We start from the raw sequence: 56,230 nt of genomic DNA, 5'->3' as shown, positions 1-56,230 counted from the left end.
CCGCTGACCCTGTATCATCCGACCGGCACCCTGTCGGTCGCCGCGCATGTCGTCGATCACGGCGATACGCCGACCGTGCACGAGGGGATCGTGCACCGCACCGCGCGGCGGCTGATGGACGGGATGGTGTACTTGGGGTAGCTCCGCCGCCAGTCGACGCCGCAGGCGCCCCCGATCCCGGCGGCATCCCGGCGATCATCCTGCTCGTCCTGGTGTGCGCGACGCTGTCGAGCACCTTGCCGATCCACCTGCTGGTCCCGGTGCTGCCGCAGGTACAGGGCGACCTGGGTATCGGCCCGGCCAGCGTGCAGTGGGCGATCACCGCCTATCTGGTCGGCTTGGCCGGGGGCCAGCTGATCCTCGGCCCGCTATCCGACGGAATCGGCCGCAAACCGGTCCTGCTCGCCGGGATGGCGCTCTATTGCGCGGCGACGATCGGTGTGGCGGGGGCGCAGGACCTCGTCCAGCTGGTCGGCGCGCGTCTGCTCCAGGGTATCGGCGGCTGCGCCGGCCTGGTGCTCGGTCGCGCCATGGTCCGTGACCTGTCGCAGGCCCGGTCGTCGACGCGCTCGCTGGCGCTGCTGAGCACGGCGATGAGCCTGTCGCCGGGACTGGCCCCGGTGATCGCGACGATCGTGGCGCCGGCGATCGGCTGGCGCCACATGCTGCACGCGCTGGCCGCGGTGATGGCGGTCCTGCTGATCGTCGCGACAATCGTCCTGCCCGAGACGTGGCGCGGCCGGCGCGACGGCCTGTCCGCCGACCTGCGCGCCTATGCCAGCGTTCTTCGCGATGCGACCTTCCTGCGCATCTGCCTCGGCGGCGCGTGCATGACCACCGGCATGTACGCCTTCGTCGCCAACGCCGCCTATATCCTGAACGACAGCTTCGGCGTGCCGCTCACCCGGTCGGGGCCGTTCTATTTCGTCATCATGACGAGCATCACCGTCGGCGGTCTGAGCATGATCGCGCTCGGCCCCAGAATCCGGTCGGCGTCCAGGCTGGCGGCGATCGGCGCGGCCATGCTCGTCGCCGGCCTTGCCTCGATCGCCGCCAGCCGCATGCCGACTCACCCATTGTCGCTCTACATGGCCGCGATCATGGCGTTCGGACTGCTGGTGGGGATCGCGAGCCCGATCGCGATGTCCGCCGCGCTCGAAGCCGTGCCGGGGCGAACCGGCGCTGCGTCGGGCGTCTACGGAAGCTGCCAGATGTTGTTGGGCGCGGTGCTCGTCGCGACATTGGGGATCTTACCAGGACCGCCCGAAATCGCGACCGGCATCACGCTGGTTCTCGCGAGCGTGGTCGCTATCCTTTGCTTCCACTTCCGGCGTGGGTTAGGATACGATAGGTCCGCTGATCGCGCGGAATGATCGGCGAACAGGGGGAAGAAGATGGACAGTGGCAAGGCGCGGGCAACCCCGTCCTTCAGTGCCGTACGGACGAAGCGCGCCTTTGAAGCCGTCACCGACCAGATCCGGACCCAGCTTGCCAACGGCCTGCTGCGCCAGGGTGACCGGCTGCCCGCCGAACGCGAGCTGGCGGAACAGTTCGGCCTGAGCCGCAACACCGTGCGCGAGGGGCTGCGCGCGCTCGAGGTGGCGGGGCTCGTCGAGCTCAAGAAGGGCGCGACCGGCGGTGCATTTATCCGGCGTGGCCAGGCGGAAGTGGTCGTCTCAAGCTTTTCGGACCTCTATCGGCTGGGCGCGATCCGCGCCGAGCACCTGACCGAGGGGCGGCTGATCGTCGGCACCGCCGTGACGCGGCTGGCGTGCCAGCGCGCCACGCTGGAGGACATCGACCTGCTCCAGGAGAATGTCGACGACAGCGCGGGAAGCGACGCGCAGACCGCGCTGTCTGTGAACCTCGACTTCCACCGGCTGCTCGCCCGCGCGACGAGCAACCCTGTGCTCATCGTGCTGACCGACGCGCTGATCGGCGTGCAGCGCGAGCTGTTGAAGATCTACGAACCTGCGTCCCAGATCGACGTGATCGCCTCGCGGCGGCGCCTGCTCACCCACCTGCGCTCGCGCGACGAGGTCGCGGCGGTGAGCGAGATGGAACAGCATCTGCGCCTGCTCCAGTCGCATTACCTGGAGGAGGACTTCCGCTACCGCCGCCGCGTCGCCGCCGAGGCCAAGGCGGCCGGCGAGGCGGCCAGCGACGAGGCCTGAACCGCGCCGCGCTCAGCGGCCGCCAAACGCGATCGGCAGCGCGCGGAGCCCGTTGACGAACGTCGACTTTATCATCGCCGGCGGTCCGTTGGGCCGTACCCAGTCCAGCCGCGGCAGCAACTCGCTGAACAGCGCATCGAGTTCGATCTTCGCGAGGTGCTGGCCCAGGCAGACGTGCGCGCCGTATCCGAACGCCAGCTGGCGATTGAGCGGCCGCCGGATGTCGAAGCTGTCGGCGTCGTCGAACACAGCCGCGTCGCGATTGCCTGACGCGTAGCAGAGCATCAGCCAGTCGCCCTCGCGAATCTGCTGTCCCCCCACTTCGGCATCGCGGGTGGCGGTACGCATGAACGTCTTCACCGGGGTTCCGAAACGGATGCCCTCCTCGATGAAGCCCGGCAGCAAGGCGGGGTCGGCCTTCAGTTCCTCCAGCAGGCCGGGGCGCTCGGCCAGCGCGCGCATCAACGTCGCGACCGATGACGAGGTCGTGTCGTGCCCCGCCGTCGCCAGGATGATGAAATAGCCGGACGCATGGAAATCGCTGATCGGCTCGCCGAAGATCTCGCTGTTGGCGATGATGCTCGCCAGGTCGTCGCGCGGCGTCTGGCGGCGATCGTGCGTGAGCGCGACGAAATAGTCGCGAAGCTCGCCGATGCTGACCAGCAACGCCGCGGCATGCGCGTCGGCATCGGCGCTGGTCTGCCCGCGGACGACATCGGGGTCCTGCGGCGCGAACACTTCCTGCGCCAGCCGCAGGATGCGCGGGAAATCCTCCTCCGGCACGCCGATGATCTCCATCACCACGCGCAGCGGATAATGGACCGCGACATCGGCGGCGAAATCGCAGCTTCCTCCCGTCGCGAACATCGCGTCGATCGTGCGTTTCGCGATCGAGCGGACATGCTCCTCACGAGCGCGCAGGTTCTTCGGCATGAAATAGCTCTGCGTCACCTTGCGATAGGCACGATGTTCGTCGCCATCCATCTGGATCAGCGAGTTGCCGATGTGCGGGCTGCCGCCCGTGCGCTCGCGAATCTTGCGGTCGGAGGCCTGGGTGACCAGGATCAGTTGGCCCCGCGCGTTGCTGAACGTCGCGTTGTCGCGACTGACCGCCAGGATGTCGGCATGGCGGGTGATCGCCCAGAAGGGGTCATAGCCGTCGCAGATCGCCTTGCCGACCGGCATGGCATCGCGCATCCAGCGATACGCATCGAAAATCCGGTCGTCGGCGTAGGCGGCCGGGTCAACCAGCGTGTTCGCCACATGTGCGGGCAAGATCGCGTTCATATCCTCTCCTGGGGTTCGATCCGTCTTGCGGACCAGCTTATCGTGGCATAATGGTTGATCCATAGACAAGCAATGAGGGAGCGTCGCTCCATGTATAACAGCGGCGTCGCGCCGGCACTCCCGTTTATCGCGCTCGATTCCGGCCACCCCCGTCTGGCCGGCGTCCGGTGTCGCACCTGCGACACGCGCTTCGCGGGCGGCCGCCTGGCCTGCGCGCGCTGTGGCGGGCGTGACTTCGATGCCGTCACCCTCGCCGAACGCGGCACCGTGCGGCAGTTTACCGTGGTGCACCGCAGCTTTCCCGGGGTACGTACGCCGTTCGTCGCTGCGGTTGTCGAGATGGCGGACGGCGTGGCGTTCCAGGGCACGGTGGAAGGGGTAAGGCCCGATCCGGCGGACATCCCCTTCGGCCTGCCTGTCAGGATCGATTATCGCGAGGTCGCGGGCGACGCCGGCCAGACCTTCGTCAGCTATGTCTTCGTCCCCGATCGGGAGGCCGCGTGATGGCGGACATCTATATCGTCGGGATCGACATGATCCCGTTCGGCCGCTTTCCCGATCGCAGCGCCGCCGACATGGGGGCGGAGGCTGCGCTTCTCGCGCTCGACGACGCCGGCCTGTCGATCACCGACATGCAGGCGTTGTATTGCGGCAACATGTTCCTCGCCAGCAAGATGGTCGGCCAGCGGATCCTGGGCCAGATCGGGCAGACCGGCATTCCCGTCGTCAACACCGCCAACGCCTGCGCGACCGGCGCGACGGCGTTTCGCGAAGGCGTCATCGGAATCAAGGCGGGCCTGTACGATCTGGTGCTCGCGGTCGGCGTGGAGAAGATGGGCAAGGGCCTGCTCGGCGGCGGCGACCGCACCGACGGGTTCGTCGAGGAGGGCGCGTTCGGGTCCAAGACGATGCCGGCCACCTTCGCCCAGATCGGCATGGAACATCACCGGCGTTACGGGACGACGTTCGAGCAATTCGCCAAGGTTGCAGTGAAGAACCACCACCACGCCACCTTCAACCCCAAGGCGATGTATCGCACCGAGACACCTCTGGAAATGGTGATGGGCGCCGACATGATCGCCTATCCGAACACCAAGCTGATGTGTTCGGTGAATGTCGACGGCGCCGCGGCGGCGGTGATCGCATCGGAGGCGGCGGTCCGGCGGCTGGGACTGGCCGATCGCGCGGTGCGCGTGCGCGCGTCGGAACTGATGACCAATCCGTTCAACCCGATCGAAAGTGCGCTGCCCGATTTCAGCACGGTCACGCGCAACTGCGCGGCGGCGGCGTACGAGGCGGCGGGTCTTGGCCCGAACGACCTCGACCTGGTCGAGCTGCACGACTGTTTCGCGACCGCCGAGATCGTCCATTACGAAAATCTCGGCCTTTGCGCGGATGGCGACGCGGGTCGCATGATCGACAGCGGCGACGCCGCGCTGGGCGGCCGCATCCCGGTGAACGTGTCGGGCGGGTTGCTGTCGAAAGGGCATCCGCTCGGCGCGACCGGGATCGCCAATCTGTACGAAGTCGCCACCCATCTGCGCGGCACCGCCGGTGCGCGGCAGGTCGAGGGCGCGCGGATCGGCCTGACCCATGTCGTCGGCGGCGGCCACGACCAGGGCAGCGCGTGCGTGGTCCATATTCTTGAAAAGGCGTAGACGCCGAACCTTCGCAGAGGAATTTCCATGGAAAATGGTGCAGGCCGGACCGGGGGCGACCTCGTCGCCGAAACGCTGAAGCAGGCCGGGGTGGATCGCGCCTTCGTGCTCCATGGCGGCCATCTCGAATCGCTGTTCCACGGGTGCATCGATCAGGACATCGAACTGATCGACTTCCGCCACGAAGCGTCCGCCGGCCACGCCGCCGACGCCTATGCCCGGCTGACCGGCAAGCTCGGCGTATGCATCGTCACCGCCGGGCCGGGCTTCACCAACGTCCTGTCGGCGATCTCGAACGCGAACCTCGACGGATCCCCGGTGCTGTTCATCGTCGGTGCGTCGCCGACCCGCGAGCGCGAGACGAACGAACTGCAGGGCGGTTTCGACCAGCTTGCCGTCGCCCGTCCGCTCGCCAAATGGGCGACGACCGTGCTGGTCACCGAACGCATGGCCGACATCACCGCGATGGCGATCCGCCAGGCGATGACCGGGCGGAAAGGCGCGGTGCTGCTCGAACTGCCGATCGATGTGCTGCACCTGCCCGCCCCGGCGCGATCGACGGCCGGCTTCGGCGCCACGTTGCGCGTCAAGTCGGCGCCGACGACATCGCAGGTCAATGGCCTGCTCGACCTGCTCCAGCAGGCCGAACGACCGGTCGTGATCGCGGGGATGGAAGCGGGATTTTCCGGGGAGGCGGATCTGGTCCGCGCGTTCGCGGAAACCACGCGGACGCCGATCGTGTTCAAGCCGGCGGCCGAAGGGCTGCTGCACCACGCCCATCCGCTCCATGCGGGGCCGACCGGCGTGCTCGGCGCGCTGACCGCCAGCGGTCGTCCGCGGCCCGACGTCGTCGTGCTGCTGGGCGCGCGGATGGGGATGTGGCTGGGGGGACGATCGGGCGCGATGGTGCCCGCCGACGCCCGGGTGGCCCAGATCTGCGCCGACCCGACCGAAATGGGCCGCATCCGCGACATCGATGTCGCGATCGGTGCCGACATCAACGAAACCCTCGCCGCCGCGACGGCCGCGGCCAAGGGGCGTGACTGGGCGGCGCGCGACCCGTGGATCGACGAATTGCGGAACGCTCGCACAATCGCGCGCGGCGACTGGGGCGACGGCGAACTGCCCGATGGCCTGCACCCGTTCCACGCCGCGCACGCGGCTGTCGCCGCGGCCGGGCCGGACGCGGTGTTCGCACTCGACGGCGGCGAGGCCAATTCCTGGGCGCGCGAGGCGCTGCGCATGACCGGCTCGCACCGGGTGGCGGCGCCCGGTTATCTCGGCTGCCTGGGCATCGGCCAAGGCTTCGCGATCGGTGCGCAGATCGCCTATCCCGATCGCCGGGTGATGCTGCTGACCGGCGACGGGGCATTCGGCTTCAACATCCAGGAACTCGACACGATGGTGCAGAAGCGGCTGCCGGTCGTGTCGGTCGTGCTGAACAACAAGATGTGGGGCATGTCGCTCCACGGCCAGCAGATCATGTACGGACCCAATTACAGCGCGGTCAGCCGTCTGGGAGACACGCGCTACGCCGACATCGCCAGAGCCTTCGGCTGCTTCTCGGCGCGGATATCGCGACAGGAAGACATCGCACCGGCGGTCGAGGAGGCCTATGCCTCGGGCCTGCCCGGCGTGATCGAATTGATGCTGGCCGATGTCGTCAACCCGCGCACGGTCCAGGCGCTGGGCAAGACCGACGATCCGTCGCTCATCACCATCCCCTATTACGAGAACGTGCCGGTCAATCCCTATGCGTGAGGTCGGCTAGGCGAGCCCGTCAAGGTCGCGCAGCTGCGCGCAGCCGCGGCGGGCCAGCGTCTGGAACACGCGGTCGCCGCGGTCGGACCGGCGCGCGCGGGACGAGGCGATCACGGCGGTGACGATGCTCTGGCACGCCTGGAACCGATAGTCGGCCCAGCACGCCGCCCACGGATAGTCGACCCCCAGATCGGTCAGGTGCCGATGATACAGCCGCACCAGCCGCTCCTCGTGCGCGCGGCGCGCCTCCTTCGTCAGGCCCGAACCGATAAAGAAGGCGACGTCGCTCATCCCGCAGCCGACGCACGCGGTCTGCCAGTCGAGGATCGCGGCCTCATCGCCGCCGCGCACGTCGAACAGGACATTGTCCACCCGCAGGTCGCCATGCTTCACGGTAAAGCGGTCGGGCGGTATCGCGAAGAACTCGTCCAGCCGCGTGCCGACCCGGCGACACATCTCGATATCGCGGGGATCGAGCACACCGGCGTAGCGTTCGGCGAACGTCGCCAGGCATTCGGGATACATCTCCGCCAGCCGTGCCGACTGCCGCGTCCTCGACATCAGCCAGTCGATGTTCAGCAGCGCGGGGTCGTTCCAGCGAAACGCATGCAGCCTGGCTGCCTGGACGATCACCTTCTCGGTATCCTCCACCGAGCAGCCCGCGACCTGATCCTCGACGCGTGCCGGCGCGAGATCCTCGAGCAGCAGGACGAAGTCGCCGGTCGCCGCATCATGTTCGGCAAGATAGGGTCGCGGGACGCGCGCAGTCATGCCGGGCGCCATGTCCTGATAGAAGCGCACCTCGTTCAGATAGATGCCGTGCCGGATGCCGGTCGTCCGGCTATGCTCGTCGCGCGCGGGGAACTTGGCGACCAGCGTTGCGGGCGCGTCGGTCGGGCCATCGAAGCCGAGCGTGAACCTGATATTCTCGCTCAGCATACCAACGCCGACCGGGCTGGAAGCGATGTCGGTGACCCGCGCGTCGCCGAGCCGGCCGGACCGTTGCAGCGCGGCGGTCATCCAGTCGGCGGTGACGTCCTCGGGTGTGGTCGGAATCATGATCGGCGCCGCCTCCATTCCCGCCCGCCCTCCGGTCACCAGCCGCACTCGCGCAGGAACGCGATCAGCGCGGCATTCACCGCCTCTGGCGCTTCCTGCTGCACCCAGTGGCCGGCGCCGTCGATCAGCAGGGTGTCGGTCAGACGAGGCGCGACGTCGCGCATGTTCTCGACGGCGGACCGGCGCCATTGCAGGACGGGGTCCTCCGTACCGGTGACGAACAGGACCGGCACGCTCAGCGGCATGCCGTGGAACGGCGCGAGCAGCTCCCAATTGCGGTCGAGGTTGCGATACCAGTTGAGCGGGGCGCGAAAGCCGCGGGCACGATACGCCGCCACGTAGAAGTCCAGATCCAGCGACGTCATCCACTGGTGATCGCCGGCCGGCTCCAGGCTTCCGACCAGATCGCCGTCGCGAACCACGCCAAGCCACTGGCGACCCTTGCCGGGGCTTCCCGACCAGTTCCAGATCAGACGCGACAGCGTCGCCGCCACGTCGCGGTCCATATTCGCTTCGGCTGTTCCCGGGCGCTGGAAATAGAGTTGGTAGAAATCGTCCATACCCGCCCGGCGCCCGGCCTCGACCACGCTGACATCGCCACGCGGGACATAGGGGATGGACAGCGTCGCCATCGCGACGAACAGATCGGGACGCAGCAGCGCGCAATTGTGGGCCACCGGTGCGCCCCAGTCGTGACCGACGACCACTGCGCGGTCAACGCCCATCGCGGCCAGAAGCCGCGTCATGTCGCCGACCAGGTGCAGCAACGTATAGGCATCGATCGCCTCGGGGGCGTCGGTGCTGCCATAGCCGCGCATGTCGGGCGCGATCACCCGGTACCCGGCGCTGGCGAGGGCGACGATCTGATGGCGCCACGAATACCAGCTTTCGGGAAAGCCGTGGCAGAGCAGGACGGCCGGTCCCGCACCCGCTTCGATCACATGCTGGCGGATGCCGTTGGCGAAGACGTGGTGTTCTCGGATGTCCAGCGCGGACTGGTCCGGCCATCCGACCGACGCCGCCGCCAGGCTCGAGGGGTCGGCGGCGCGCACCGTCACGCCTGCACGTCCGCGGCAGCGCGAGCCCCCTGAAGGAAATCGATTAGCGGCGCGTTGAACGCGTCGTTGGCATCCCCGGCGACCATATGTTCCGCGCGGTCGATGTTGACGAACCGCGCATGGGGCGCGAGCCGCAGGAACGCCTCGACCCCATCCATGCTGACCACGCGGCTCCCGCCGCCGCGAATGACCATTGTGGGGATGTCGAGTGCCTCGGCGGCGGCTTCGTGGCGCTGCAGGCGGACCCGCGCGTCGGGGCTGCGTGTCGTCAGCACCGCCGGATCCCAGTGCCACCGGTATCGCCCGTCGGCGCCAAGTCGCAGATTCTTGGACAAACCGGCCGGATTAGGCACCCGCTTGCGATTCGGCAGGAAGGCCGCGATCGCATGGGCCGCGGCGTCGAGAGATTCGAAGCCATCGGGATTGCCAGTCATAAACGCGAAGATCTCGGCGGTGCCTTCGCGTTCGACCCGCGGCACCACATCGACCAGCACCAGCCCTTGTACCTGCGGCGCCCGACGCTCGCCGGCGACGAGCAGCGAGGTCAGGCCGCCCATCGACGCACCGACCAGTACGGCCGGACCGATGGCTTCGAGCACGTCTTGCAGATCGTCGGCGAGCGCATCGACGTCGTACCGGCCATCATCCGCCCAAGCGCTGTCGCCGTGCCCACGCGCGTCGAGCGCAACCGCACGGAACCCGGCAGCGCCCAGAGACGAGATCGCCGCGCCCCAGCTGTGACGGGTCTGGCCGATACCATGCAGAAACAGAACCGAGGAGCCGCCCTGCGGTCCGGCCACAGACGCCGCGATCGTCATTCCGGCGCGGTTTGTGAAACTAATTCTCTCCATCGACTGGCAATCCACTTTGGCTTGATCGGCAGGCACCCGGTTAAGACCGGCGGCGTTCCCGATGTGATCGCTGGCATGTACCCGCGGAGCCGACAGACCTGCGCCGCGCATCCGATCGTTTCGCGCGATGCTTCGGGTATCGGCACGACCAATTTTTCGACTAAACAAGACCTATTGCTACGAGCCGCTGACGCGAACGGTTGGATAACACCAGTATCGGCAAAGCGGCTTTGGTGCAACCATAGGGCCATTAGGCCTATTATCTCACCGGTCTGGCGCAGGCAGCCGGCAAATGCTCGTGATCGTGCGTCAATCGCCGGAGCGCTTGTCCGGATGACCGATCAGCCCGAACGGTCGAGATGACGCGCGCACCACTCGTCGATCGCCCGCGTCGTCGCGGTGGGCTGTTCCAACATCAGATGGTGGCCGGCTGCGACGACCGCCTCAGTCAGGTTCGTGCAATCCTCTCGCATCGGCTTGGCGAGGTCCGATCGGACGGTTTCACATACCCAATCCCATTCCGCGTGAATGAACAGCGCTGGCAGATCGATGCGGCCGAAATTCCGGGCTTCGCGCGCGAAAGCGATGTTGGCGTCGTCGTTCATGTACCAGCTGTTCGGCCCCAGAAAGCCGGTATCGCGAAATTCCTCGGTCATTCGATCAAAGGCTGCACGCGGCAAGCAGGTGGTTTCCGGGGCGGTCGCCAGTTGCCGGCCGCCCAGCAGGCCCCCGCGCTGGCGAGTGGATGCGGAAGGAGCCACCTTGCCAATCCGGTCGTCGGTGGCGAACTGGAAGAACGCCGTGATGGCACCGGCCGGATCGGCGTGGAGCGCGGTCGCCGCCGCGCCGAAATGTTCCCGGTAGTAAAGCCAATAGTCCCACTGCCCGACCGGATACATATCAACCGGATACAGCGCGCGATCGATCAGCGAAACCAAGGCCGGCAGGCTGAAAGCTCGAGCAAAATATGGGACGCACAAGTTGACCACGCCCAGGCAGCGTTCGGGATGATGCGACGCCATCGACCAGGCGATCGGCGCGCCCCAATCATGTCCTACCCAGACTGCACGACCGCTCCCCAGCGCGTTGTGCAGTTCCACCATGTCATCGACGATCTCACGAACCGCATAAGCCGCGATCGCACGGGGCACCGAGGATTTGCCATATCCTCGCATCTGCGGTGCGACGCAGTGCCAACCCTGCGCCGCAAAATGCTCCATCTGATTGTGCCAGACCAGCGGCGATTCAGGCCACCCATGCATGAATATCATCAGTTGGCCCGTTGGATCGCCAATCGACAAATAGTTCGTGGTATGACGTTCAGAAATCACCAAATGCTCTGTTAGCATAACGCTACCTTGCTATGGCAATGCAGAAATATCGATATACTTGTGAGGTATCCGCTATATTGTACGCTGCCCGGGACGCACTAGCACCTTGACCGACGATGTCGCACAGGCCTGGACCTCGAAGGCGGCAGGCGCGTCGTCCAGGTCGACGACGTGGCTGACGAGTGGCGACAGGTCGATCGCGCGCCGCGTCAGCAGCTGCAATGCCTGTTCGAACTCCTGTTCGTAGCCAATCGTACCCATCACCCTGAGTTCGCCCAGCATGACCGACCGAATGTCGAACGGCATGTGACCGGGATAAGCGGATACCAGCACCAGGGCGCCGCCGTGGCGAAGCACCGCTAGGCCGCCGTCCAGCGTCGCCTGGATACCGGCGCAGTCGAACGCGATGTCGGCGTTGCCGTGGGTGCGCTTGTGCGACTGGCGTCCCGGCGGCCCGAACCGTTCCAGTACCAGCGGAAGCAGGGGGGTGTCCGCCGGATCGTGGACAGCATCGGCGCCCAGCGCCATCGCTCGCTCGCGGCGCAGGGGGCTGGGATCACTGACGACGATCCGCGATACACCGCGGTGGCGCAGGGCCGCGACCACGCACAGCCCGATCGGACCGGCGCCGAGCACCACGGCGCGCGTGCCTTCGTCGACCGGCGTCGCGCCTATCGCCCGCAGGCCGACCGCCAACGGTTCGACCAGGGCGGCCTGACGGTCGTCGAGATCGTCGGGCACGGCGTGGACATTGCTGCCCAGCACGGCATCGGGGACGCGGACATAATCCGCGAACGCGCCGTCGTGCGCGCCCAGTCCGATCCCGTTGACCATGGGGTTGACAACCAGACGGTCGCCCGGCGCGATCCCGGCCACGCCGCCGCCCACGGCGACGGCGTGGCCGACGAACTCGTGCCCCATCACCGCGCCCGGCGGCAGTCCTCCGTCCTTCCAGAAATGCAGGTCGCTGCCACAAATGCCGCAGGCGACGACCGCCAGCACGACGTCTCGCTCACCCGCGACCGGTCGCGGCGCCCGGTCGAGCGCGAGCCGCCCGTTGCCCGTCCACCGCAGCACCCGCTGGCTCGCCATCGCCGTCACGCCCGGCGCAGGCCGGGCTGTCCGCTATGCGCGGTCCGTCCACCGTCCGCCGCGATCACCGCGCCGGTGACGAACGAGGCCGCGTCCGACGCCAGGAACGCCACCACCTCGGCAATCTCGTGCGGTCGGCCGGCCCGTCCCAGGGCGACGGTTTCCGCCCAGCGGGCATAGGTGGCCGGGTCGGCGCGGAGCGCGCCGGTCAGCGGGGTGTCGATCAATCCGGGGCAGACGACGTTGGCCCTGATGTTGTCCTGGCCGTAATCGAGCGCGAGCGACCGCGTCAGGTTGACGACCGCCGCCTTGCTCGCGTTGTACGCTGCCATGCCGTAATCGCCGTACAGGCCCGATATCGAGGCGGTGTTGACGATCGCTCCCCCGCCGCCGCGCCGCAGATGCGGGATCGTCGCGCGGCACATCAGGAACACCGAGCGGACGTTCACCGCCATCACCTGATCCCAGCGCTCGGCGGCGAGCGTGTCGACCCCGCCCGAGCCGCCGATGCCGGCGTTGTTGAACACGATGTCGAGCCGGCCGAACCGCGCGACGACATCGGCGACGCAGGCGGCGACCGATTCCTCGTCGGACACATCGCACCGGAAGGAGGCGGCATCGCCATCGTCCACGCCGGGATCGACGGCGAGATCCGCGATCGCGACCCTGGCGCCGCGGTGCCGCATCAGATCGGCGGTCGCAGCGCCGATTCCCGACGCGCCGCCGGTGACCAGCGCGACCTTTCCGATGAGATCGAAGGATGATCCGCTCATAAGTTCCTCCCGTCTATATTGCCGGGCGCAGCATGAAGCCGCCCAGGAATTCGGTCAGCCGGTCGCCCGCATCCAGCGGTAGCACCGCGGCGACATATTGGTCGGGCCGGACCAGCACCATGCATCCGGCGCCCCTGTCGATACCGCGCAGATCGTAGATGTCGCGCCCGCCGGCCGGATCCGCGCAGAACAGCTTCTCATAGTCGCGCAGCCCGAAACGGCCCTTCGCCGGCAGCAGCAGACTCGGCATGGTGTCGATGTCGAGTGAGCGGTGCGGCTGCTGGAACACCGCCCGCACGTCGATCACGCTGTCCGGATCGGCAGCGACGGGCGTGAACAGTCGCACGGGCGACCTGTCCGATGCGAGGAAATCGCAGGCGGCGGCCAGGCGCGACGACGGCGCGGTCGGATCGCCGGCATCGCCGAACAGGAACAGTCGCCAGCGACCGTCGGCCTTGATGACATGGCCCAGCTCGATCGGCTTCGCATCGGCCAGGCGGATAACCGGCGCCGAATGGAAGCGCATTCCGAGCGGGAAGCCGCGTGCCAGCGTCTGATCCGAAGGCTCCATGCAAAGCAGCGATGGCGCATAGCGTGTCGCCGTTCCGGCGGTGAACCGGCCTTGCCTGACGAAATAACGCTGGAACTCGGCGGGATCGATCGCGCCCGGCGCGGAGACGTCCGCGCCGTCGGCCGGCTGGGCGCTGAACATCCGGGCGAAGTCGCGATCGAAGTCGATCAATTCCTTGGCGACCGCGCGCCGCTCGGCCGAATAGCTGTGCAGGATCACGGGATCGCATTGCCCGCGCAGCACCGCAGCGACCTTCCAGCCGAGGTTGAAGCCGTCCTGCATCGACACGTTCATGCCCTGGCCGGCTTTCGGGCTGTGCGTATGGCAGGCGTCGCCGGCGATGAACACGCACGGGGCGCGGCGGCTTGCCTCAGCGTCGGCGATGTCGTCGAACTTGTCGGTCAGGCGCTGGCCGATCTCGTAGATCGACCACCAGGCCACCTGCTTCACGTCGAGCGTATAGGGGTGGAGAATGCGCCGGGCCGTCGCGACCAGCGTGTCGACCGTGATCCCGCGATCGGCGACCCGCTCGTCCTCGCCCAGTTCATCAAGTTCGATGTAGAGGCGGACCAGATACCCGCCCTCGCGCGGGATGATGAGCGCGCTTCCCTCGCTGGCGGAATGGATCACGGCCTTCAGCCGGACGTCGGGGAAATCGGTGACAGCCAGCACGTCCATCACGCCCCAGGCCTGGTTGGCCGAATCGCCGTGCAGCCTCCGGCCGAGCGCCTGGCGCACCGCACTGCGCGCACCGTCGCAGCCGATCGCGAAGCGCGCCCGGATCGTGTGGATGTCGCCGTCGCGCGGGCCGCCGCGCCGGGCGAAGCGCGCCGTCACCGGATAGCGGACGGTACCGCCTTCCGCGGCGTCCGGCTCGATCTGCAGGTCGATCAGCTCATGGCCGTACCAGGGCACCAGCCCGGCCGGGCCGTTGCGCATCGTGTCGAGATAGAAATCGTGAACGCGCGCCTGGTTGAGGATGACGTGCGGAAACTCGGAGAGACCCGGTTCGGTATCCTCGATCCGCCCGCTGCGGACGATCCATTCGCGCCGGGCGGGATCGGGCTTCCAGAAGCAGGTCTCGTTGACCCAATAGGCTTCCTTCAGCACCCGTTCGCTGAAACCGAACGCCTCGAACATTTCCATCGTGCGGCAGGCGATCCCGTCCGCCTGGCCGAGCCGTAGCGGACCCGGTTTCCGTTCGACGACGCAGGTTCGGACGTCGGCGAAGGCGGCGAGCTGCGCGGCGATGGTCAGGCCCGCCGGTCCGGCGCCGACGACCAGTACGTCGGTTTCGTCAGGCAGCGCCGGCGGCGGCCCGGCGCGACCCGCGCCGGGCCGGACATCGGCGATCGCCGGATCGCCTTCCTTGAAACCATCGAGATGGAATTGCACCGCGCCCCCGCCCTCGTTTGGTCGCGGTTCAATAGCACGATAATCGCGGATTGCAATTTGGCACAACCATAGAACCATTGAACGATAGAATCTGATATAGCGACGGTCCCCGGTCTGCCGCGACCTCGGCCGTCTATATCGATGGAAGCTATTCGCCGGGCAGCCGTTCCGTATCGATCTGCGCCTGCGCGGCCGCGGCGTAACGCGAACCCTTCAGGACGTTGGCGGGCATGTCGGCATCGACAGCGTCGATCAGGTCGCCGGGCAAGCTAATCCCGGCGGCAGCTATATTCTCTTCGAGATGGGCCGGGCTGGCGGTGCCGGGGATCGGGGCGACCGAGGCGGACCGTGCCATAACCCGCGCGAGCGCGAGCTGCGCCGGCGTTATCCCGGCGTCCCGCGCCCGAACGCCGCGCCGACCGCCAGATTGTGGGTCAACTGTGGCTGGACGAAACGCGGCATCGGCAGGCGGATGTCGCCGTTCACGAAGTCATCGTCGCGCACCGCGCCGGCCAGCAGCCCGCGCCTGCCGTCGCGCATGTCGAGCACGCACTTGCTCGCGAGCAGGAATTCGCCGCGCCGATCATTGATCTGCCCCCTTCGGAGTGGTCTGAAATCAGTAATATTTTGGATTACGAGGGAGATTATGAATTCCGGCCAAGAAGCATCGCCCGGAAGAGATTATCGGCAAGCTGCGTGAGGCGGAAATTGTGCTGGCGCAGGGCGTCACGACCGCCGAGACGTGCCGTCGGATCGCGATCAGCGAGCAGGCCTACTATCGTTGTCGCAAGGAATAAGGCGGTCTGAAGACCGACCAGGCGCGGCGGATGAAGGATCTGGAGAAAAAGAATGCGCGGCTTCGGCGTGCGATATCGGACCTAACGCTCGACAAGCTGATCCTGCAGGAGGCTGTCCGGGGAAACTTCCGAGCGCCGCGCGGCGGCGGCGCTATATCGACCACATCAGAACGATGATGTCGGTGTCCGAGCGGCGGCTGTGCCGTGTGCTCGGCCAGCACCGATCGACGCAGCGCAAGGCGCCTCGCGGGGCAGATGACGAAGCGGCTCTCACCGAGGATATCATGGCGCTGGCGCGGCAATATGGTCGCTATGGCTATCGGAGGGTGACGGCGTTGCTGCGCGATGCGGGGTGGCATGTGAACCGCAGGCGGGTTGAGCGTATCTGGCGCCGCGAGGGGCTCAAAGTGCCGCAGAGGCAGCCGAAGCGCGGGAGGCTCTGGTTGAACGACGGATCGTGCATCCGGCTTCGACCCGAGTATCCTGGCCATGTCTGGTCCTACGACTTCGTCGAAGGCCGCACCCATGACGGTCGCAAATACCGAATCCTGTCGATCATTGACGAGGCAAGCCGGGAGTGCACGGCGTTGCCCGTGGCACGCAAGCCCAAGAGCGATGATGTGCTGGCGGCGCTGGCCGAGCTGTTCGTCACGCGTGGGCCGCCGGCGCATATAAGGTCCGCAACGGCCCGTAGTTTATCGCCACGGCGGTGCAGCAATGGCTCGCCCAGATCGACGTGAAGGCGCTGTATATCACGCCGGGGAGCCCGTGGGAGAATGGCTATTGCGAGAGCTTCAGCGGGTCGCTTCGCGATGAACTGCTCAACGGCGAAATCTTCTACTCGCTCGCCGAGGTCCGGATCCTGATCGACGCTTGGTGGCGACACTATAACACCGTCCGGCCGCACAGCTCGCTCGGACCTCGACCGCCGGCCCCGGAGGGCGTTCCATCGCCAGTGTCGCCCTCCGGCTCCGCTTCACTCCACCTACGGCCAACACTGGCGAAGGAGGCGTAAATGCACCAACAATCCCCCAGGACCACTCGGTGGGGGCCGGTCAGTGGCGCTGCCGAGAAACCCGGTGAGGACCGAGACCGGAATCAACGCATCCGGCCCGGTGAACAGGTGCGCGCTGCCCTCAGCGATGAGCAATCCAGCCAGGCCATATGAACGCCGCGAAGAACGGCTCGACATGGCCGAAACCGGCCTCGCCGATCATGGCCTCATCCTCTGCGGGTGTGAACAGGCTGAGGCTCGCGGCCACCGCATGGCGGGCCTGTGCCACTTGTTCAGGCGGTGCGCCTGATGCGAGCGCGAAGGCGGCATAACGGTCCAGCCAGCGATCACGCGCACCGGCGTCCTGCGGGAACTGCTATGGACGGCGACAAAGGGCGCGCCCGGTTTCAGCCTGTCGCGAATGGCGCGCAGCGTGCGGATGCGGTCTGGACGGTCGAGAAAATGGAGCGTGAGCAGGCAAGTCGCGCCATCGAACGGTCCGGCGGGTGCGTCGTCGATCAGGCCTTCGATCAGGTCCACCCGTCGGGCGCGAATGTGCGTCTCGTCCATGCCGATATCGATGAACACCAGTTCCTGCCGCCGGTCGCTCCACATGTCGTCCCAAAGCACGGCATCGCCGCGGCGCACCAGAGCGGCATCGATATTCACTTCGGACATATCGTTGACGATCACCGCCACGCGCCGGGCCTCGCGGTTGGCGAGGATGTGATTGAGCAGCGTGGTCTTTCCTGCACCCAGAGAGCCGGAGAGCACCGTGACGGGCAAGCGCCCGCCCGGCTCTCCTGAAATAGAAAAGGCATATCCATCTCTCGCCCTTGAGAATTATAATATAACATATCATTACACAAAGAGTGTTTGTGATCAAAGGCGGATCGATCGACCCAGTTATTCCTCTGAACAGCTTACAGGCTGGCCGCACTGCCAACACTGTCCGGCCTGATCGATCCGGGCGATACGTTCCACATGGTCTCGCTCGTGCTCGCGGTAGCGTTCCTTGTCGTAGCGGTTGGTTCGCTTGCGGAAGCCGGTCGGGGTGGGCCAGGGCATCTAGCAGCTTGAGCCGGACACCCCGTTGCAACCAGAGATTGAACCGGTTGCAGGCGGTGGTCGACGGACCGTATCCGGCCGGGCAATCGCACCAACGGCAGCCGACCTTGAGCACGTGCAGAATGCCCGAGATCACGCGTCGTTCGTCCACGCTTCATCCGGCAACCAGAATAATGCCACGCCGAACCTCCCTGACCCACGACCCACGCGACTCAGAAAACCCCGTCAACCTTAGTTGGACCCTGACGGAAGGGCCCGCTCGCCCACCACATTGCCGCCAGGCAGGTAGCGGCAGACGAGATAGTCGTCGCGCGGCCCCACCGCCATTGCGCAGCCGAAGCGCGTGGTGCGCGACCAGATGATCTGGGTGTAGTGGCCGGCATGGCGATAATCGCCGGTGGTACTGAAATTCGGCGCCGGGCGGTTCACGAACACGCGCTTCTCGTCGATCCAGTGCTGTGCCATTTCTTCGTAGCGATAGGCGCCGCGCGTGCCGGTCCACAGGTTCTCGCCTTGCGGCGGTTGTCCCAGAGGCGCGTGCTCGAAGCGGTCGGTGCGCGCCATTTCCGCCGCATAGCGCCCGGCATCGGCCGCGAGCGCATCGTCCCAGGCGAGCGGCGGCTGGCGGACCTCGGCGCGGGCGGCGTCGTGCGTCCGCTGCATCGTCTGGCGCAGCAGCGTCGCGCCGCGTGGAGCCGGCCCGGCGGAGGGGCGCTCCTCCACCACGCGCTCGGGTGCGCCCGGCGCGCAGGCCGACAGGGCGAGGAGGATCAGGGCGAGGCTATGCCGGAGCGTCATCCGCCCCTAGGTGGGCGGTGATGACCGTGTCGCAACCCCTGGCGCTCTACGTCCACTGGCCGTTCTGCGTGTCGAAATGCCCTTATTGCGACTTCAACAGCCATGTTCGCGAAGAGGTGGACCAGGCGCGGTGGCGCGATGCGCTGCTCGCCGATCTCGCGCATGAGGCGGCGCTGCTGCCGGGGCGGCGGCTGGGGTCGGTGTTCTTCGGCGGCGGTACGCCGTCGCTGATGCCGCCGGAGACGGTCGCGGCGGTGCTGCGCGCGGCGGAGGATGCCTGGGGCTTCGCCGGAGACGTCGAGATCACGCTGGAGGCCAATCCGTCCTCGGTCGAGGCGGCGCGGTTCGGCGATCTGGCCGCCGCCGGGGTCAACCGCGTGTCGCTGGGCCTGCAGGCGCTGGACGACGACGCGCTGCGCTTCCTGGGCCGCGCGCATGGCGTGGGCGAGGGGCTCGCCGCGCTGGAGACGGCGCAGGCCGCGTTCGCGCGGGTAAGCTTCGACCTCATCTATGCGCGCCCGGGGCAGGGGCTGGCGGCGTGGGAAGCCGAACTCGCCCGCGCGCTGGCGTTCGGCACCGAGCATCTGTCGCTCTATCAACTGACGATCGAACCCGGCACGCGCTTCGCGACACTGGCGGCGAAGGGTGATCTGGTGATTCCCGAAGGCGACGCGGCGGCCGATTTGTTCGAGACGACGCAGGCGATGACACGCGCCGCCGGCCTGCCGCGCTACGAAGTGTCGAACCATGCGCGGCCGGGCGCGGAGAGCCGCCATAACCTGACCTATTGGCGCTACGGCGACTATGCGGGGATCGGACCCGGCGCGCACGGGCGGCGGGGCGGGCTTGCCACCGCGCGGCACCGGAAGCCGGAAAACTGGCTGGCGGCGGTCGATCGCAACCGCCACGGCAATCAGACCGAGGACGCCCTGTCGCCCGAGCAGCGCGCGTCGGAGGCGCTGGTGATGGGCCTGCGCATGGCCGAAGGCATCCGCATCGATCCCGCGCGCGTCGATCTGGACGTCGTCGATGCTCTCGTCCGCCACGGCCTGCTTGTCCGCGACGGGCTGCATGTCGCGACGACCGAGGCGGGCATCCTGCTGCTCGATTCGATCCTGCCGGCGATCGCGCGGGACTGAACCGCTACCGGCCCCCAAACCCCTGCGGTGCGGGCGATACCGTCACCGTCGTGCCGCCGCGCAGTTCCTGCACCTCCAGCGCGCGTTCGGCGATGCCGTCGCGGCCGAAGCGGAACGCGCCGTCGAGCCCGGCGAACCCGTCGCGATCGCTCAGCCGCGCCTCGGGGAAGCGATCACCTACCCGCCAGTCGCGCGCGATCCGCACCGTCAGCAGCACGGCGTCATAGCCGAGGCTCGACAGGCGGTAAGGCGCGGTGTTGAACCGGGCGCGATACTTGGTCGCATACTGGCGGTAGAGCGTGTTCGATACGCTGGCGAACCACGCGCCGTTCAGCGCCGCGTTGCCGCCGACACCGGTATCGGCGTTCCACAGCTCTGTCCCGAGCACGCGGGCGTTGGTGCCGCCGCGCCTGAGCGCGGGGACGGCGAGGCTGGCGGTGCCGGCGCTGTCGGCGATCAGCACTGCCTGGAACGGCGCGGCGCGGGTCAGACGGCCGACCGCGGCGTTGATCGCCCCGGACGAACGATCATAGGTCTGCATCGCCGTCACGCTGCCGCCCGCGCCCTCCACCGCGCGCAGGAACGCGGTCGAGGCGCGCTGGCCATAGACGCCGGCGGGAACCAGGCCGGCAAACTGGGTGATGCCGCTCGATCGGGCGTAATCGACCACCCGCTCGATCGACTGGCCGGGCGCATAGCCGAGCAGGTAGGTGCCATTGCCGGCCACCGACACGTCGTTGGAGAAGCTGAGCACCGGAACGCCCGCGCGCCGCGCGATCGGCGCGACCGCGCGCGCATCCTCCGACAGCAGCGGCCCGAGGATCAGCCGTGCGCCATCGGCGATCGCGCGTTCCGCGGCGGCGACCGCGCCGGTCGCGGTGTCATAGCTGGTGATCCTCAGCCGTTCGTTGCGGGTATCGAGCTGGGCGAGCTGGGTCGCATTGGCCAGGCTGCGCCCGACCGCGCCGTTTGTGCCGGTCAGCGGCACGAGCAAAGCGACGCGGTGGCGCTCCAGATCCTCGGGCAGTGCCGGGGTGACCGGGCGCGAGACAGGCGGCGGCGGGGCAGCAGTGGGCGGCGGCGGCGGCGGGCCGGCATCGCGCGGAACCACCGCGCAGGCGCTGAGCAATGCCGCGCCCAACAAAGCCAAGCCGTTGGTCCACGCCCGCCATTGCGGGGTGCGTGCCCCATCCGCCATAGATAATCCCCTCATGAACGCCGAACTCTCCCCAGGTCTCTACATTGTCGCGACCCCGATCGGCAATCTCGGCGACCTTTCTTCGCGCGCCGCACAGGTGCTGGCGCGCGCCGACGTGATCGCGGTGGAGGACAGCCGGGTCACCGCGAAGCTGCTGCAGCACATCGGCACCAGGCGGCCGATGACGCCGTATCACGATCACAATGCCGAATCGGTGCGGCCGGGTCTGGTCGCGCGGATGGGACGCGAGGTGGTCGCGCTCGTCTCTGACGCCGGGACGCCACTCATCTCCGATCCCGGCTACAAGCTGGTGCGCGATGCGCGGGCAGCGGGGCATCAGGTGGTGACGGTGCCGGGGCCGTGCGCGGCGGTGGCGGCGCTGACGCTGGCGGGGCTGCCGACCGACCGCTTCCTGTTCCTCGGCTTCCTGCCGTCCAAGCCCGGCGCGCGCGCGACCGCGATCGCCGAGGTGGCGGCGGTGCGCGCGACGCTGATCCTCTACGAATCGGGGCCGCGCCTCGCCGCGACGCTCGCCGCGCTGGCCGAGGGACTGGGTGACCGCGAGGCCGGCGTCGCGCGGGAAATCACCAAACGATTCGAGGAATGTGTGACCGGCACGCTCTCGTCGCTCGCCGCGCGCTATGCCGATGCGCCGCCGAAGGGCGAGATCGTCGTGATCGTCGCCCCGCCGGGCGAGGTTCCGCCCGCCAGCGAGGAGGATGCCGATAGCGCGCTGCGCGAGGCGCTGACCCGCCTGCCGGTGTCGAAGGCGGCGGGCGAGGTGGCGAAGCGGCTCGGGCTCGACCGGCGCGAACTCTATGCGCGGGCGATGGCGCTGAAGGATGCGTGACCGCCGCGCCGCCGAGGCTGCGGGCCGGCGCGGTGAGCGGATCGCCGGATGGTGGCTGCGGCTGAAGGGATGGCGGATCCTCGATCGCCGCGTGCGGACCCCGGCGGGGGAAGTCGATCTGGTCGCGCGGCGCGGGAGCCTGATCGCCTTCGTCGAGGTGAAGCTGCGCGCGACCGACGCGGATCTCGATCTGGCGATCGATCAGCGCCGCCTGGCGCGGGTCGCGGCGGCGGCAGAGTATCTGATGCCGCGCTATGCGCAGCCGGGCGACGACATCCGCGTCGACGTACTGCTGCTCGCGCGGGGACGACCGCCGCGCCACATCGAGAACGCCTGGATCGGCTATTGAAGTCAGGCGGCGCGGATACGGCGCGCGCTGGTCTTCTCGCGGTAGCAGGCGGCATCGGCCAGCGCGTAGAGCGCGTCGGGATCGACCGCGCGGGCGGCACCGATCGCGGTGCCGATGCTCGCGCCGACGCGGACGCGCGACCCCTCGACGATGTAGGGCCGCGTCAAGGCCGCGCGAAGATCGTCCGCCAGTGCCTCGATCGTGACCTGATCGGTATCGGCCATCAGCAGCGCGAATTCGTCGCCGCCCAGCCGGGCCGCGAGCGCGCCGGGCGGCGCGGCCGTCCGGAGCCTGTGACCGACCTGCTGGAGCAGCGAATCGCCGGCGGCGTGGCCGAAGCGGTCGTTGACCGGCTTGAACCCGTCTAGGTCGATCATCGCGAGCGCGGTGGAACCACCGCCGCCGGCGATAGCCGTGGTGAGCGCCGCATCGAACGCGCGACGGTTGGCGAGGCCGGTGAGCGAATCGGTGTTGGCGAGATCGTTCAGCCGCGCCCGCAGCACCAGATTCGCGCTCAGGTCCCGCAGCTCGCCGATCGCGAGGCGCGCGGTGAGCGCGGCGACCGTCCATGCGGTTACCATGATCGTGACGAGCGCATGGTTGCCGGTCGCCGCCACCGCCAGCGAGACGGGAGCAAGGCCCGTCGCCAGCGCCAGCACCGCGGCCAGCGGATAGGTCGCCAGGCTGTGGGCGGCGGCCAGAGCGGACAGGACGATCAGCACGATCGTCAAAGGTCGTTCCTCGGGGGTCGCGACGATCAGGTTGTCGACCGCCCACGCGCCGCCGATCCCGACCAACAGCGGCCCCATCCACAACAGTCGTTTCATCTCCCGCCGCGATTCGCCCGCGTCGATCGCCCGGTGGCGCTGGCGCGTCCAGTGGACATAGCGCAGGCCGCTGCCGACCGTCAGCAGGATCGGCAGCCCGTATCTTGCGATCGACGATGCGTCGTGCGGGGTCAGCAGCATCGCGCAGACGCCGACCATCGCCAGCACGACGAACAGGCTGGGCAGCCGGTCGCGCATGCGGGCGAACTGCGCGATGGCGAGATCGTCGGCGACCGGCGCCGGCATCCCGCGCGGGACCGTGATGCCGAGCAGTCGCCGAAACCTTGCCCCGCGCCAGTCCTGTGTCCGTCCGGTCATCGCATGAGCGTAGCGTGGGCGCGGTTAAGGGACCGTAATGCGCACCGGTCATTGCGGAGCGGCGAGCCTGTCCCTAGGTCAGCCACCATGACCCTGACCGTCGCCGTCCAGATGGACCCGCTCGACGCGATCAATATCGCGGGCGATTCGACCTTCGCGCTGATGCTGTCGGCGCAGGCGCGCGGGCACCGGCTGTTCCATTATGCGGCGGAGGACCTCAACTATTCTGCCGGCAAGGTCTGGGCGCGGGCGCATCCGGTGATGGTGCGGCGCGTCGACGGCGACCATTTCGCCTTTGGCGATCCCGTCCGGCTCGATCTGGGCGAAGACGCCGACGTCGTGCTGATGCGCCAGGATCCGCCGTTCGACCTTGGCTATATCACCGCGACCCACCTGCTGGAGCGGATCGCCGGCCGCACGCTGGTGGTCAACGATCCAGCGAGCGTGCGCAACGCGCCAGAGAAGGTCTGGGTGCTCGATTTCGCGCGCTTTATGCCGCCGACGCTGGTGACGCGCAGCATTGATGAGGCGCGGGCGTTCCTGGCCGAACATGGCGAGGTCGTCGTCAAGCCGCTCCACGGCAACGGCGGCAAGGCGATCTTCAAGGTGGGGGCGGACGGCGCAAACCTGTCGTCGCTGATCGAGGTGTTCAACACCGCGTACCGCGAACCGCACATGGTGCAGGCGTTCCTGCCTGGCGTCGCCAAGGGCGACAAGCGCATCGTGCTGATCGACGGCGCGGTGGCCGGCGCGGTCAATCGCCTGCCCGGCGAAGGCGAGATCCGGTCTAACCTGGCGGTCGGCGGCACCGCTGCGAAGACCGAACTGACCGCACGCGAGCGGGAAATCTGCGACGCGCTGGGGCCTGAACTGAAGCGGCGCGGGCTGATCTTCGTCGGGATCGACGTGATCGGCGGCGAGTGGCTGACAGAGATCAACGTGACATCGCCGACCGGCATCGTCGCGATCGACCGGTTCAACGGGACGGATACGGGCGCGATGATCTGGGACGCGATCGAGCAGCGCGTGGCGGCGCTGGCGGCGGGCTGAACCTCGACGCGGGGCCGCAGCTTCGTCTAAGGCGCCTGTCCCCCGCCGGAGTATAATCTTGACCGATTTCATCCTCGAACTGATCGCGCGCGGCGGCTATTGGGGCATCGCGTTCCTGATGGCGCTGGAGAATATCTTCCCGCCGATCCCGTCGGAAATCATCATGGGGCTGGGCGGCATGGCGGTCGCGCGCGGGGACATGGCGATCGTGCCACTGATCGTCGCCGGCACCCTCGGCACCACCGTCGGCAATTGGTTCTGGTACGGCATCGGCCGCTGGTTCGGATACAAAAGGTTCAGGCCGATCGTCGATCGCTTCGGCCGCTGGATGACGCTGGAATGGGAAGATGTGGAGAAGCTCCACGACATCTTCCTGAAATACGGCTCGGGCCTGGTCTTCTTCCTGCGCTTCCTGCCCACCTTCCGCACGATGGTCTCGCTGCCGGCCGGGATGGTCGGCATGAACTTCTGGAAGTTCACCCTGTGGACCTTCGCCGGCAGTGCGATCTGGAACACGATCCTGGTCTATGTCGGCATGTGGTTCGACAATAATTTCTCCCAGCTCGACCATCTGGTCGGCCCGGTGGTGATCGCGATCATCGTCGCGGTGGTACTGCTCTACGTCTACCGCCTGCTCACGTGGCGCCCGCGCCCGCGCGACTGACCCGCCGTCATGCCCGCGGGTGGGCGTGGCGATATACGTCGAGCAGATGCGCGGCATCGACCGCCGTATAGACCTGGGTCGACGAGAGGCTGGCGTGGCCCAGCAGTTCCTGCAGCGCGCGCAGGTCCGCGCCGCGCCCGAGCAGATGGGTGGCGAAGCTGTGGCGCAGCGCGTGGGGCGTGGTGCGCTCGCCGAGCCCCAGCTTGCCGCGCGCGATCCGCACCGATCGGCGGACGACTCCACCCGCGAGTGGCCCGCCCTTCGCGCCCCGGAACAACGACTGATCGCGCGCGACCCCCCACGGGCATAGCTCGGCATAGCGAGCCACCGCGTCGGCGACCTGCGGCAGTACCGGCACGATCCGCGTCTTGTCGCGCTTGCCGGTGACGCTCATCGTCTCGCGCAGGGGCAGAGCTGCGCCGGTCAGCGCCAGCGCCTCGCCGATGCGCAGGCCCGCGCCGTAGAGCAGCAGCAGCAGCGCCCAGTCGCGCGCTGCGATCCAGGGTTCGGCGGCATCCTCGGCGACTTCCTCCGCCAGCGCCACCACCTCGTCGGGGGCGATCGGCCGCGGCACGCCCTTCTTGACGCGCGGCCCCTTCAGGCGCGGGGCCTCGACGCCCGCCCAGCCGAGGAAGCCGCGCACCGCCGACAGTTCGCGCGCGGCGGAGGCGTTGGTCAGTCCCTCGGTCCGGCGGCGCGCGAGGAAGGCGCGAAGGTCGGCGGCCGTGATCGCGGCCAGTCGGTCACGATCGACCGGTCCACCCCAATGGCCCTCGAGGAAGCGGACGAGCCGCTCCGCCGTCGCCTGATAGGCCCGCACCGTGTGGACCGATCGCCGCCGATCGCGCGACAAATGCGCGGCATATCCGGCCGGAAGGGCGCTAATCACGACCCCCCTTTACGCCTTCCCTTCTCCGCAGGGGAGAAAATTACGCGGTCCCGATTACGACAAGCTGTCGGGCCATCGGGGAACTGCCACCGCACCGGGCCGAAACCGGAATACATCCCGCGTCGCCGGCCGCTCCTGGGCCGCCAGCCGGCATCGGTTGTGCGCGTTTGCGCACCGTAGCCGCGGCGTCGGCAGCGCCGCTCAACCGATGCTCTGCCCCGTCTTCGCCCAGTCGGCCAGGAAGCCCTCGATCCCCTTGTCGGTCAGCGTGTGCTTGACGAGCTGGCGGATGACGGCTGGCGGCGCCGTCATCACGTCGGCGCCCAGCTTGGCGCTCTCCAGCACGTGGATCGGGTGGCGGACGCTGGCGACCAGGATTTCCGTGCCGTAATCATAATTGTCGTAGATCAGCCGGATGTCACTGATGAGCTGCATCCCGTCGAACCCGTTGTCGTCGTGCCGCCCGACGAAGGGCGAAACGAAGGTCGCGCCGGCCTTGGCCGCCAGCAGCGCCTGGTTGGCCGAGAAGCACAGGGTCACGTTCACCATCGTGCCGTCGTCGGTCAGCGCCTTGCAGGTCTTGAGCCCGTCGATCGTCAGCGGCACCTTGACCGCGACATTGTCGGCGATCTTCCGCAGGATTTCCGCCTCGCGCATCATCCCCGCGTGATCAAGCGCGACGACCTCGGCGGAAACCGGGCCGGGCGTGATCGTGCAGATCTCGCGCACCACCTCCAGGAAATCGCGGCCCGCCTTGTGGATCAGCGACGGATTGGTGGTCACGCCATCGACCAGCCCCGATTCGGCCAGGTCGCGGATGTCGGCGGTGTCGGCGGTGTCGACGAAGAACTTCATGGGTGCGGTGCCTCCTGCTCGGGCGATCCTCTAGCCGGGTACGGGCGACCGGGACACCCCCTTATCCCGCCGTGCGTCGTACGCCTTCGGCGCGCAGCGCCGCGATCGTGGGGCAGCCGTTGACCGCCATCATCAGGTCGGCCTCCGCCAGGATCGATTTCAGGACGTGCACCGCGCCCTCCGCGCCGCCGATGGCGAGGCCGTAGAAATACGGGCGGCCGACACCCACCGCCCGCGCACCCATCGCCAGCGCCTTCACGACGTCGCTGCCCGAACGGACGCCCGAATCGAACAGCACCGGCACCTCGCCCGACGCGGCGACGACGTCGGCCAGCATGTCGATCGCGGCGATGCCGCCGTTGGCCTGCCGCCCGCCGTGGTTGGAGCAGTAGATGCCGTCGATCCCGGCATCGACGGCGCGGCGTGCGTCGTCGGGATGGCAGATGCCCTTGAGCACGATCGGCAGCCTTGTCAGCGAGCGCAGCCAGCCGATATCGTCCCACGTCAGCACCTTGCCAAACAGCGACGCCCACAGCCCGATCGCCTCGGCCGGCGCGTCCGCCGGCGACTTGCCGAGCAGCCGCTGGAAGACCGGGTCGGCGAAGTAGTTCATCAACACCGCCCCGCGCAGCTGCGGGAAGTTGGCCGTGTTCAGGTCGCGCGGGCGCCAGCCCGTCACCCAGGTATCGAGCGTGACGACGATCGCCTTGTACCCGGCGGCTTCCGCGCGGGCGACCAGGCTGGCGGCGAGATCGGGGTTCTTGGGCGTATAGAGCTGGAAGAAGCCGGGCGTGTCGCCCATGTCGCGGGCCACCGTCTCCAGCGGATCGTTCGACAGAGTGGAGGCGACTAGCGGAACCCCTGTCATCGCCGCTGCCCGCGCCGCTGCGCGATCGCCGTGTCGGTCCTGCGTGGCGAGGCCGGTCACGCCGATCGGCGCCATGAACACCGGCGTGGGCAGCTTCAGCCCGAACAGATCGATCGACAGGTCGCGCGCGGTGCAATCGACCATCATGCGCGGCACCATGCCCCAGCGGCGGAAGGCGCGGGCGTTCTCGTCCTGGGTATGCTCGTCGCCGCACCCGCCCTGGACGTAATTGAGCACGTCGGGAGAAAGCGCGGCGGCGGCCCGCGCCTCCAACGTCGCGAAATCGACCGGCCAGCGCGGCAGCACCCCGCGCGTACCGTTCAGATAGATTTCGTTCTGGTAGTCGCCGAAATGGCCCATGATCGCCTCCACGGGCCGTTTCTGCCCTCGATCCTCAGTCTGCGTCGGGGGCGGGGGCGGTTTCAAGCACCTCGATCGCGTCGGCCGTCCCGCCGAACGCCGCGGTCTCGCCAGGCGCCAGGCCGATCAGCGCGCGGGCGAGGGGTGCTGAAAAGGCGATGCGGTCGCTCGCCGCGTCGGCCTCGTCGCCGCCGGTGATGTCGATCGTGCGCCGCTTGCCGTTGAGGGTGAAGGTGACGCGCGACCCGATCGCGACCTCCTCGTTGCCGGCCGGTTCGGCGAGTTGCGCGGTCGTCCGGCGCGTCGCCCAGTATCGCTGGTCGCGCTTCAGCACCTTCAGCGCATCATCGTCGGTTTCCGCGACGATCGCCGCGTCCAGCCCGGCAAGCCTGGCGACGATCTGGCGCAGCCCGCGCGGGGTGACGATGTTCGGGCCCGGCGCGATGGGAATCTCGAACTTCGGCTCCAGATGCTCGTCGTCGCTTTCGCGACGGAAGGCCACGCTCACGTCATTCTCTCCCAATGTAAAACCCGCCGCCCGATCCGTTGCACTCCAGGATCAGGCCTGGTCGATCATAGCCGCAAGATGACGGTGGCGGCGAGGGCAATCGCCGGGGAAAAGGCGGATGGGCATCCGTCATCGCGGGCCGCGACGCGGCGCCAGTCCTTGAGGCGGCCGAATTTGATCCCGATGCGGTTGCGGCGCCTGTCGTATCTGATGGGCTCGCCACGGAATTTACGGCCGGGGATGCGGGGCGTGAAGCCCTTTTCCTCCAGCGCGTCCCGGAACCAGTCGGCGTGATCGCCCCGGTCGGCGAGCAGCCATGGAGCCTGGTACCCATGCCGCCCCTGGGACGGCCGATCAGGCGCCATATCCGCTGCGCAGACGCATCCGCCGCCGTAGAAGCGTCATCGAACGGCTTTCCTACCGGCTCAGGAATTGGCGCCGCATCGCCGCGCCACCATCGACGAGCGGATCAAATGAGTCCCCGACCCAGACTCCAAGCGATCCGCCACCATTTCGCCTGGCGGAACGACCCGTCCTCGCTCGGTTTCCGCCGCTGCGCCATGGTGTCGGCACGGTTTTGGGGTGAGGGATACGGATGGCCAGTTTTGCATCGTCGCGGGCACGGATTGAAGCAGCATCTGCCTATTTGCCGGGCGGTGTGAGCAGCAATTTCCGCCTCGGCATACGGCCGACGCCGCTCGTTATCGAACGCGGCGAAGGGCCATATCTGATCGATGCCGACGGCAACCGCCTGATCGACTATTACCTCGGCATGGGCCCGATGATCCTGGGTCACGACCCCGACGCCGTGATCGAGGCGGCCCGCCGCCAGCTTGACAAGGGCATCCTGTTCGCCGGCCAGACCGAAGCGGAGTTCGAGGCGGCACGGCTGGTGTGCGAGCTGGTGCCCTGCGCGGAGATGGTGCGGTTCGGCGGCTCCGGCACCGAAGTGATCCAGGCGGCGCTGCGGCTGGCGCGCGCGGTGACCGGACGGCGCACCGTGCTCAAGTTCGAAGGCCACTACCACGGCTGGCTCGACAATGTTCACTGGAGCGTCGCGCCGCCGGCGGATCGCTGCGGTCCTCGGGAAGCGCCGGCCAGGGTTGCCGGCAGTGCGGGGCAGGATCCGGCCGCCGGCGAGGCGATCGACGTGCTCGGCTGGAACGATGCCGATGCCCTGCGCGCGCGGCTCGAACGCGGGGATGTAGCGGCGGTCATCATGGAACCGCTGATGTGCAACACCAGCGCCATCCAGCCCGAGCCGGGCTATCTTGAGGCCGCGCGCGCGGCGTGCGACGCCACCGGCACGCTGCTGATCTTTGACGAGGTCATCACTGGCTTCCGCGTTTCGGCGGGCGGCGCGCAGGCGCGCCTCGACATCACGCCGGACCTCGCGACCTTCGGCAAGGCGATCGCCAACGGCTTTCCCGTCGCGGCACTCGCCGGGCGGGCGGACCTGATGGAACGCTTCGCCAGCGGTGGCGTGCTGCACGGCGGAACCTACAATGCGCATCCGGTGACGATGGCCGCCACCGCGGCGGTGCTGCGCGCGCTGCGCGACGGCGACGTCTATGACCGGATCGAGGCGCAGGGACGCAGGCTGATGGACGGGATCGCCGCCCTGCTGGCGGAACGTGGCGTTCCGGCACGGGTGCAGGGCGTGCCGGCGATCTTCCACGTCGCGCTTGGCATCGACACGCCGATCCGCAACTATCGCGACAGCATGGCGGTCGATCGTGAGACCTATACCCGTTTGACCGCGGCGCTGCTGGCGCGCGGCGTGCGCGCGCTCGAACGCGGCGCCTGGTTCCTGTCGTGCGAGCATGATGCAGGCGTCATCGACCAGACGCTGGCCGCCTTCGCCGACGCGCTGGATGAGGTGCTGGAGCCCGTGGCGGGATGAGCGGCGCGCGTTACCCGGCGCTCGCCGGGCGACATGTCGTGGTGACGGGCGGAGCGGACGGTATCGGTGCCGCGCTGGTCGAGGCGTTCTGCGCGCAGCAGGCCCTGGTCACCTTCCTCGACATCGACGATGCCCGCGCCGCCGCGACGGTGGAACGGGCCGCCGCGGGCGGCACGGTCCCGCACTTCGTGCACTGCGACGTGGCCGATGTACCGGCGTTGCGCAGCGCGCTCGCGGAAGCGGAGGCGCGTGACGGCGCGGTGCGCGTCCTGGTCAACAACGCCGCCAATGATGCGCGGCACGACTGGCGGGAGGTGACGCCGGAAAGCTGGGATGCCGGATTGGCCGTCAACCTGCGCCACCAGTTCTTCGCGATCCAGGCGGTTGCGGATGGCATGGCCATGGCGGGTGGCGGCAGCATCATCAACTTCAGCTCGATCTCATGGAAGCTTGGGATGGGCGGGATGCCGGCCTACACCACATCCAAATCGGGCGTGATCGGGCTGACGCGCTCGTTCGCGCGCGACCTCGGGCCGGCGAACATCCGGGTCAACGCTGTGCTGCCGGGCTGGATCATGACCCGCCGCCAGCGCGAGCTGTACCTGACGCCGGAAGGCGAGGAAAAACTGCTCGCCGACCAGTGCCTGAAGCGTGTGCTGATGCCGGCGGACGTCGCGCCGCTGGTGTTGTTCCTGGCCGACGACGCCAGCGCGGCCTGCACCGCCCAGAGCTACGTCATCGACGGAGGCTGGATTTGAACGCCGCGATCGGGGCGCGCGCCATGCGCGCCGATCCTCGTCGCTGACGGATACGGAGAGAGGGATGACCAATGTCACTGGGGCGGTCGATGGCGCGGGGCAGCCCGCGTCCGATCGCATGACCCGATCGGGCATCGCCTGGGCCGCGCTCGAATGCGGCCGGTTCCCTTATGTCTACCTGATCAGCGGCACGGTGTTCCTACCCTATTTCGCCTCGGTCGTCATCGGCGATCCGGTTAGCGGCCAGGCGAAGGTCGCGATGCTCGGGAAGATCGCGGGCATCGCCGCGGCACTCACCGCGCCGATCCTCGGCGCGTCGATCGACCGGATCGGCCCCCGCAAGCCCCTGCTTGCCGGTGGCACGATCATCATGGCTATCCTGCTGTCGATGCTGTGGTGGGCGAAACCCGGCGACACCGGCCTGCCGGTGTGGACGATCCTCGCGGTCCTGGTCGCCATCACCGTCCTCTATGCCTATACCGAGGTGCTGCACAATTCGATGCTGGTCCGGGCGTCGGAGGGTTCGGGTGTTTCCCGATTGTCGGCGGCCAGCTTCGGCCTGGGATATGTGGCCTCGCTGGTGGTGCTGGTCGGTGTCCTCTGGGCCTTTGCCCTGCCGGGGCAGCATGATTCCGCCTGGCTGCCGGCGCAGCCGCTGTTCGGACTCGATCCGGAAAAGCACGAGAACATCCGCATCGTCGGGCCGATCGCCGGCGCGCTCGTGATCCTCGCCCTGTTGCCGCTCCTGCTCTTCACCCGCGACCACGAAAGGTCCGGCATCGGTCTGTTCGCGGCGCTCAGGGGCGGCCTCGCCTATCTCGCGCAATTGCCCGCGCATCTGAGGAAGCATCCGAACGCGCGCACCTTCATCATCGCCTGCATGTTCTACCGCGACGGGGTCGTCGCGATGTCGCTGTTCATCGGCGTGGTCGCTGCAGGCGTCATGGGATGGAAGCTCACGGAGCTGCTGATCCTCGGCATCATGCTCATCATATTCTCGCTGTTCGGTTCGTGGATCGCGGTGTGGCTGGAAGAGCGGTTCGAATCCAAACGTTCGGTGCAGATCGGCCTGCTGATGGCCGTGGTCTTCCTCACCGGCCTCGTCGGGACCAGCCCGACGCAGATATTCTTCCTCGGCGGCGATGATCCCGCGCTGCTGCGCCCGCTGTGGCAGGGCGGCGTGCTGGACACCGCGCCGCAGCTCGCGTTCCTGTTCTTCGCCGCCGCCGCCGATCTCAGCGCGACGATCGTCGCCACCGGCAGCCGCGCGTTGCTGGTCAAGATCACCCCCCCGGAGGAAACAGGCGCGTTCTTCGGCCTCTATTCGCTGGTCACGACTGCGACCGCGTGGCTCGCGCCGCTGGCCATCGGCTATGCGACCGTCGCGACGGGCTCGCAGCGCTGGGGCTTTGCCCCGGTCGTGGGGTTCTTCGCGATCGGCTTCGTGCTGTTGTCGTTCGTCAGGCAGGAACGTCGCTGAACACTGTCTCCACACTCGTCGCCGGTTGGGCAGCATTGGTCCGCTGTCCTCATTGCGACGGACGGGGAACGGCAGCACGCCGAATTCTGAAGGTCAATCGATCCCGTCGAGCCGGAGATTCCCGACGTCGATGTAAACCGCGCCGGGTTTGCCGGAGGTGGGAGATTGGCCAGGCCGATCTCCCACCTCCGGCCGCGATCAGAAGCTGAACCCGACGTAGCCGACCACGGTCGCGCTGCGGCCCAGGCTGCGGGCGAAGTTCACGCCGCCGATGTTGCTGCTGGTGATGTCGGTGTCGATGTAGCTGACCCCGGCCTTGAACGGCGCCTTGGTGAATTCCGCCGTCAGCGACCAGTCGGCGTAATTGTCGTCGAGCGCGGTCGGGTTGGCGAGGCCGAGCGATCCGTTCGACACGCCGTAATGCGCCTTCAGCGACAGCGGCGAATTGGGGAAGGTGTAGGTGAGGTCGCCGTAGAGATACAGGCTGTCGTCGCTGCCGGCGGTGAAATCCAGGCCCTTCTGGCCGCCCCAGGCATAGTTTGCGCCGACCTTCGCATTGACCGGGCCGATCGTGTAGTTGACCGAGGCATAGGGCTCGAAGAAGTCGCTGTTCAGGCCCGCCGCCGCGTCGGCGTAGTAATAATAGAGCAGGCCGACGTCGAAGCCGACTCCGCTCGGCAGCGTCTTGGCATAGCCGCCGTAGAAATCGATCTCGACCGCGCCGTAGTTGGTGAGCGCGGGGGTCGATCCGTCGGCGCCGCCGTCGATCGACGAGGCGAAGGTGCCGACATAGAGGCCCGATTCGTGGTTGACGTTGACGGTGCCCTGGACCGCCGGATCCTTGTTCGTCTGGGTCAGGCCGCGAAACCTGTAGTCGCTAAGGACGGTGACGCCGCCGGTGACGGTGACGGCCGGTGCCGGATCGGTCGCGTCCTGCGCCAGCGCGGGGCTGGCGACGGCGGCGAGGGGAAGGGCAAGGAAAAGAGTCGAGAAACGCATCGTGAGACCTCCATGTTGGGTCGATGGTTTCCGCCTGCGTGTCAGGTGCTGGGCTGCTGCGTGGCGCCCCGCTTGCCGACGACATCGCCATATGTGCCGGATTGTGTTGCGGTGCACAACACAAAAGCGTCGTACCGGGGCGGGACGACGCAATCGTGTTGCGCAACCGCAACAATCATGGAGGTCAGGCGATAGCGATCACCGCATCGACCTCTACCGCCACCCCGCGCGGCAGCGACGGCGCGCTCACGGCGGCGCGGGCATGTTTGCCGGCATCGCCGAACAGCGCCTCCATCAGGTCGGACGCGCCGTTGGCGACCTGCGGCTGATCGGTGAAGTCGGGGGTGGAATTGACGAACACGCCCAGCTTGACGATGCGCCCGACGCGGTCGAACCCGCCGAGCGCGGCCTTCACCTGCGCGACGATCATCAGCGCGCAGCGCCGCGCGGCTTCCTGGCCGAAGGCAATATCGCATCCGTCCTCGCCCAGCCGGCCGAGGATCAGCGCGCCGTCGGCGTCGAACGGAATCTGGCCCGAGACATAGAGCATGCCGCCCGACTCGACCGTCGGGACATAGGAGGCGACCGGCGCCGCGGCGGCGGGCAGGGTCAGGCCGAGTTCGGCGAGCTTGCGGTCGATATGGGTGGTCATGCGGTATCTCCAGTGGTTGCCGGGGCGGGGCGCCCCTCTGCGAAGCGGGTCTCGATCCACATCGCGGCGTCGCGCCAGTCGTCGATGCGGGCATGAGCATGTGGCGCGGGCACGACATTGGGCGCGAGGCCGGGTTCGGACACCATGTGCAGCCGGTGGACATGCGGCGCGTGGCGGGCGACCGATTCATGATGGGCCGCCAGGTCGTCGACGAACACGGTGACGCGCGCGCCATGCTCGGCAACCAGCTTGGCGACGGGCGCGCCCTTGCCACCCTGGTTGCATTCGACGCGGTGGGCGATGCCGTGCTGGGCAAGCTGGGCAATGCGCGCGTCGCGGCAATGATCGTGCAGGTTGGTGAGAATGACGATGTCGGCGGCGCGGGCGATGTCGGCCAGCGCCTCGCGCGCGTGCGGCACCAGCGTCTGCCGGCCCATTTCGGCCGGGAAGAAGCCGTCGAGCATCCCCCACATCTCGTCACGGGTCACCATGCCGCCGCCGCGCCGCGTCATCGACGTCGCGAAATCGCCGCCCGACAGGTCGAAATCGATGTCGTGCGCGTCGCCCAGCCAGGTGCCGAAATGCCGCACCATGTGTAGCAGCACCTCGTCGCAGTCGCAGATCAGCAGCGGCCTCATGCACCGCGCTCCAGCCGTGCCCGCGCGGCGACGAGATCGCCCGGCGTACAGCCGATCGCATCGGCGCAGGCGACCAGATCGGCCTCGTGATTCTCGAGAAAGCCCAGCACGGCGGCGAGCGTCGCGGGGGCGCCCGCCGAAGCGCGCAACGCCCGCGGATCGAGGCCGGTCAGGTCGAGCAAGCGCTCCGCCCGCGCCGGATCCTCCAGCGTCCACACCAGCGCACCCAGCGCCAGCGTATCGTTATTTGTATCGTCGCGTGCCATCGCCTATTTCAACACCGGAACAACAAGGGAAGCGGCCCCGCGTGGCAAAAAGGGTGCTCGTTGTCGAGGACAACGAACTCAATCTGAAGCTGTTCTGCGATCTGCTGCGCGCGCACGACTTCGCGGCGGAGCCGGTGCGCGACGGGCGCGAGGCGGTGGCGCGGGCGAAAAGCTTCGAGCCCGACCTGGTGGTGATGGACATCCAGCTGCCCTACGTCAGCGGGCTGGAGCTGATCGGCCAGATGAAGCGCGATCCACGGCTGCGCGACGTGCCGGTGATGGCGGTCACCGCCTATGCCGGGCGCGACGACGAGGACCGCATCCGCGCGGCGGGCGCCAACGCCTATGTCTCCAAGCCGATCTCGGTAATGCGCTTCATCGAGGAAGTGCGCGCGCTGGTGCCCGATACGGGCGGCGAGCGGCTTGCATAAGCAACCCGCCGACTCGCCGTGCCGGGCAACGGGGCGGCGCGACCGTCCCGTCTGACGGGCGCGGCGAAGCCCTAGCCCCGACCGACGGCCAGCATCCTATCGAAACACGCCCGCACCTGGTCCGGCGGATGCGCGGCCTCCAGCCGGCGCAGGCGGAAGTGGACGTGCGCCATGGTCTGGTAATAGCCGGTAAAGACGGGGTTGATCGTCGCGCCGGCCAGCGCGCCGAGCAGCGGCGTCGCCTGCGCCAGCGCCTTTTGCCCCACGACGATGCCGAAGCGCGGCAGCACATCCTTCAGCACCTCGGTGATCGCCTTGCCCGACAATGCCAGCCGCGCCGCGACGAAACCGGCGTCGCCCGCATCATCGTCCGGCGTCGGCCCGCCGAGCCCGAGCACCGCGACGCACTGGGCGCGCACGGCCGGGTCAGCGGGATCCTCGCCATAGCCGGCGGCGATCTGCTGGATCGAGCGGAGGATCAGCGTGGTAGTGACGGGCAGGTCGATCAGCGTCGTGGCGAGGCCGCCGGCGCCGCCCAGCGCGCCGGTGACCGCGGTCGCCGCCTTATGCCAGCGCTCGCCCGCGGCCCAGGCGAGCGCGCGATCGACCGCACGGGAATCGCCGCCCGGCTGCGTCGAGAAGGCAATGCGATAGCCATGGTCGAGCGCGAGCCCGGCCGCCGCGTCGATCCGGCCCCGCCAGCCGTCCGGCAGCCGGTCGAGCGCCGAATCGACCCGGCTGCCCGCCCACCCGAGCAGGCGCAACAGCAGGCCATTGGCCTCGTCGTGCAGCGCGGCGATCGCGCGCAGTTCATCGATCACCGCGGCATCGAAGCCGGCGCAGGCATTGCCGAGGGCTGGATCGTTCATGGCGTGCGAGGTTACAGCAACGCGCGGGCGGACACGACCTGTCCGCGCCGAAACGCAAAAAAGCCGCCGGCGAATCGCCCGCGGCCCTGCACCCCGGCCCGCGCCGGGGTCTGCGTAGAGGTCGCCAGAGCGGCCTTTACTTGATCTTGGCTTCCTTGAACTCGACGTGCTTGCGCACGATCGGGTCGTATTTGCGGAAGGTGAACTTCTCGGTCTGCGTGCGGGGATTCTTCTTGGTGACGTAGAAGAAGCCGGTGTCCGCGGTGCTGACGAGCTTGATCTTGACGGTTGCCGGTTTGGCCATGACCCGAATCTCTAATCTGAATTCAAAAAATAGGCGGCGCGCCCGCATGGCCGCCGCCGTCAGGGGAGCGCGCATGATCGAAAGCCGTCCCGATGTCAACCTCGCGCACCCGATGCCGACGGCGTTGACGCGATCTTAACCATATCGGCGCACCCTTCCATCCTGACCATCGAGGGGTGCGGGACATGGCACTGGCGGGGCATGACAGGGGTGGCGCGATCCGGGCGGAACTGGTCGCACGGATCGACGCGATGGACGCCCGCGCGGACCGCATGGCCACAGGCGAAATCGCCGACCAGCTCGAGGCGATCCGTCGCATCGCCGCCCGCAACGGCATCGGCGCCGCGATCACCGTCGTTCATGCGCTCGATTCGGCGCTGGCTCGCGGCGAGCGCGGGCCACTGGTCCACGGCTGGCTGGGCATTTTGCGCGACGCGGTGGGCTGCGGCAGCGACAGCCCGCAGGCCGCCGACACTTTCGCCGCCGCCTGCGCCGTTCGTCTGAACGGCTGACACACCCTTTCCGTTGGACGCCCTGATTCCCGCTTTCGTCGCGGCGCTGGCCGCCGGCATCGGCGACCGCCCGGCACGGCTGGCCGCTCGGCTGGGCGATTCGGCCGGCGCGGGCCGGACCGTGTCCGGCATGGCGATCGGCCATGCGACCGGCATCGCCATATCCGTCGCGGGGGCGATGTGGATGGCGCCCATGCTGACCCCCAATGCGCGCGCGCTGATGCTGGCGGTGGCGTTGGTCTTTGCCGGAGCGGGCGCGCTGTGGGGATCACGTGCCCCCGCGCCCCCGCGCGGCTCGCCGGTGATCGCGGCGGCGGCCGGCAGCTTCGTCGCCGGAGACCGCACGGCCTTCCTCGCCTTCGGCCTCGCGCTCAACGCGGCGGTGCCACTGCTCGCCGGGGCCGGCGCCCTGGCCGGCGCGCTGGTGCTGGCCGGTGTCGCCGCGACACTGGGCAACCGCGAGTGGGAGCGCCTGCCGCTGACGCTGGTCGGTCGTATCGCGGGCGGGGTGATGCTGCCGATCGGTCTGATCGTCGGTGCCGGTGCGCTGAGGCTGACCTAGGGTCAGGACCCATTACTGGCAATGGTCGTGACGGAGCCGATTTGGCCGCACGGGCAGGAGCAAGGAGGGCGCGATGCTCAAGCATCGTGACCGACGCGCGACGCCGCCGTGCGGCCAAATCGGCCCGCCGCTTCGCGGTCGCCCGGAGAAGCCCGCCGAGCGTCGTCGCTTGCTTGCGCGTAGCTTCAGCTACGCGACTGCGCTGCGCTCCTCGTCGGCGGGCTTCTCCGGGCGATCACGGCCGTTGCCAGTAATGGATCCTGACCCTAGGGCCGATCGACATTCAGCGTGACCAGATCATGGCGGCGGCGAGTTGGACGAAGCCGATGAGATGGGCAGTACGGCGGTCATAGAGCGTGGCGAAGCGGCGGAGATGCCCAGCCCCCGCGCCGACATCCCCCAATCAGGCAAGCGGCAAGAACATTCCCGCAAATCCTGCGGGAAAGCCCTCGTCCATCCTGGCCGCCTCACCAGCGGCCAAAGTGAATCACATCTCTCAACCCGGGAAAATCCATCGATCCAATCAACAACCGAAACACGCTAACGGACGGCGGGCAGGTCCAGCCCCTTCTCTCGGGCGCAATCGATGGCGATGTCGTAGCCCGCGTCGGCATGGCGCATCACGCCAGTGGCGGGATCGTTCCACAACACCCGTTCCAGCCGCCGCGCCGCCGCTTCGGTCCCGTCGGCGACGATCACCATCCCGGCGTGCTGCGAATATCCCATGCCGACGCCGCCGCCGTGGTGCAGCGACACCCAGGTCGCGCCGCTGGCGGTGTTGAGCAGGGCGTTGAGCAGCGGCCAGTCCGACACCGCGTCGCTGCCGTCGCGCATCGCCTCCGTCTCGCGGTTGGGGCTGGCCACGGAGCCGCTGTCGAGGTGGTCGCGGCCGATCACGACGGGCGCCTTCAGCTCGCCGCTGGCGACCATGGCGTTGAATGCCAGCCCCAGCCGGTGCCGGTCGCCCAGCCCGACCCAGCAGATCCGCGCCGGCAGGCCCTGGAACTGGATACGTTCGCGCGCCATGTCGAGCCAGCGGTGAAGGTGCGGATCATCGGGGATCAGCTCCTTCACTTTTGCGTCGGTGCGGTAGATATCCTCGGGATCGCCGGACAGCGCCGCCCAGCGGAACGGGCCAATGCCGCGACAGAACAGCGGGCGGATGTAGGCGGGGACGAAGCCGGGGACGTCGAAGGCGTTCGCTACCCCTTCGTCCTTCGCTACCTGGCGGATGTTGTTGCCGTAATCGACCGTCGGCACCCCCGCCGCCTGGAAATCGAGCATCGCGCGGACGTGGACCGCCATCGATTTCCGCGCCGCCTCAGCGACCGCGTCGGGCTGGCTCTCCCGCCGCTCGATCCATTCGGCGACGCTCCAGCCGGCGGGGAGATAGCCGTTGACGGGATCATGGGCACTTGTCTGGTCGGTCAGCAGGTCGGGGCGGATGCCGCGCGCGAACATCTCCGGCAGCAGTTCGGCGGCGTTGCCCAGCAACCCGACCGAAACCGGGCGATCCGCCGCTGCGACGATCGCCAGCGCCTCGTCAATGGTCGCCGCCTGATGGTCGAGATAGCCGGTGCGCAGTCGCATCTCGATCCGGCTGGGCTGGCATTCGATGGCGATGCACGAGGCGCCGGCCATGACGGCGGCGAGCGGCTGCGCCCCGCCCATGCCGCCCAGTCCCGCCGTCAGCAGCCACTTGCCCGTCAGGTCGCCGCCATAGTGCTGGCGCCCCATTTCGACGAAGGTTTCGTAGGTGCCCTGCACGATCCCCTGCGTGCCGATGTAGATCCACGACCCCGCCGTCATCTGGCCGTACATCGCCAGGCCCTTGCGATCGAGTTCGGCGAAATGCTCCCAGTCGGCCCATTTGGGCACAAGGTTGCTGTTGGCGATCAGCACGCGCGGCGCATCGGCATGGGTGCGGAACACGCCCACCGGCTTGCCCGACTGGACCAGCAGCGTCTGGTCGTCCTCCAGCCGCCGCAGCGTCTCGACGATGCGGTCGTAGCTGTCCCAGTCGCGCGCCGCGCGGCCGATGCCGCCATAGACCACCAGTTCCTCCGGCCGTTCGGCGACGTCGGGGTGCAGGTTGTTCATCAGCATCCGCAAGGGCGCTTCGGTCAGCCAGCTTTTCGCCGACAACTCCGTACCGGTGGCGGGCCGGATGACGCGGCTGTTATCGAGACGGATCACGGTCTGAACTCCAGGCAGGCGGTGAGGATGGCGCGCAGGTTCGGCCCGATCGGCGGGTCGGCAAGCAGCGGTGTCGGCCAGTTGGCTTCGGTGGGCACGTCGGGCTCGGCCATGTAGCCGCGCATCGCCAGTTCCATCTGGATCGCGTGGACGCCGTCGTCAGCGCGACCATAGTGGCGGGTGGTCCAGCCGCCCCTGAACCGGCCATCGACGACATGATCCGCCCCGCTAGCGGCGGAAACGGCGGCGGCCAGCGCGGGCGCGCAGGTGGCGCCGCCGTTGGTGCCGATGTTGAACTGGGGAAGCCGCCCGTCGAACAGGCGCGGAATGAGGCTGCGGATCGAATGCGCGTCGTAGAGCACGACATGGCCGTGCGCGGCGCGCAGCCGGTCGAGTTCGCCCGACAGCGCCGCGTGATAGGGATCGAACCACGTCGCCCGCCGCCGCGCGATTTCGCCCGCATCCGGGCCGTCGCCGGCATAGAGCGGCTCGCCGTCGAAGGTCGTAGTCGGGCACAGCTCGGTCGTCGCCTGCCCCGGATAGAGCGAGGCGCCCGAAGGATCGCGATTCACATCGATCACGCTGCGCGAGATGGCGGTGCGGACCGTCGTGGCGCCCAAATCGCGGGCGAAGGCGTAGAGATCATGGACATGCCAGTCGGCATCGCGCCGCGCGAGCCAGGGCGAGAGGAAACCGCCTTCGCAATCGGCCAGATCGGTGCCGGTATGCGGAAAGGCGACGACCAGCGGCGCATCGCCGGGATGGATGGCCAGCCAGTCGTTCATGCGATCCCCGGCAGACCGATTCCGGCCGCCGTCACCAGCGCGCCGGATCGCACCAGCGCGGTCGCCGCCTCCATGTCGGGGTGGAAGTGGCGGTCATCCTCCAGCGTCGGCACCATGCCGCGCAGGCATGCCCGCGCCGCCTCCAGCGCGTCCGACGACCTGAGCGGCGCATGGAAATCGCACCCCTGCACCGCGGCGAGCAGTTCGATGCCGACCACCGCCTGCGCATTCGCCGCCATGTCCAGCAGCCGGCGCGCGCCGTGCGCGGCCATCGACACGTGATCCTCCTGATTGGCCGAAGTCGGGATCGAATCGACGCTGGCCGGATAGGCGCGCTGCTTGTTCTCGCTGACCAGCGCGGCGGCGGTCACCTGGGGGATCATGAAGCCGGAATTGAGGCCCGGCCGGGGCGTCAGGAATGCCGGCAGGCCCGACAACGCGGGATCGACCAGCATCGCGATCCGCCGTTCGGCGATGCTGCCGATCTCGCAGATGGCGAGCGCGATCATGTCGGCGGCGAAGGCGACCGGCTCGGCGTGGAAATTGCCGCCCGACAGCGCCTCATCGGTATCCGCGAAGATCAGTGGATTGTCGCTGACGCCGTTCGCCTCCGTCTCCAGCGTCGCACCGGCCTGGCGCAACACGTCGAGCGCGGCGCCCATCACCTGCGGCTGGCAGCGCAGGCAATAGGGGTCCTGCACGCGCGGATCATCCTCGCGGTGGCTGGCGCGGATCGCCGATCCCGCCATCAGGCCGCGCAGCGCGTCACCCACCGCGATCTGCCCGGCGTGGCGGCGCAGCGCGTGGATGCGGTGATCGAACGGCGCGTCCGATCCCTTGGCGGCCTCGGTCGATAGTGCGCCGGTGACGAGAGCCGCCTGGAACAGCATCTCCCCCTCGAACAGTCCGGCGAGCGCGTTGGCGGTCGAGAATTGCGTGCCGTTGAGCAGCGCCAGCCCTTCCTTCGGCCCGAGTTCGAGCGGCGCCAGACCAGCGCTGGCGAGCGCTTCGGCGGCGGGCAGCACGCGCCCGGCGAGATCGATCTGCCCCACCCCGATCATCGCCGCCGCCATGTGCGACAGCGGCGCCAGATCACCGCTGGCGCCGACCGAACCCTGGCACGGCACGACGGGGGTAGCGTCCTTCGCCAGCATTGCCTCAAGCATCGCGACCGTTTCCGGGCGCACGCCCGACGCCCCCATGCCGAAACTGGCGAGCTTGAGCGCCATCATCAGCCGGACGATCGCGCGCGGGCTCGGCGCACCGGTGCCGGCGGCGTGGCTGAGCACGATGTTACGCTGAAGCGTGGCGAGATCCTCCGCTTCGATCCGCACGCTCGCCAGCTTTCCGAAGCCGGTGTTGATGCCGTAGACCGGCGCGCCTTTCGCGACGATCCGGGCCACGGCATCCGCGCTGGCGGCGATCGCCCCCCGGCAGGCTGGATCGAGCGACACGCCCGCCCCGCGATAGATGGCGCGCCAGTCGGCGAGCGTGGCCTGGCCAGGGCGAATGATGATCATCGTCCGTTCCGGATACGTTGGTGAAGGGGATTGAAGCCGATGCGGTAGACCAGCTCGGCGGGACGCTCGACCTCCCAGATCGCGAGGTCGCAGGCCTTGCCCGGCTCCAGCGTGCCTGTCTCGCGCGCAAGACCCAGCGCGCGGGCGGCGTTCGCCGTCACGCCGCGCAAGCACTCCTCCACCGTCAGTCGAAAACAGGTCGCCGCCATGTTCATCGCCAGCAGGATCGAGGTGAGCGGCGACGTGCCGGGATTGCAATCGGTCGCGACCGCGATCGGCACGCCCGCCGCGCGCAGGGCGTCGACCGGCGGTAGCTTGGTCTCGCGGGTGAAGTAATAGGCGCCGGGCAACAGGGTGGCGACGGTGCCGGCGCGCGCCATCGCCGCGACGCCGGCATCGTCGAGATGCTCGAGATGGTCGGCCGACAGCGCGCCGTAACGCGCGGCCAGCGCGGCGCCGTTCAGGTTGGAAAGCTGTTCGGCGTGGAGCTTGACCGGCAGGCCATGCTTGGCCGCGGCGACAAACACCCGCTCGGTCTGTTCGACCGTGAAGCCGATGCCCTCGCAAAAGGCATCGACCGCGTCGGCGAGCCCTGCGCGCGCTATCGCGGGCAGCATGTCGGTGCAGACATGATCGACATAGCCGTCGCTATCACCGGCATATTCGGGCGGCAGCGCGTGCGCCCCGAGGAAGGTCGTCGCGATCCGCACGTCACGCTCGCGGCCCAACGCACGCGCGGCACGCAGCATCCTGGTCTCGTCGTCGGTAGTCAGGCCATAGCCAGACTTGACCTCGACCGTCGTCACGCCCTCCGCGATCAACGCGTCGAGGCGGGGCAGCGCGCTGGCGACCAGGTAGGCCTCGTTCGCACTCCGCGTCGCGCGCATCGTCGAGACGATCCCGCCGCCCGCACGAGCAACCTCTTCGTAACTGGCCCCGGCCAGCCGCAGCTCGAACTCATGGGCGCGGTCGCCGGCATGGACCAGGTGCGTGTGGCAGTCGATCAGCCCCGGCGTGATCCAGCGCCCGCCGCAGTCGATCGTCTCGGCAGCCTCCACTGGGGCGTCATCGGCGGACCCGGCATAGGCGATGCGCCCGTCGATCGCCGCGACCACACCATCCTCGACGACGCCGAGTCCCGCGCCCGCCATCGTCGCCAGTCGCGCGTTCCGCCAGATCGTGTCGCACCGCATGCACATTGCTTGGCACGCGGCGCAAATAATGTATAGACATTATCGCATGGCGACCGTTTTCTTCGACACCGCACTGCTCGCCGATGGCTGGGCGAACAAGGTTCGCGCGACGATCATCGATGGCGTGTTCGCCGTGATCGAGACCGGCGCTTCGCCGGCGGACGGCGAGGATCGCCACGCCGTCGCGGTGCCGGGCCTGCCCAACCTGCACAGCCACGCCTTCCAGCGCGGCATGGCCGGGCTGGCGGAGACGGCGGGACCCGGCGACGACAGCTTCTGGACATGGCGCGAGGTGATGTACCGCTTCGTCGATGCGCTCACCCCCGACGATCTGCTGGCCGTCGCCGCGATGGCGCAGGTCGAGATGCTGGAGGGCGGCTTCACCCGCGTCGGCGAGTTCCACTATCTCCACCACGCGCCCGATGGCCGCCCCTATGCCGATCCAGCCGCGATGGCCAGCGCACTGGCGGCGGCGTGCGCGGAGACGGGGATCGCGCTGACGCTGCTGCCGGTGTTCTATGCGCATTCGGGCTTCGGCGGGGCCGCCCCGACCGACGGCCAGCGACGCTTCGTCCATGATGTCGACGGCTATGCCCGCCTGCTCGACGCCAGCGCCGGGGCAATCGCCGGCCTGCCCGATGCGGTGCTCGGCATCGCCCCGCACAGCCTGCGCGCGGTGACGCCGGAGGAGCTTGCCCGCATCGTCCTGCTGACCGCCGGACCGATCCACATCCACATCGCCGAACAGGTCCGCGAGGTGGAGGATTGCATCGCCTGGAGCGGCGCGCGGCCGGTCGAATGGCTGCTCGATCATGCGGCCGTCGACGATCGCTGGTGCCTGGTCCATGCGACGCACATGACCGCCGACGAGACGGCGCGGATGGCGCGATCCGGCGCGGTCGCAGGGCTATGCCCGATCACCGAGGCCAATCTGGGCGACGGCATCTTCCCCGCGCGCGACTTCCTCGCCGCCGGCGGGCGGTTCGGGATCGGATCGGATTCGAACGTGCTGATCGACGGCTGCGAGGAACTGCGCCTGCTCGAATATGGCCAACGGCTGGCACATCGTGGGCGCAATCTGCTGGCCGGTGGCGGATCGACGGGCGCGGCGCTGTGGCGCGGCGCGCTGGCCGGGGGAGGGCAGGCGCTGGGCGCACCCGCCGGGATCGCGGTCGGCGCGCCGGCCGACTTCCTGACACTCGATACAGGCCACCCGTCACTTGCCGCGCGCGAAGGCAACGCGATCCTCGACGCGCTGGTATTTGCGGCCGGGCGCAGCGCCATCGACGGCGTGTGGCGACGCGGGCAGCGGGTGGTTTCCGGCGGCCGCCACATCGCGCGCGAAGCGATCGTCCAGCGCTACCGCGCCACGCTCGCGCGGCTGCTGGCATGACCGCGCTTCACGAACGCATCCGCCGCGATCTGGAGGTTGCGATCCTGTCGGGCGCGCGTGCGCCGGGCAGCCGTATCCCCGTCGAACATGCGCTGATGGCCGACTACGGCTGTTCGCGGATGACGGTGAACAAGGCGCTGGCCGCGCTCGCGGCACAGGGCTTCATCGAACGGCGCAAGAAGGCCGGCAGCTTTGTCGCCCGCCCGCGCGTCCATTCGGTCGTGCTCGACATCCCCGATCTCGCGGTCGAGGTCGCCCGGCGCGGGCAGGCCTATCGCTACCTGCTGGAACGCCGCGTGATCGCGCCCGCCGATACCGATACGGAGGCGGAGATCGCGCAAGGAACCGACCTGCTCCGGGTATCCGGCACCCATCTGGCCGACGGCATACCGCTGGCGATCGAGGACCGGCTGGTCTCGCTCGCGGCCGTGCCACACGCGCGAGAGGCCGATTTCGCCGAGACCTCCCCCGGCGCGTGGCTGCTCGAAAACATCGCCTGGACCGAGGCGGAGAGCCGCATCGCCGCGCTGGGCGCCGATGTCGCCGCGGCCCGTCGTCTGGGCGTCGCGGAAGGCACCGCCTGCCTCGCCATCGAACGGCGCACATGGCGCGGCGGCGAGCCGATCACCTTCGTCCGCCAGCAGTTCGTCGGCGCGGCCTATGATCTCACCGCGCGCTTCGGCCCCGCGACATCGGCACTGGAACCCGCCCGCCCGCGCTGATACCCGTTGCCCTACGCAACCGATCGGGAGAGGGTGAATGGCGGAAGCCTATATCGTCGAGGCGGTGCGCACCGCCGGAGGAAGGCGCGGCGGGCGGCTGGCCGGCTGGCATCCCGCCGACATGGCCGGCGCGGTGCTCGACGCGATCGTGGAGCGCAGCGGGATCGATCCGGCGGCGATCGACGATGTGGTGATGGGCTGCGTCGGCCAGGGCGGCGAACAGGGGTTCCAGATCGGGCGCGGCGCGGTGCTGGCGTCGAAGCTGCCGGAAAGCGTGCCGGCTGTGACGATCGACCGGCAGTGCGGATCGTCGCAGCAAGCGATCCAGTTCGCCGCGCAGGCGGTGATGTCGGGCACGCAGGACGTGGTGATCGCCGCCGGGGTGGAATCGATGACGCGCGTGCCGATGGGCGCCACGGTCGCACTGTTCGCGCAGGCCGGACTGGGCGGCCCCAAGTCGCCCCGGCAGGAGGAACGCTATCCCGGCGTCCAGTTCAGCCAGTTCATGGGCGCGGAGATGATCGCCCGCAAATACGGCTTCACCCGCGAGGATCACGATCGCTACGCGCTGGCCAGCCACCAGCGTGCGGCGGCGGCGGCCGAACGCGGCGACTTCGACCGCGAGATCGTGCCGCTCGCGATCGAGATGCCTGAGGGCAGCGAACTCCACACTCGCGATGAGGGCATCCGCGCCGATGCGACGCTCGAATCGATCGGCGCGGTCAAGCTGCTGGCGCAGGGCGGCACGATCACCGCCGCCAACGCCAGCCAGATCTGCGACGGCGCCAGCGGTGTGCTGGTCGTGTCCGAGGCCGCGCTCAAGGTGCATAACCTGACGCCGCTTGCCCGCATCCACAATCTGACGGTGACGGCGGGCGATCCGGTGGTGATGCTGGAGGAACCCTTGTTCGCGACCGATCGCGCGCTGAAGCGCGCCGGCATGGCGATCGGCGATATCGACCTGTTCGAGGTGAACGAGGCGTTCGCGCCCGTCCCGCTCGCCTGGTTGCGCCACACTGGCGCCGATCCCGAACGGCTGAACGTCAACGGCGGCGCGATCGCGCTCGGCCACCCGCTCGGCGCGTCGGGCACCAAGCTGATGGCGACGCTGGTCCATGCGCTCCACGCGCGCGGCAAGCGCTATGGCCTCCAGACGATGTGCGAGGGCGGCGGGATCGCCAATGTGACGATCATCGAGCGGCTGTAGGGGGGCGACGGACCATGGATATCACATCGAACATCGCCGCCGTCGTCACCGGCGGCGCCTCCGGCCTGGGGGCGGCGACCGCGCGGGCACTGGCCGCACGCGGGGCGAAGGTCGCGATCTTCGACCTTCAGGCCGAAAAGGGCGCGGCGCTCGCGGCGGAGATCGGCGGTGTGTTCTGCGAGGTCAACGTCACCTCCGACGACAGCGTCGACGCCGGCTTCGCGGCGGCACGCGCCGCGCACGGCCAGGAATCGGTGCTGGTCTGCTGCGCCGGCACCGGCAACGCCTTCAAGACCGCCAGCCGATCGAGGGAAGACGGCGGCATCAAGCATTTCCCCGCTGCCGCATTCGACTGGCTGATCCAGATCAATCTAGTTGGCACCTTCCGCTGTGTCGCAAAGTCGGCGGCGGGGATGCTGACGCTCGATCCCGGCACCGACGGCGAACGCGGTGCGATCGTGATGACCGCCAGCGTCGCGGCCGAGGACGGCCAGATCGGCCAGGCCGCCTATTCGGCGTCGAAGGGGGGCATCGTCGGCATGACGCTGCCGATCGCGCGCGACCTGATGGGCGAGGGCATCCGCGTCAACACGATCCTGCCCGGTATCTTCAACACCCCGCTGATGCAGGGGATGCCGCAGAATGTGAAGGACGCGCTGGGCGCCTCCGTCCCCTTCCCCAAGCGGATGGGCGAGCCGGCGGAATATGCCAGGCTCGCGCTGGCGATGATCGAGAACCCGTACATGAACGGCGAGGACGTCCGCCTGGACGGCGCGATCCGGATGGCCCCGCGCTAGGTGGTGTCTGCATTCAACGTAGGCATATCATGGCGCACGCGAGGTGGAGGAAGCCCATGAAGGCAGAGAAGGTCTTCTCGCAGCGTAGTGCGATGCGCCGGAAGTATTTGAGGTTGTTGAAGAAATATTCGACCTGGTGACGTTCCTTATAGAGGCGCCAGTCGGTCGGCGGTTTTCCGGTACCGCTGGGATTGGCCTTGATGCGCGCGGTGGCGCCAAGCTCGTCGGCGATGAAGGCCCGTAACGGATCGGCGTCGTAAGCCGCATCGCCGATGAGGTGATCGACGCCTTTCAGGTCCGCCAGCAGTGCCTCGGCCTGCTGACGGTCGCCATATTGCCCGGTGTCGGATGGATGCGGATCGGCAGGCGGATCGCATCGACGACGGCGCGCGGTTTGGTCGTCAACCCGCCGCGCGAAGGACTGATCGAGGCAGCTTTAGCCCCCCTTTTGCGCCGCTCGCGTCAGCGTGCACCTTCGAGATCGTGCTGTCGATCAGGACATACTCAAAGTCCGGTGCATCAGCGAAGCTGTTGAATAGCCGCTCCCATATGCCCGCGTGCGACCAGCGCCGGAACAGGGCATGGACGGCCGTCCATTTGCCGAACATCTCCGGCAAGTCGCGCCAGCGCGCCGCATTGCCGGCCATCCACAGGATCGCATCCACGAACCGCCTGCTATCCACCCCGCTACGTCCGGAAGCGCCAACTTGGCCGGGTAGATGGCCCTCAATCCGATCCCATTGCTCGTCCGCCAGTGTCGGTTTGTTCAACCCCGGCTCCTCTCGCCAGCCTTGAATCAGTATTTCACGTCAAACAAAATCCGCTCAATGCAGACACCACCTAACGGAAGACGACGGTGCGCGCGCCGTTGAGCAGTACGCGATCCTCCAGGTGATAGCCGACCGCAGCCGCCAGCACGCGCCGCTCGATATCGCGACCCTTGCGAACCAGATCCTCGGGTGTGTCGGCGTGGGTGACGGGTTCGACATCCTGCGCGATGATCGGGCCTTCATCGAGGTCGCCGGTTACGTAATGCGCGGTCGCCCCGATCATCTTCACCCCGCGATCATGCGCCTGGTGGTAGGGCTTCGCGCCCTTGAAACCGGGCAGGAAGCTGTGGTGGATGTTGATGCAGCGACCCGACAGATAGGCCGCCATCTCGTCCGACAGGATCTGCATATAGCGGGCGAGGACGATCAGTTCGGCGCCGGTCTCCTCGACGATCGCGCGGATCTGCGCCTCCTGCTGCGGCTTGGTGTCGCGCGTGATCGGCAGGTGGTGGTACGGCAGATCGTCGATCAGCGACGTCGTCAGCACCGATCGCGGATGGTTGCCGACGATGCCGGCCACCTCCATCGGCAGTTCGCCCAGGCGATAGCGGTAGAGCAGGTCGGCGAGGCAGTGATCGAACTTCGAGACCAGCAGCAGCACTTTGCGCGGCGCATCGGGCGAGGTGATCCTCCAGTCGAAGGCATTGGCCCGCGCGATCGGTTCCAGCGCGGTGGTGTGGGCGGCGACGACGGTATCCGAATCGAACACGATCCGCATGAAGAAGCGCCCGTTCGACGCATCGTTATACTGTTGCGCCTCGACGATGTTGCCGCCGCTGGCGAACAGCGCCTGGCTGACCGCCGCGACCAGCCCCGGCCGGTCGTCGCACGAAAGCGTCAGCACGTGACGGACCATCAAACCTCTCCCAACTCAACGGCGCGCGCAGCGTAGGACGCAGATACTGGTATGTATAACGTACGATATCTGCGTCGGGGTTGCGCCGCCTGCCATCTGCGGTACCAGCGGGCATTCAGCAAGGGGAAGTCGCCGCGCATGAACGAGACGCTTCACCGCCCTGACGATCTCGGCGCGATCGGCGATATCCTCGGGTTCCACATCCGCTTGGCGCACGGCGCCGTCTACCGCCATTTCAGCGAGACGTTCAGCGACCTGGACCTGACGCAGAAGCAGGTTTCGGTGCTGTGGCTTGTCGACGACCACCCGGACATCGCGCAGGCCGACCTCGGACGCGCCCTCCAGATGGACCGTGCCACGGTGATGGCGATCGTCAACCGCCTGCAGGGGCGCGGGCTGTTGGTGCGTGGCGCATCGCGCATCGACCGACGCCGCCAGACGCTGACGCTGACCGATGCCGGAAAGGACGCGCTGGCCCGCGCGCGCGTCGCGATCCTCGATCACGAAAGCTGGCTGAAGGGGCGTTTCTCCGCGGTCGAGGTGCAGATGCTGATCGCGTTGCTGTCGCGCATCCACGGCGCGGGCGTCGCCTGATCTCGATCGAAATGGTTGCAGCCGTAACGGGTTACTGCTAACCGGCGCGCCGCTCACCCGGCCCTGGGCGAGTCAAGGAGACAAGAATTGCTGGACCTCGCCGCCAATCGCGGTGCCCGGACCAGCGGTTTCCAGCCCTTCGCGTAAGTCGTCCCACGACGCCGCGGCTGGCCGGAACCGCGGCCGCCGCACCTCGAACGATCTGAAAGACATCGCCGCCGTGGGATATCCCGCGCCGGCCACGCAGACCCGTGGGACTGACATGGACGAATATGGAATCGTCCGGAGCATGCTGCTCCGGATAGCGGCGGACATGCCTGCGCCGTCGCCGCTGGCGAAGGCCGTGCTGGAATGGGCGCATGCGAACGCCGGCTGGCTGGCACCCGAACGCCGGGATGATCTCGACTGGGTCGCGTTGCTCGCGAGCGTCGCCGAACGGCGTGGCGATGCCGCGCGCGCGCATGTGCTCGACCTTGCCGACGCGCTCGCCGGGCTGCTTGGGCTTTCACCCGTCGACGCCGCCCTGCTGCGGCTGATGATCGCGTGCGACCGTCTGCCGCGCGTGGATGCGCTGGCGCGAATCGCGGGTCGCCACGGCCATGATCTGCCGACGCTGCTCGGCGAACTGGCCGGGATGCCCGGGTCCGACGCCGCGCGCGGGGTGCGGCGCAGCGCGGTCGTCCGGCTGGGACTCGCCGACTTCACGACAAACCGCCAGGGCGAGATCGAGGTCGCGATCCGCTGGACGCTCGAACGGCTGCTCGATCGTGCGCCCGGAACCGGGGCGGCGATGATGGAGGCGCTGGTCGGTCGGTGCCAGATCGCGACGCTGGCGCTCGACGATTTCGCCCATGTCGCCTCCGCCGATTTCCTTGTCCGTCTGCTTGGCGGCGCGTTGGGTGAGCGCGCGCCGGGGATCAACATCCTGATCCACGGCCCCCCGGGCACCGGCAAGACCGAGTTCGCGCGCACGCTGGCGGCGGCCGCCGGCGCGGCGCTCTACGCCATCGGCGAAGTCGACGAGGACGGCGAGGAGCCGGGCCGTTGGGAACGCGTTACGGCGCTGGGCCTCGCGCAGCGACTGCTCGCCGGGCGCGAGGGCAACGTGCTGCTGTTCGATGAAATGGAAGACCTGATCGGCGATGCCCGGCCGTCGGGCAGCGACTGGATGCAGGGGCGCCAGGGAAGCAAGGTGTTCGTCAACCGGCTGATCGAAGCGAACCCGGTGCCCGTGATCTGGACGACCAACGCGATCGGCAACGTCGATGCGGCGATCCTGCGGCGGATGAGTTTCATCGTGAAGCTCGATCTGCCGTCGCGCTGCGTGGCGGCGGGGATGCTGGAGCGCATAGCGCGTGAGGAAGGGGTGGTGCCGGGGCAGGGCTATTCCACTCTGCTCGATGCCGCGCCGGAAGCCGCGACGGTCCTCCGCGTCGCCGCGCGGGCCGGGCGTCTGGCGGGCGAAGGCGACGGTGGCGCCGTGGCGGCGACCGCGCTGGTGCGCGCGCTGCGCGGCGGCGACATGCCGATCATGATGTCGGATTCGTTCGACCTCGACCTGTTCGAAACCGACCTGCCGATCGACGCGATCCTCGCCAGCATGGCGCGCGGAGCGGCGGATGCATCGGTATTGCTCACCGGGCCGCCGGGGACCGGAAAGACGGCCTTCGCGCATCATTTCGCTCGCGCGGTCGATCGGCCGCTGATGGTCCGGCGCGCGTCCGACCTGCTGTCGAAATGGGTAGGCGAGACCGAGGCGCAGATCGCCGATGCCTTTGCTGAAGCGCGGCGACGCGACGCGGTGCTGCTGTTCGACGAAGCGGACTCACTTCTGTTCGATCGCACGACCGCACGGGCCAACTGGGAGACTGGCCAGGTCAACGAGATGCTGACCTGGCTCGATCTACATCCCCTGCCGGTGCTGGCCGCGACCAACCATGCCGCGCGCCTCGACCCCGCGGTACTGCGCCGCTTCGTCTTCAAGGTGGCGCTGCGCCCGCTCGGCCGGAAGCGGGCGGCGCAAGCCTTCGCGCGGTTTTTCGGCCGCCCCGCGCCAGCCGCGCTGGCGGAGATCGACAACCTCACTCCGGGGGACTTCGCGGTGGTCGCCCGCCAGCTTCGCCATCTGCCCGCAGACGGCGCGGACGTGATCGTCGAGCGGCTGCGGGGCGAGGCGGCTGCAAAAGGGGCCGGCGGCGGGAGAATCGGGTTCTGACGCGAACGGGTCTCTCACCTCCGCGCCCCAGGGGTTTGATCCCACGGTCTGCTGGTGTGTTCCTTCCGTTGGAATGGAAGGAGGCACTATGGGCGAGGCACGTCACGGGAGCGCCACGACCACGCACGCCGTCCGGGCGGCAATACAGCGATCGCAGGCTTCGCTCGCGACGCTGAGCCGTAGGCTGGGGATCAATGACCTGCGCCGGGTTTGTCGGAGGCTCCAACCCCTGAGAAGGCGGGGTCTGTATGAGCAAGACGACGAACGAGTATGCGCCGGAAGTCCGCGAGCGCGCGGTACGGATGGTTCTGGATCATGAGAAAGATCATGTTTCACGCTGGGGAGCAGTGGTGTCGATCGCAGCGAAGATCGGCTGTGCGGCGCAGACGCTGCATGAGTGGGTCAAGAAGGCGGAGCTAGACAGCGCGGCCGACGTGCTGGGGTCCCGACGGATTTTGTCGCGCAGCTGAGAGCGCTGGAGCGTGAGAACCGCGAGCTGCGGCTGGCCAACTTCTGCGTCTACGACGTGCGCAAGATATGGCGGCAACTGCGGCGCGAGGGGTTCGACGTTGCCCGCTGCACCGTTGCCCGATTGATGCGTGCAATGGGCGGAGCAGCCGAAGGTTCCGGCGATGCGCAACATCGTTGGAACGGCTGCGGAGGGCTGGCGGGCGTGATCCGGGGGTACGACGATCGGTCGGCGCCATGCCCACTCGATCGGGTGAACAGGCAGGTCCGCGCGCCAGTGTCCAACATGCTCTGGATCCCGGACTTCACCTACGCCGCCACATGGGCGGGGTTCGTCTATGTCACGCTCGTCATCGACACGTTCGCCTGCCGGATCGTCGGCTGGCGCGCATCGCGCACTGCTCACGCCAGCTTCGTGCTCGATGCTTTGGAACAGGCGCTCCGTGATCGCCGACCGGCGCGCAGCGGCGGTCTCATCCCGCGGCAGCCAGTAAGTCTCGATCAGATACTCCCAATGCCTCGCCGAAGCCGGGATAGAGCCATCTGTCGGAAGCGTCGGCGACAGTTACGACAACGCTTTGGCAGAGGCGATCAATGGCCTTTACAAGGCCGAGGCGATCCGTCGGCGAGGTCCATGGCGCTCGTGTCGCCCTCAACATCGGCTAGTGCACGCACCTTGAAGTTTCGCCTGGCGAAATCGCCGGTGCTGGCGCTGCGTGGGTGAATCATTACCAATCCGACGAAAGCTAGGCATCTGCCGCGACCCGTTCAGCGCGCGACGAGGGGCGTTAGGAGGGGCCGGCGTCGGAACGACAAAAACCAGAAAATATCAATTAATACAGTGTGATACTGTATTTCTTATAAAGGGGGGAAGATAATTATGCGGGATTTCGCCACGGTTCGCCATCTCCTGGCGTCGAGCACTGCGCTTTCCGCTATCGCGCTCTCCTTCTGCGCTCCGGCAGCTGCTCAGGATGCGTTGCCGTCACCGCAGAGTCCGACGAGCGGGGCTCAGGCTTCGCAAGAGGGCGCGGCTGAAACTCGAGACGTCGTCGTCACCGGCAGTCGCATCGTGCGCGATGGATTTCAGTCGCCGACGCCGGTCACGGTGCTGTCGGAAGAGGAAATTCAGAATACATCACCGACAAACAACATCGCCAACCTGATGGATCAGATGCCGGTTATCGCGGGCTCCTTTACCCCGGACAGCGCGCTGATCGACTTTTCGAGCGGTACCGCGGGCGTTTATGCGCTCAATCTCCGAAATCTTGGTCCCGGCCGCACGCTGGTGCTGCTTGACGGTCGCCGCACGGTCAGTTCCACGGTATCAGGGTTTACCGACATCAACACCATCCCTCAAGGTTTGGTCAGGCGTGTCGAAACAGTCACCGGGGGCGCGTCGGCGGCTTATGGCTCGGACGCGGTGGCCGGTGTCGTCAATTTCATCATGAACAAGAAATATACCGGTGTGAAAATTACCGCCGATACCGGTATCACTACCTATGGAGACGGTTTCAATTATTCAGGAAGCTTCACCGCGGGCACATCCTTCGCCGGGGGGCGGGGGCACGTCATGGTTGATGCCGATTTCAGGCACAATGACGGCATATTCGAGATTACCCGCAAGTGGAACCAGCTGGGCTATGCCGCGATCCAGGATCCAAACTGGACCGCGACCAGTACGACGCCGCAATTTCTTGTCCGGCGCCAGGTTGGCGCGACGCAATTGCTGCCAGGCAGCCTGGTGGGTTCGTCCACAGGTGGAGGAACGAACAAGCTCCGTGGCATTTACTTCGGGCCTGGCGGCGAACTGCTTCGCTACAATTATGGCGATCTGACGTTCCCGGCCGTGAGCGGTACTCCCGTGCCGCAGTTCACGCAGGGAGGCGACTGGCAACTGGCCGACAACTGGCGTCGACGCGGCCTGTCGCCGGACGATGATCGCTATGGAGCGTTCGGCCGCGTCAGCTTTGAGGTCGCCAACGATTTCACTCTCTTCGCTGAAGCGTCCTACAATGTTTACAAGGGGCATTACGTATCCGCGCCACAGCAGATCAACAATATCACGATCAACGTCACTGGCTGTGGTGCGGCGGTGACGCGGGAAACGGCACCCGTCACCTGCAACGCTTTCGCATACAACGCCTTCGGCCGGGAGCTGCTCAACGGCGTCACCAGCATCAACGTGGGTTCGACCCAGGGTGACTTGCCCCTCCGGCAGATGAAAAACGAGCGCGAGGTTCAGCGCTATCTGATTGGGGCGGAGGGGCGTTTCGAGGCGTTCGGCAAGCCTGCGCAATGGGATATCTCGGCGCAATACGGCCGTTCAGACGTCCGATCGCAGCTCATCAACATCATGCACAATTCGCGTATATCGCGAGCGAGGACTGCCGCGTTCGCCCGAGCCGGCAACCCCGGCGGGTATGCGGTCGGTTCGATCCAGTGCCAGGTCAATGTCGATACCAATCTGACCAATGACGATCCCAGTTGTGTCCCTTTCAACATACTCGGAACCGGCGTTAACAGTAACCTGGACGCGGTTGTCGGCTATGTGCTGGGTAATCCGTACCGGCTCGAGGTGCTTGAGCAGAAGGCCGCCTCGGCCAATCTGTCGCTGACCCCGTTTCGCACCTGGGCGGGCGACGTGAGCATTGCGATCGGCGGTGAATGGCGTGAGGAGCAGATTTCAGGCTTCGTGCCGGCGGAGTTCCAGCCGGTCGTCACCGCAACCGGAACGACCAATGCTTGGTCGGTGGGCAATTACCAGCCGACGACGGGGCGATACAACGTCAAGGAAGGGTATTTCGAAACCGTCGTTCCGCTTTTGTCCGGTTTGGAGGTGAATGGCGCGGTCCGGGCCACCGATTATTCGTCCGCCGGCTATGTCACGACATGGAAGGCGGGGGGGACCTGGCAGCCGATCCCCGACTTCCGCGTTCGCGTGACCCGCTCGCGCGACATCCGTGCGCCTAATCTCAACGAACTCTATCAGGAGGGTACGGCCGGAAGCGATACGGTTGCGAACCCGGCCTACACCCCCGATGGCGCAAACGGCCCGGCGAGGATCGGCTATTCGCAGCTCACTGTCGGCAACCCAAACCTGGTTGTGGAAACGGCCGATCAGTGGAACGTCGGCGCAGTGTTTCAGCCGCGCTTCCTGCCGGGCGTGCAGGGCTCGATCGACTATTACCGGATCAATCTGCAGGGCAGGATCAGCAGCCTGGGTCCGCAGAGCATGGTGGACCTTTGCCATCTCGGCAATCAGGATATCTGCCAATCCATCACGGTTGATCCTTCACGTTCGAGCCCGGGCGTTCCTTATTACCAAATCCTGCTCCGGCCGTTCAATGCCGAGATGCAGGACCTGCGCGGCATCGATTTCGAGCTGCTGTATCGCCTGCGGCTGCGGGATGTGTTCGATAATGGACGCGGAAACCTCACGCTGCGCGGATTTGCGACACGCTATATCCAGAATCTGGTCATTAGCGGCATTCCCGAAGCGCTTGACCGGAATACGGTCGGGGTGAATGGCAGCCGG

Annotated in this window: 53 protein-coding genes and 6 pseudogenes (2 of these 59 only partly in view); 27 read left to right on the top strand and 32 right to left on the bottom strand. The window is 67.9% G+C overall.

Annotated elements, in window-relative coordinates; all coding sequences use genetic code 11:
• The 3 genes in view from VYI76_RS00610 to VYI76_RS00600 are tightly spaced (at most 44 nt apart) and all read left to right on the top strand, a layout consistent with a single transcriptional unit that may run on beyond the window.
• Nucleotides 1-141, top strand: partial view of a PrpF domain-containing protein gene (locus VYI76_RS00610; RefSeq protein WP_326522826.1) — the 3' end only. Its footprint begins 996 nt before the window's first position; the window shows 141 of its 1,137 coding nt (coding positions 997-1,137); its start codon lies off the left edge, out of view; its stop codon occupies nt 139-141.
• A gap of 44 nt (nt 142-185) precedes the next feature.
• Nucleotides 186-1,373, top strand: a complete 1,188-nt coding sequence (locus tag VYI76_RS00605; protein ID WP_326522970.1) for a Bcr/CflA family efflux MFS transporter — start codon at nt 186-188, stop codon at nt 1,371-1,373.
• Nucleotides 1,374-1,394: 21 nt separating this feature from the next.
• Nucleotides 1,395-2,174 (top strand): FadR/GntR family transcriptional regulator, encoded by a 780-nt coding sequence (locus tag VYI76_RS00600; protein WP_326522825.1) that lies wholly within the window; start codon nt 1,395-1,397, stop codon nt 2,172-2,174.
• Between the two features lie 12 nt (nt 2,175-2,186).
• On the opposite strand, the gene VYI76_RS00595 is transcribed toward VYI76_RS00600, so the two are convergent.
• Entirely contained in the window at nt 2,187-3,461 is a 1,275-nt protein-coding gene (locus VYI76_RS00595) for a cytochrome P450 (protein ID WP_326522824.1), read from the bottom strand.
• Nucleotides 3,462-3,551: 90 nt separating this feature from the next.
• Between VYI76_RS00595 and VYI76_RS00590 the strand changes: the two genes are divergently transcribed.
• Genes VYI76_RS00590 through VYI76_RS00580 form a run of 3 tightly spaced genes read left to right on the top strand, consistent with a single transcriptional unit; the run spans nt 3,552 to nt 6,880 of the window.
• Complete coding sequence (locus tag VYI76_RS00590) at nt 3,552-3,965, top strand: Zn-ribbon domain-containing OB-fold protein (protein ID WP_326522823.1); 414 nt, start codon at nt 3,552-3,554, stop codon at nt 3,963-3,965.
• Nucleotides 3,965-5,119 (top strand): thiolase family protein, encoded by a 1,155-nt coding sequence (locus VYI76_RS00585; protein WP_326522822.1) that lies wholly within the window; start codon nt 3,965-3,967, stop codon nt 5,117-5,119. Before VYI76_RS00590 ends, VYI76_RS00585 begins: the two co-directional genes overlap by 1 nt.
• Nucleotides 5,120-5,146: 27 nt before the next feature.
• Nucleotides 5,147-6,880 carry a thiamine pyrophosphate-binding protein gene (locus VYI76_RS00580; RefSeq protein ID WP_326522821.1) on the top strand — a complete coding sequence of 578 codons (1,734 nt, stop codon included), beginning with the start codon at nt 5,147-5,149 and terminating at the stop codon, nt 6,878-6,880.
• A 6-nt stretch (nt 6,881-6,886) separates the two neighbouring features.
• Here the strand turns inward: VYI76_RS00580 and VYI76_RS00575 are convergent, their stop codons facing one another.
• The 9 genes from VYI76_RS00575 to VYI76_RS00535 form a co-directional block, all read right to left on the bottom strand.
• On the bottom strand, nt 6,887-7,939 hold the full coding sequence (locus tag VYI76_RS00575) for a phosphotransferase (protein ID WP_326522820.1): 1,053 nt from the start codon (nt 7,937-7,939) through the stop codon (nt 6,887-6,889).
• Nucleotides 7,940-7,974: 35 nt separating this feature from the next.
• Nucleotides 7,975-8,997, bottom strand: coding sequence for an alpha/beta fold hydrolase (locus tag VYI76_RS00570; RefSeq protein ID WP_326522819.1), 1,023 nt, complete (start codon nt 8,995-8,997; stop codon nt 7,975-7,977).
• A complete protein-coding gene (locus VYI76_RS00565) occupies nt 8,994-9,815 on the bottom strand; it encodes an alpha/beta fold hydrolase (protein WP_326522818.1) in 822 nt (273 codons plus the stop codon). The genes VYI76_RS00570 and VYI76_RS00565 overlap by 4 nt, the downstream gene beginning before the upstream one ends.
• Nucleotides 9,816-10,189: 374 nt before the next feature.
• The gene (locus tag VYI76_RS00560; RefSeq protein ID WP_326522817.1) at nt 10,190-11,179 is read right to left on the bottom strand and encodes an alpha/beta hydrolase; all 990 of its coding nucleotides are present in this window, start codon (nt 11,177-11,179) and stop codon (nt 10,190-10,192) included.
• Between the two features lie 72 nt (nt 11,180-11,251).
• Nucleotides 11,252-12,271, bottom strand: a complete 1,020-nt coding sequence (locus VYI76_RS00555; RefSeq protein WP_326522816.1) for a zinc-dependent alcohol dehydrogenase — start codon at nt 12,269-12,271, stop codon at nt 11,252-11,254.
• A 5-nt stretch (nt 12,272-12,276) separates the two neighbouring features.
• A complete protein-coding gene (locus VYI76_RS00550) occupies nt 12,277-13,044 on the bottom strand; it encodes an SDR family NAD(P)-dependent oxidoreductase (RefSeq protein WP_326522815.1) in 768 nt (255 codons plus the stop codon).
• Between the two features lie 13 nt (nt 13,045-13,057).
• Entirely contained in the window at nt 13,058-15,010 is a 1,953-nt protein-coding gene (locus VYI76_RS00545; RefSeq protein WP_326522814.1) for an FAD-binding monooxygenase, read from the bottom strand.
• Nucleotides 15,011-15,158: 148 nt separating this feature from the next.
• Nucleotides 15,159-15,365, bottom strand: coding sequence for a hypothetical protein (locus VYI76_RS00540; protein WP_326522813.1), 207 nt, complete (start codon nt 15,363-15,365; stop codon nt 15,159-15,161).
• 29 nt (nt 15,366-15,394) lie between these two features.
• Nucleotides 15,395-15,559, bottom strand: coding sequence for a hypothetical protein (locus VYI76_RS00535; RefSeq protein WP_326522812.1), 165 nt, complete (start codon nt 15,557-15,559; stop codon nt 15,395-15,397).
• A 101-nt stretch (nt 15,560-15,660) separates the two neighbouring features.
• Here VYI76_RS00535 and VYI76_RS00530 point away from each other — a divergent pair.
• Nucleotides 15,661-16,822 (top strand): annotated as a pseudogene (locus VYI76_RS00530) (IS3 family transposase).
• Between the two features lie 198 nt (nt 16,823-17,020).
• Here VYI76_RS00530 and VYI76_RS16775 read toward each other — a convergent pair.
• The 3 genes and pseudogenes from VYI76_RS16775 to VYI76_RS00510 form a co-directional block, all read right to left on the bottom strand.
• Nucleotides 17,021-17,587, bottom strand: coding sequence for a GTP-binding protein (locus VYI76_RS16775; protein WP_443018881.1), 567 nt, complete (start codon nt 17,585-17,587; stop codon nt 17,021-17,023).
• Between the two features lie 271 nt (nt 17,588-17,858).
• Nucleotides 17,859-18,017 (bottom strand): annotated as a pseudogene (locus VYI76_RS00515) (transposase); the annotation flags it as partial.
• Between the two features lie 83 nt (nt 18,018-18,100).
• Nucleotides 18,101-18,667, bottom strand: coding sequence for a CAP domain-containing protein (locus tag VYI76_RS00510; protein ID WP_326522810.1), 567 nt, complete (start codon nt 18,665-18,667; stop codon nt 18,101-18,103).
• Nucleotides 18,668-18,687: 20 nt separating this feature from the next.
• On the opposite strand from VYI76_RS00510, the gene hemW reads away from it, so the two are divergent.
• Nucleotides 18,688-19,806 carry a radical SAM family heme chaperone HemW gene (gene hemW, locus VYI76_RS00505; RefSeq protein ID WP_326522809.1) on the top strand — a complete coding sequence of 373 codons (1,119 nt, stop codon included), beginning with the start codon at nt 18,688-18,690 and terminating at the stop codon, nt 19,804-19,806.
• 4 nt (nt 19,807-19,810) lie between these two features.
• On the opposite strand, the gene VYI76_RS00500 is transcribed toward hemW, so the two are convergent.
• Nucleotides 19,811-21,004, bottom strand: coding sequence for a penicillin-binding protein activator (locus tag VYI76_RS00500; protein WP_326522808.1), 1,194 nt, complete (start codon nt 21,002-21,004; stop codon nt 19,811-19,813).
• A 13-nt stretch (nt 21,005-21,017) separates the two neighbouring features.
• Here VYI76_RS00500 and rsmI point away from each other — a divergent pair, with 13 nt between their 5' ends.
• Both rsmI and VYI76_RS00490 read left to right on the top strand, forming a co-directional pair.
• The gene (gene rsmI, locus VYI76_RS00495; protein WP_326522807.1) at nt 21,018-21,854 is read left to right on the top strand and encodes a 16S rRNA (cytidine(1402)-2'-O)-methyltransferase; all 837 of its coding nucleotides are present in this window, start codon (nt 21,018-21,020) and stop codon (nt 21,852-21,854) included.
• A complete protein-coding gene (locus VYI76_RS00490) occupies nt 21,847-22,203 on the top strand; it encodes a YraN family protein (RefSeq protein WP_326522806.1) in 357 nt (118 codons plus the stop codon). Before rsmI ends, VYI76_RS00490 begins: the two co-directional genes overlap by 8 nt.
• A gap of 2 nt (nt 22,204-22,205) precedes the next feature.
• Here VYI76_RS00490 and VYI76_RS00485 read toward each other — a convergent pair whose 3' ends face one another.
• Nucleotides 22,206-23,348, bottom strand: a complete 1,143-nt coding sequence (locus VYI76_RS00485; protein WP_326522805.1) for a diguanylate cyclase domain-containing protein — start codon at nt 23,346-23,348, stop codon at nt 22,206-22,208.
• Between the two features lie 87 nt (nt 23,349-23,435).
• Here VYI76_RS00485 and gshB point away from each other — a divergent pair, with 87 nt between their 5' ends.
• Nucleotides 23,436-24,398, top strand: coding sequence for a glutathione synthase (gshB, locus tag VYI76_RS00480; RefSeq protein ID WP_326522804.1), 963 nt, complete (start codon nt 23,436-23,438; stop codon nt 24,396-24,398).
• A gap of 58 nt (nt 24,399-24,456) precedes the next feature.
• Nucleotides 24,457-25,062, top strand: coding sequence for a DedA family protein (locus VYI76_RS00475; RefSeq protein ID WP_326522803.1), 606 nt, complete (start codon nt 24,457-24,459; stop codon nt 25,060-25,062).
• A gap of 7 nt (nt 25,063-25,069) precedes the next feature.
• Here VYI76_RS00475 and VYI76_RS00470 read toward each other — a convergent pair whose 3' ends face one another.
• The 5 genes and pseudogenes from VYI76_RS00470 to VYI76_RS00450 form a co-directional block, all read right to left on the bottom strand.
• Entirely contained in the window at nt 25,070-25,948 is an 879-nt protein-coding gene (locus VYI76_RS00470) for a tyrosine-type recombinase/integrase (protein WP_326522969.1), read from the bottom strand.
• Nucleotides 25,949-26,152: 204 nt separating this feature from the next.
• Complete coding sequence (fsa, locus tag VYI76_RS00465) at nt 26,153-26,806, bottom strand: fructose-6-phosphate aldolase (RefSeq protein WP_326522802.1); 654 nt, start codon at nt 26,804-26,806, stop codon at nt 26,153-26,155.
• A gap of 61 nt (nt 26,807-26,867) precedes the next feature.
• On the bottom strand, nt 26,868-28,034 hold the full coding sequence (locus VYI76_RS00460) for an alpha-hydroxy-acid oxidizing protein (protein ID WP_326522801.1): 1,167 nt from the start codon (nt 28,032-28,034) through the stop codon (nt 26,868-26,870).
• 34 nt (nt 28,035-28,068) lie between these two features.
• Entirely contained in the window at nt 28,069-28,542 is a 474-nt protein-coding gene (locus VYI76_RS00455; RefSeq protein ID WP_326522800.1) for a GreA/GreB family elongation factor, read from the bottom strand.
• A gap of 65 nt (nt 28,543-28,607) precedes the next feature.
• A pseudogene (locus VYI76_RS00450) lies at nt 28,608-28,868 on the bottom strand (IS5/IS1182 family transposase); the annotation flags it as partial.
• Between the two features lie 332 nt (nt 28,869-29,200).
• On the opposite strand from VYI76_RS00450, the gene VYI76_RS00445 reads away from it, so the two are divergent.
• The 3 genes from VYI76_RS00445 (at nt 29,201) to VYI76_RS00435 (ending at nt 32,683) form a co-directional block, all read left to right on the top strand.
• The gene (locus VYI76_RS00445; RefSeq protein ID WP_326522799.1) at nt 29,201-30,445 is read left to right on the top strand and encodes an aspartate aminotransferase family protein; all 1,245 of its coding nucleotides are present in this window, start codon (nt 29,201-29,203) and stop codon (nt 30,443-30,445) included.
• Nucleotides 30,442-31,203: an SDR family NAD(P)-dependent oxidoreductase gene (locus VYI76_RS00440; protein ID WP_326522798.1), complete on the top strand. Its 762-nt coding sequence runs from the start codon at nt 30,442-30,444 to the stop codon at nt 31,201-31,203. The genes VYI76_RS00445 and VYI76_RS00440 overlap by 4 nt, the downstream gene beginning before the upstream one ends.
• A gap of 64 nt (nt 31,204-31,267) precedes the next feature.
• Nucleotides 31,268-32,683, top strand: coding sequence for an MFS transporter (locus tag VYI76_RS00435; RefSeq protein ID WP_326522797.1), 1,416 nt, complete (start codon nt 31,268-31,270; stop codon nt 32,681-32,683).
• Nucleotides 32,684-32,881: 198 nt separating this feature from the next.
• Here the strand turns inward: VYI76_RS00435 and VYI76_RS00430 are convergent, their stop codons facing one another.
• From VYI76_RS00430 to VYI76_RS00415, 4 genes are all read right to left on the bottom strand, one after another.
• Nucleotides 32,882-33,682, bottom strand: coding sequence for a TorF family putative porin (locus tag VYI76_RS00430; RefSeq protein WP_326522796.1), 801 nt, complete (start codon nt 33,680-33,682; stop codon nt 32,882-32,884).
• 184 nt (nt 33,683-33,866) lie between these two features.
• Entirely contained in the window at nt 33,867-34,334 is a 468-nt protein-coding gene (locus VYI76_RS00425) for a RidA family protein (RefSeq protein ID WP_326522795.1), read from the bottom strand.
• Nucleotides 34,331-34,972, bottom strand: a complete 642-nt coding sequence (locus tag VYI76_RS00420) for an HAD family hydrolase (protein WP_326522794.1) — start codon at nt 34,970-34,972, stop codon at nt 34,331-34,333. Before VYI76_RS00420 ends, VYI76_RS00425 begins: the two co-directional genes overlap by 4 nt.
• The gene (locus tag VYI76_RS00415; protein WP_326522793.1) at nt 34,969-35,238 is read right to left on the bottom strand and encodes a DUF3572 family protein; all 270 of its coding nucleotides are present in this window, start codon (nt 35,236-35,238) and stop codon (nt 34,969-34,971) included. Before VYI76_RS00415 ends, VYI76_RS00420 begins: the two co-directional genes overlap by 4 nt.
• A gap of 41 nt (nt 35,239-35,279) precedes the next feature.
• On the opposite strand from VYI76_RS00415, the gene VYI76_RS00410 reads away from it, so the two are divergent.
• Nucleotides 35,280-35,669, top strand: a complete 390-nt coding sequence (locus tag VYI76_RS00410) for a response regulator (protein ID WP_326522792.1) — start codon at nt 35,280-35,282, stop codon at nt 35,667-35,669.
• A gap of 71 nt (nt 35,670-35,740) precedes the next feature.
• On the opposite strand, the gene VYI76_RS00405 is transcribed toward VYI76_RS00410, so the two are convergent.
• Nucleotides 35,741-36,538: an EcsC family protein gene (locus VYI76_RS00405; RefSeq protein ID WP_326522791.1), complete on the bottom strand. Its 798-nt coding sequence runs from the start codon at nt 36,536-36,538 to the stop codon at nt 35,741-35,743.
• A 136-nt stretch (nt 36,539-36,674) separates the two neighbouring features.
• The gene (gene rpmG, locus VYI76_RS00400; RefSeq protein WP_326522968.1) at nt 36,675-36,842 is read right to left on the bottom strand and encodes a 50S ribosomal protein L33; all 168 of its coding nucleotides are present in this window, start codon (nt 36,840-36,842) and stop codon (nt 36,675-36,677) included.
• A 185-nt stretch (nt 36,843-37,027) separates the two neighbouring features.
• Here rpmG and VYI76_RS00395 point away from each other — a divergent pair, with 185 nt between their 5' ends.
• Entirely contained in the window at nt 37,028-37,354 is a 327-nt protein-coding gene (locus tag VYI76_RS00395; RefSeq protein WP_326522790.1) for a hypothetical protein, read from the top strand.
• Between the two features lie 13 nt (nt 37,355-37,367).
• The gene (locus VYI76_RS00390; RefSeq protein ID WP_326522789.1) at nt 37,368-37,916 is read left to right on the top strand and encodes a hypothetical protein; all 549 of its coding nucleotides are present in this window, start codon (nt 37,368-37,370) and stop codon (nt 37,914-37,916) included.
• A 540-nt stretch (nt 37,917-38,456) separates the two neighbouring features.
• Here VYI76_RS00390 and hutU read toward each other — a convergent pair.
• The 4 genes from hutU to hutI are packed head-to-tail and all read right to left on the bottom strand — an operon-like array spanning nt 38,457 to nt 43,610.
• Complete coding sequence (gene hutU / locus VYI76_RS00385) at nt 38,457-40,112, bottom strand: urocanate hydratase (protein ID WP_326522788.1); 1,656 nt, start codon at nt 40,110-40,112, stop codon at nt 38,457-38,459.
• Entirely contained in the window at nt 40,109-40,897 is a 789-nt protein-coding gene (gene hutG, locus VYI76_RS00380) for an N-formylglutamate deformylase (RefSeq protein WP_326522787.1), read from the bottom strand. Before hutG ends, hutU begins: the two co-directional genes overlap by 4 nt.
• Nucleotides 40,894-42,417 carry a histidine ammonia-lyase gene (gene hutH / locus VYI76_RS00375; protein WP_326522786.1) on the bottom strand — a complete coding sequence of 508 codons (1,524 nt, stop codon included), beginning with the start codon at nt 42,415-42,417 and terminating at the stop codon, nt 40,894-40,896. Before hutH ends, hutG begins: the two co-directional genes overlap by 4 nt.
• On the bottom strand, nt 42,414-43,610 hold the full coding sequence (gene hutI, locus VYI76_RS00370; RefSeq protein ID WP_326522785.1) for an imidazolonepropionase: 1,197 nt from the start codon (nt 43,608-43,610) through the stop codon (nt 42,414-42,416). The genes hutH and hutI overlap by 4 nt, the downstream gene beginning before the upstream one ends.
• 46 nt (nt 43,611-43,656) lie before the next feature.
• Between hutI and VYI76_RS00365 the strand changes: the two genes are divergently transcribed.
• From VYI76_RS00365 to VYI76_RS00350, 4 genes are read left to right on the top strand one after another with little or no spacing between them, the layout of a single operon-like run.
• On the top strand, nt 43,657-45,003 hold the full coding sequence (locus VYI76_RS00365; protein WP_326522784.1) for a formimidoylglutamate deiminase: 1,347 nt from the start codon (nt 43,657-43,659) through the stop codon (nt 45,001-45,003).
• Nucleotides 45,000-45,725: a histidine utilization repressor gene (hutC, locus tag VYI76_RS00360; RefSeq protein ID WP_326522783.1), complete on the top strand. Its 726-nt coding sequence runs from the start codon at nt 45,000-45,002 to the stop codon at nt 45,723-45,725. Before VYI76_RS00365 ends, hutC begins: the two co-directional genes overlap by 4 nt.
• A 37-nt stretch (nt 45,726-45,762) precedes the next feature.
• Nucleotides 45,763-46,932, top strand: coding sequence for an acetyl-CoA C-acetyltransferase (locus VYI76_RS00355; RefSeq protein WP_326522782.1), 1,170 nt, complete (start codon nt 45,763-45,765; stop codon nt 46,930-46,932).
• Nucleotides 46,933-46,946: 14 nt separating this feature from the next.
• Nucleotides 46,947-47,729, top strand: coding sequence for an SDR family NAD(P)-dependent oxidoreductase (locus VYI76_RS00350; protein WP_326522781.1), 783 nt, complete (start codon nt 46,947-46,949; stop codon nt 47,727-47,729).
• Nucleotides 47,730-47,742: 13 nt separating this feature from the next.
• Here VYI76_RS00350 and VYI76_RS00345 read toward each other — a convergent pair.
• Together VYI76_RS00345 and purU are read right to left on the bottom strand one after the other, a co-directional pair.
• Nucleotides 47,743-48,499 (bottom strand): annotated as a pseudogene (locus VYI76_RS00345) (IS5 family transposase).
• 70 nt (nt 48,500-48,569) lie between these two features.
• Nucleotides 48,570-49,415 (bottom strand): formyltetrahydrofolate deformylase, encoded by an 846-nt coding sequence (gene purU, locus VYI76_RS00340; RefSeq protein WP_326522780.1) that lies wholly within the window; start codon nt 49,413-49,415, stop codon nt 48,570-48,572.
• A 138-nt stretch (nt 49,416-49,553) separates the two neighbouring features.
• Between purU and VYI76_RS00335 the strand changes: the two genes are divergently transcribed.
• The 5 genes and pseudogenes from VYI76_RS00335 to VYI76_RS00315 form a co-directional block, all read left to right on the top strand.
• Nucleotides 49,554-50,009, top strand: a complete 456-nt coding sequence (locus tag VYI76_RS00335) for a MarR family winged helix-turn-helix transcriptional regulator (RefSeq protein ID WP_326522779.1) — start codon at nt 49,554-49,556, stop codon at nt 50,007-50,009.
• Between the two features lie 289 nt (nt 50,010-50,298).
• Nucleotides 50,299-52,224 carry an AAA family ATPase gene (locus VYI76_RS00330; protein ID WP_326522778.1) on the top strand — a complete coding sequence of 642 codons (1,926 nt, stop codon included), beginning with the start codon at nt 50,299-50,301 and terminating at the stop codon, nt 52,222-52,224.
• An 88-nt stretch (nt 52,225-52,312) separates the two neighbouring features.
• Nucleotides 52,313-52,423, top strand: a pseudogene (locus VYI76_RS00325) (IS481 family transposase); the annotation flags it as partial.
• Between the two features lie 49 nt (nt 52,424-52,472).
• A pseudogene (locus VYI76_RS00320) lies at nt 52,473-53,336 on the top strand (IS3 family transposase); the annotation flags it as partial.
• A 236-nt stretch (nt 53,337-53,572) separates the two neighbouring features.
• A protein-coding gene (locus tag VYI76_RS00315; RefSeq protein WP_326522777.1) for a TonB-dependent receptor plug domain-containing protein crosses the window boundary here: on the top strand, nt 53,573-56,230 show its 5' portion. The gene runs 378 nt beyond the window's last position; the window shows 2,658 of its 3,036 coding nt (coding positions 1-2,658); the start codon lies at nt 53,573-53,575; its stop codon lies off the right edge, out of view.

It is taken from the genome of Sphingomonas sp., from assembly GCF_035910975.1.
Classification (GTDB): domain Bacteria; phylum Pseudomonadota; class Alphaproteobacteria; order Sphingomonadales; family Sphingomonadaceae; genus Sphingomonas.
Note: the sequence above shows the minus strand (reverse complement) of the source record. Positions and strands in the feature narration are given on the sequence as shown.

What these genes read in the sequence shown, in the direction of transcription:
- VYI76_RS00600 (WP_326522825.1), top strand. Translation starts at nt 1,395, where the DNA reads ATGGACAGTGGCAAGGCGCGGGCAACCCCGTCCTTCAGTGCCGTACGG.
- VYI76_RS00595 (WP_326522824.1), bottom strand. Translation starts at nt 3,461, where the DNA reads ATGAACGCGATCTTGCCCGCACATGTGGCGAACACGCTGGTTGACCCG.
- VYI76_RS00590 (WP_326522823.1), top strand. Translation starts at nt 3,552, where the DNA reads ATGTATAACAGCGGCGTCGCGCCGGCACTCCCGTTTATCGCGCTCGAT.
- VYI76_RS00585 (WP_326522822.1), top strand. Translation starts at nt 3,965, where the DNA reads ATGGCGGACATCTATATCGTCGGGATCGACATGATCCCGTTCGGCCGC.
- VYI76_RS00580 (WP_326522821.1), top strand. Translation starts at nt 5,147, where the DNA reads ATGGAAAATGGTGCAGGCCGGACCGGGGGCGACCTCGTCGCCGAAACG.
- VYI76_RS00575 (WP_326522820.1), bottom strand. Translation starts at nt 7,939, where the DNA reads ATGATTCCGACCACACCCGAGGACGTCACCGCCGACTGGATGACCGCC.
- VYI76_RS00565 (WP_326522818.1), bottom strand. Translation starts at nt 9,815, where the DNA reads ATGACGATCGCGGCGTCTGTGGCCGGACCGCAGGGCGGCTCCTCGGTT.
- VYI76_RS00555 (WP_326522816.1), bottom strand. Translation starts at nt 12,271, where the DNA reads ATGGCGAGCCAGCGGGTGCTGCGGTGGACGGGCAACGGGCGGCTCGCG.
- VYI76_RS00550 (WP_326522815.1), bottom strand. Translation starts at nt 13,044, where the DNA reads ATGAGCGGATCATCCTTCGATCTCATCGGAAAGGTCGCGCTGGTCACC.
- VYI76_RS00540 (WP_326522813.1), bottom strand. Translation starts at nt 15,365, where the DNA reads ATGGCACGGTCCGCCTCGGTCGCCCCGATCCCCGGCACCGCCAGCCCG.
- VYI76_RS00510 (WP_326522810.1), bottom strand. Translation starts at nt 18,667, where the DNA reads ATGACGCTCCGGCATAGCCTCGCCCTGATCCTCCTCGCCCTGTCGGCC.
- hemW (WP_326522809.1), top strand. Translation starts at nt 18,688, where the DNA reads ATGACCGTGTCGCAACCCCTGGCGCTCTACGTCCACTGGCCGTTCTGC.
- VYI76_RS00500 (WP_326522808.1), bottom strand. Translation starts at nt 21,004, where the DNA reads ATGGCGGATGGGGCACGCACCCCGCAATGGCGGGCGTGGACCAACGGC.
- rsmI (WP_326522807.1), top strand. Translation starts at nt 21,018, where the DNA reads ATGAACGCCGAACTCTCCCCAGGTCTCTACATTGTCGCGACCCCGATC.
- VYI76_RS00490 (WP_326522806.1), top strand. Translation starts at nt 21,847, where the DNA reads ATGCGTGACCGCCGCGCCGCCGAGGCTGCGGGCCGGCGCGGTGAGCGG.
- VYI76_RS00485 (WP_326522805.1), bottom strand. Translation starts at nt 23,348, where the DNA reads ATGACCGGACGGACACAGGACTGGCGCGGGGCAAGGTTTCGGCGACTG.
- gshB (WP_326522804.1), top strand. Translation starts at nt 23,436, where the DNA reads ATGACCCTGACCGTCGCCGTCCAGATGGACCCGCTCGACGCGATCAAT.
- fsa (WP_326522802.1), bottom strand. Translation starts at nt 26,806, where the DNA reads ATGAAGTTCTTCGTCGACACCGCCGACACCGCCGACATCCGCGACCTG.
- VYI76_RS00460 (WP_326522801.1), bottom strand. Translation starts at nt 28,034, where the DNA reads ATGGGCCATTTCGGCGACTACCAGAACGAAATCTATCTGAACGGTACG.
- VYI76_RS00440 (WP_326522798.1), top strand. Translation starts at nt 30,442, where the DNA reads ATGAGCGGCGCGCGTTACCCGGCGCTCGCCGGGCGACATGTCGTGGTG.
- VYI76_RS00435 (WP_326522797.1), top strand. Translation starts at nt 31,268, where the DNA reads ATGACCAATGTCACTGGGGCGGTCGATGGCGCGGGGCAGCCCGCGTCC.
- VYI76_RS00430 (WP_326522796.1), bottom strand. Translation starts at nt 33,682, where the DNA reads ATGCGTTTCTCGACTCTTTTCCTTGCCCTTCCCCTCGCCGCCGTCGCC.
- VYI76_RS00425 (WP_326522795.1), bottom strand. Translation starts at nt 34,334, where the DNA reads ATGACCACCCATATCGACCGCAAGCTCGCCGAACTCGGCCTGACCCTG.
- VYI76_RS00420 (WP_326522794.1), bottom strand. Translation starts at nt 34,972, where the DNA reads ATGAGGCCGCTGCTGATCTGCGACTGCGACGAGGTGCTGCTACACATG.
- VYI76_RS00415 (WP_326522793.1), bottom strand. Translation starts at nt 35,238, where the DNA reads ATGGCACGCGACGATACAAATAACGATACGCTGGCGCTGGGTGCGCTG.
- VYI76_RS00405 (WP_326522791.1), bottom strand. Translation starts at nt 36,538, where the DNA reads ATGAACGATCCAGCCCTCGGCAATGCCTGCGCCGGCTTCGATGCCGCG.
- rpmG (WP_326522968.1), bottom strand. Translation starts at nt 36,842, where the DNA reads ATGGCCAAACCGGCAACCGTCAAGATCAAGCTCGTCAGCACCGCGGAC.
- VYI76_RS00395 (WP_326522790.1), top strand. Translation starts at nt 37,028, where the DNA reads ATGGCACTGGCGGGGCATGACAGGGGTGGCGCGATCCGGGCGGAACTG.
- hutG (WP_326522787.1), bottom strand. Translation starts at nt 40,897, where the DNA reads ATGAACGACTGGCTGGCCATCCATCCCGGCGATGCGCCGCTGGTCGTC.
- hutH (WP_326522786.1), bottom strand. Translation starts at nt 42,417, where the DNA reads ATGATCATCATTCGCCCTGGCCAGGCCACGCTCGCCGACTGGCGCGCC.
- hutI (WP_326522785.1), bottom strand. Translation starts at nt 43,610, where the DNA reads ATGCGGTGCGACACGATCTGGCGGAACGCGCGACTGGCGACGATGGCG.
- VYI76_RS00365 (WP_326522784.1), top strand. Translation starts at nt 43,657, where the DNA reads ATGGCGACCGTTTTCTTCGACACCGCACTGCTCGCCGATGGCTGGGCG.
- hutC (WP_326522783.1), top strand. Translation starts at nt 45,000, where the DNA reads ATGACCGCGCTTCACGAACGCATCCGCCGCGATCTGGAGGTTGCGATC.
- VYI76_RS00355 (WP_326522782.1), top strand. Translation starts at nt 45,763, where the DNA reads ATGGCGGAAGCCTATATCGTCGAGGCGGTGCGCACCGCCGGAGGAAGG.
- VYI76_RS00350 (WP_326522781.1), top strand. Translation starts at nt 46,947, where the DNA reads ATGGATATCACATCGAACATCGCCGCCGTCGTCACCGGCGGCGCCTCC.
- purU (WP_326522780.1), bottom strand. Translation starts at nt 49,415, where the DNA reads ATGGTCCGTCACGTGCTGACGCTTTCGTGCGACGACCGGCCGGGGCTG.
- VYI76_RS00335 (WP_326522779.1), top strand. Translation starts at nt 49,554, where the DNA reads ATGAACGAGACGCTTCACCGCCCTGACGATCTCGGCGCGATCGGCGAT.
- VYI76_RS00330 (WP_326522778.1), top strand. Translation starts at nt 50,299, where the DNA reads ATGCTGCTCCGGATAGCGGCGGACATGCCTGCGCCGTCGCCGCTGGCG.